Origin of the sequence: Robertmurraya beringensis (genome assembly GCF_042433785.1) — a bacterium.
Lineage (GTDB): Bacteria > Bacillota > Bacilli > Bacillales > Cytobacillaceae > Robertmurraya_A > Robertmurraya_A beringensis.
Genome location: NZ_JBHLUU010000025.1, coordinates 1 through 57,671, shown reverse-complemented (window position 1 = coordinate 57,671; position 57,671 = coordinate 1). Strand labels below are relative to the sequence as shown.

Genomic DNA, 57,671 nt, shown 5'->3' with positions numbered 1-57,671 from the left:
AACCCATTGCTGGTGCGTATTCGATTCCAGGTGCGGTGTTGGTTGCAGGTGCCCTTACGCAATTTTCATTAAATGAAGCAGCTGGAGCTTATTTCGTTGCTGGTGTCCTAGTTCTTATTCTCGGTGTGACAGGACTCATCGGAAAAATCATGAGGTGGATCCCTTTACCAATTGTCATGGGAATGATTGTTGGAGCCATGATCCGTTTTGGAACGGGTATGATTACCTCTATTGAAGCAGCACCATTAATTGCTGGTTCTGCTGTTGTTGTCTATTTACTTTCCTCAAGATATCTCAAAAAAGTGCCACCTATTGTCTCTGCATTTGTCGTTTCCATGATTGTAGCCCTACTTTTAAATCAATTCAAAATGGGAGATGTTGAAAGCGGATTCATAACCCCTCAACTCGTTATGCCAAGCTTTAGTCTCGATGCCATTGTTTCCATCGCTATTCCACTTGCTCTGTTAGTCATTGGGGCAGAAAATGCACAAGCCACGGGGGTATTAATGGCTCAAGGCTATAAACCACCAGTCAATGCCATGACGGTTTGGAGTGGAATTGGAGGAATTGTCACCTCATTCTTTGGAGGTCATAATGCAAATATAGCTGGTCCGATGACAGCCATTTGTTCATCTCAAGAAGCAGGTGAGAAGAAAGAAGGTCGCTATGCAGCGGTAATTGTAAATGGAACATTATTTGCTTCCTTTGGTTTATTTGCAGGTGTCGTTGTTCCATTTGTCTCTGCCATGCCGGGAGTATTAGTTGCTACCGTCGCAGGTCTTGCTATGATTGGTGTTCTCTTAAGTTCCCTCCAAGCCGCTTTCTCTGATAGTAAATTTCAAATAGGGGCTTTCTTCGCATTAATTATCGCCATGTCAGGTGTAAGCTTCTTTAGTGTAAGTTCACCGTTCTGGGCCATTATTGGTGGGGTGGTTGTGTCTTTAATCATTGAAAAGAGTCATTTTACGGTTAAAAGTGAAGAAACAAAGAGAGATGAAACTGCTGGGGTTGAAGTGGTTTAGTAGTATATTAATTAAATAATCATTGGAAAACTTATAGGGGATAGCCTTGACGGGTTATTTCCTTTTTTATGTTTATTATCAATAAGGATATTACTAAATAATTTACTAGTTGGGAATTAATCATTAATAAAAAAATCGTACTATACCTGTGTTTTTACAATAAAAAAACTATATTAATTTTTAGAAAATTTAGTTTTTACACTTGTAAGCCCTTCCATAAGATGTTATTATTCGAATATACCCAGTAAATATTTTAGTAATCCGTAAGTAAAAAATTTACGGGTGTCGAAAAGAACATGAAGAGGGTTATGAGATGGCTACTATCAAGGATATTGCGGACAAGTCGAATGTGTCGGCATCTACGGTTTCACGGGTCTTAAATAACGATGATACGATTTCCGTTCAGGATGAAACGAGGGAACGTATTTTCCATGTCGCTAAGGAACTTGGATACGAAACGATTTTAGAAAGACGGTTGAAACAAAAACAGCAGACTTCGAAACATGTCGGGATTATCGTTACCCAATCATTGGACGAGGAGATCAATGATCCATACTTTTTATCCATCCGCCAAGGCATTGAAATGGAACTTGCGAATCATGGGATCAGAACCGTTACGCTCCGTTTACATGAAACGGAGACCAATCAAATGATTGACGGCCTTGATGGACTCATTGTCGTGGGCAGGGTAAAAGAGATCGCGCTCAAGGCCATCAGTAAAGTGGAAAATGTGGTGTACATTAACCATTCGCCTAACGAGGATTTGTATGATGCGGTGGTGATTGATTTTGAAAAGGCCACAGAGAAAGCGATCAAGCATCTTTTAGCCACCGGCTACAAGAGAATCGGGTATATCGGAGGAAGGGAGAAGGAGCATAGCAAAAATCAAAAGTTCCTCTCTGAAGATAAACGTCTCACTACCTTTGAACGTTTGATGAAAGAACAAAAAATATTCGACCCGGAGACCGTTTTAATTGGTGAGTATACAATGGCACAGGGTTATGAATTAATGAAAAAAGCAATTAAAATGAGGAATTTTCCCGAGGCGTTTTTTATTGCCAGTGATCCGATGGCGATTGGGGCGTTAAGAGCATTACAAGAAGCCAATCTCAACGTTCCTGAGGATGTAGCCATTATTGGCTTTGACGATATTGAAGCTGCCTCATTCGCAAGTACACCTTTGACGACCATCAGAGTGCATACGTTGGAAATGGGGAAAACAGGAGTAAAACTTTTACTAGATCGCCTGAATGGTAGAGAGCTTCCATTAACCGTCACCCTGCCAACTGAATTGGTAATCCGTGAGAGCTGCAAGAAAAATAAATAACTTTTTAGGAGGTGGTTCTCGGATATTTCGACCATGTAGATCTTGTTCACCTATTTAACGCCCACCCTGCACAGCATGAAAGCTTACAGGGTGCAAAGTGACTGCCATCACACTGCATTGGGCGAAAACTAACTACTCCACCAATGAACGGGAGCTAATTCTATTATATAGTTGCTCCCAAACGTCAGCAAGAAAATGAACTCATTTGAATAGGTAATTTTACTTATTGTTTAAAAAATGACTAAGGGGGCGTTTATTTTGAAAAAGTTTTTAAAGACAGTGGCGGTTGCAGCCGCGTTGACAACGATTGTGGCTGGATGCAGTAAAGCATCCGGGGGGAATGAAGCAAACAGTGATCTGACGGTTGTAAACTTGTATTCGACGGTAACAAATGAAGCAGATAAAATCACGCTGCAAAATGTGGTAAAAAAGTTTGAAAAGGAAAATCCTGATATCGATATTAAAGAAAATTATCCTGCAGATGGGTACGAAGGAATGCTGCGGGTTAAAATGGCAGCCAATGATATGCCTGACTTATTTGATACCCACGGCTGGGCGATTCACCGTTACGGGGAATATGTTGAAGATTTAAAAGATATGGACTGGGTGAAGGATCTGGATCCAGCACTGGAGCAAATTTTAAAAGATGAATCTGGAAAAGTCTATGCGTACCCTCTAAACCAGGCAAAAGACGGACTTACATATAACGCAACCTTGCTAGAGGAATATGGAATTGAGCCGCCGACCACCTTTGATGAGTTCGTGACAGCACTTGAAACCATCAAGAAAAAAGGAAAGGGCGAAGTGACGCCACTTTGGTTTGCTGGTTCTGATAAATCCGCATTCGGACAGTATTTTGATCAGTTTTCCACACCACTATTAATTACTGGAGAACAAAACTATCAAAAAGAATTGCTAGATGGGACGTTCGATTGGTCAAATTATACGTTTCTAGCAGAAAAACTAAAGGAAATGCACGAGAAGAAGCTCCTGAATGAAGATATATTGACAGCCCAGAATCATCAGATGGTCGACTTAATGGCGCAGAACAAAATTGGATTTATCGTAGGCGGCGGAATGCTTGGTCCTTCTGTTGAAGAGGTAAACCCAGAGGTCAAGCTTGGGGTTATTCCCATGCCTGTGATCGAGGATGGCGACGAGCCGAGCTGGATTGGTGGCGAGCGTCATACATTAGCGGTTTGGAAAGATTCTAAAGTCAAAGATGAAGCGAAAAAGTTCTTAGAATTTATTTCGCAGCCGGAGATGGTGAAAGAGATTGCGGAGGGGACGTCTCTTCCAAGTGGTCTGACCAATACGGAATCGAAAAACTATTACTCTGAATACTACGAAAAGTACGCAGATGTTAAAGTTGAACCTTACTTCGACAGAGTTTACCTGCCAAGCGGTATGTGGGACCCAATGGGTGCTACTGGTCAAGAATTATTATCTGGAACAATGACACCGGAAGAAGTTTCGAAAAAGATGGAAGTGGAATATAAGAGATTGCTAGAGCAGAAGAAATAGTTTTGTGAGGGAGGAAGGTGTTATCGCCTCTCCTCCTAATCTAACATTCTAGGAGTTGGTGACGTTGATAGGAGTGGAGACAAGAAGCAAGTCGATGGCCGGCTCTTCTGTAGAAGTGAAAAGGAACCGTAAAAGGCGGAAGGAATCCTCGCTTTGGTGGATGTATCTTCCCGCTCTAGCAGCTGTCTGCTTTTTCATCCTTTATCCATTTTTAAACGGGATTAAAATTTCTTTTACAAACTGGAACGGGTTTTCACAAACGTACGACTATGTGGGCTTCAGTCAATATACGAGGATGCTGAAGGATCCGGATACGTGGCTGGTCGTAAAAAACACCTTGCTGTATGGTGTTGGCAGTACCGTTTTGCAAAACGTGATCGGTCTTGGGTACGCACTTTTATTAAACCAAAGAATCTACATGAAAAATTTTACGAGGACAATTGTGTACCTTCCGGTGATCATCAGCCCGCTGATTATGGGCTATATCTTCTACTTTTTCTTTGCCTTCCAAGGCGGGGCACTGAATGATCTGCTTGTATTTTTCGGACTGGATAAAATTAATGCCTTAGGCGATCCGAAAATTAATATTTGGTTGATCGTTTTCGTTAATACCTTCCAGTTTGTCGGGATTGCGATGATTATTTACTTGGCTGGATTGCAAAGTATTTCAAAGGATTATTACGAAGCGGCACAAATTGACGGAGCGTCTAGTTTTCAGCAATTTAAAAATATCACTCTGCCGATGTTAATGCCTTCCATCACCATCAACATGGTTATTAACATTATTGGGGGATTGAAATTGTTCGATGTCATCATTTCGCTGACAGGCGGCGGACCGGGCTATGCGTCGCAATCCATGTCTACGTTTATGTATGACCTTTATTTTAATAGACAAGATGCGGGATATGCCGCGACGCAAGGGGTATTTATGGCTATCATCATTTTGATTCTTAGTCTGGCAGCGCTTGTGTACTTCAAACGGAAGGAGATTGAGGCGTAATGGACTATATGGGTAAAAAGAAAAAGTGGTTACTCTCAGGAGTTGCGCTTTTGATCTCAGCCTTTCACCTAATTCCTTTTTATATTTTGATTACGACCGCATTAAAGGAAAGGGGAGATTTTAGTTCGAAATGGGTGTTTCCCAAGGTCCTGGCGTTTGAGAACTTTGCGGAGGCGTGGGAAACGGCGAGTCTTGGCAATGCACTTTCGAATACTTCGATTATTACCTTTGTAAGTGCTTTATTATTGATAGTTCTGGGCTCGATGGCCGCCTATCCCTTGGCCAGAAGGCAGACGAAACTAAATAAATTTGTTTTCATGATATTTATTGCGGTGATGGTGATTCCGCCTTTAACCGCTTTAGTTCCATTATATAAGCTTGTAGTCGACATCGGAATGATGAATACTCTCGAAATTGCCATCTTGAATAATGTGGCGTCATTCCTTCCATTAGCCATTTTCTTGTATTCAGGCTTTATTCGCTCGACGATACCTAAGGAATTGGAAGAAGCCGCAAAAATGGATGGTGCTAGCACACTGGGTATCTTTTTCCGGATTGTATTCCCTTTGTTGAAGCCGGTTACGGCATCCATTTTAATCATTTCATGTGTATTCATTTGGAACGATTACCAATTCGCCATCTTCTTCCTTCAAGCAGAGGAAGTGAAGACTAGTACCGTTGCGCTGGCAGGATTCTTTGGGGAAAATGCCAACCGAATGAATCTTGTCGCTGCCGCCGCCATCATGGCTGTCCTTCCGATGGTCGTATTGTTTCTGCTATTGCAGAAGCACTTTGTTAAAGGGTTGGCATCTGGATCGGTTAAAGGATAATTTACGAGAAAAAGCTTCATATATTTAAACAAACTCACTTAAAAAATTGGAGGTTCACTTATGTCTAAAATTACTTTTCTTGGAGCAGGTAGTACCGTATTTGCAAAAAATGTGTTAGGAGATTGCATGTTTGTTGACGCGTTGGATGGCTTCGAATTTGCCTTATTTGATATTGATGAACAACGTTTGCGTGATTCCGAACAAATGCTAAACAATTTAAAGGAAACACTCGGGAAAAACCTAACGATTAAAGCGTATACGGATCAGAAGGAATCTTTAAGAGGCGCGAAATATGTTATCAATGCGATCCAGGTTGGAGGCTATAAACCGAGTACCGTGATCGATTTTGAAATTCCGAAAAAATATGGCTTACGGCAGACCATTGCCGATACAGTTGGAATCGGCGGAATCTTCCGTAACCTACGAACGATTCCGGTGATGCTTGATTTTGCGAAGGATATGGAAGAAGTTTGTCCGGATGCCTTATTTATGAATTATACCAACCCGATGGCTGTCTTGACTGGGGTCATGAATCGTTTTACCAATATTAAAACGGTTGGTCTCTGTCACAGTGTGCAGGTTTGTACAAAAGATTTATTTGAGGCATTGGGCATGGACCGTACAGGTGTGAAGGAGAAAATTGCCGGGATTAATCATATGGCGTGGCTGCTTGAGGTTAGCAAGGATGGCGTGGACTTGTATCCTGAAATTAAGAGAAGAGCCCGTGAATTGCAAAAAACAAAGCATGGCGATATGATTCGATTTGAGCTTATGGATAAGTTTGGATATTATGTGACGGAGTCATCTGAACACAATGCGGAATATCACCCGTACTTTATCAAATCTCGTTACCCTGAGTTAATTGAGCGTTTCAATATACCGCTAGATGAATACCCACGTCGCTGTGAAAAGCAAATTAATGATTGGGTAGCCATGAGGGAGGATCTGGTTAATAATCATTCCTTGAATCATGTTCGTTCTCGTGAATATGGATCGCGCATTATTGAAGCCATGGAGACAGATGTTCCGTTTAAATTTGGTGGGAATGTCTTAAATACCGGTAGACTAATTAGCAATCTTCCAGAAAAAGCTTGTGTCGAAGTGCCTTGTATCGCGGACCGCAGCGGAATTACTCCAACCTATGTGGGGGACCTTCCAGAGCAGCTCGCAGCATTAAACCGTACGAATATCAACACACAACTCTTAACCATCGAAGCAGCAGTCACGTTGAAAAAGGAATATATTTACCAGGCTGCCATGCTTGACCCGCATACCGCTGCTGAGTTATCCATGGACGACATTATCTCTCTATGTGACGACTTAATTGAAGCACATGGTGAATGGCTGCCGAAATTTACAAGTGAGAATGGTGTAGCTGTTACGTTATAGTTCCTAGTTCCATCATAAAGGAGACCGGATTCTGGGTGAATCCGGTCTCTGTTTTTATTACTTTTGCAAATTAGCGGCAAATGAGTTTTAATAGCCGAAAAATTCCGCTTAATTAAAAAATACGATAAAAAATAGCTTTAATAGACGGAGAAATTCCGCCTATAGACTCGAAAAACGTGAAAATATGGCTTTTTCCTTTACATAACCGGAAAACCTCCCCTTATTAACCCCCGAAACGGGCTTCGTTCTGCATCTAACCGGAAAAACTCCGCTTATTATACTTTGGAAGCTACCATCCTTTTAATAACTTACTTATCTTAATAAATTCACATCTGAGTCTGATCAAGCACATGCGAGGTGAAATGATTATTATATAATAAGAAAATGTAAATTCCTAACACAAAATTAACATTTCTTCCTCCCCTAAACCTTCTGAAAACCACCTATTCTAGTAAATAACACTATCTGAAAAGCTAAAGAAAGCAAAAATAAAAATGTTTCCCTTTACAAGAAATTTTCAAAAAATTAGTCGTGCGTCTAATGTCTCTTAATATCGATCTATTACACTTACATCTATAGTTTCGGAGAGGAGGGTGGATTACATATCCAATCCGTGTATTCAGACGAGCAATAGTAGGCATCGTTCATAAAGAGACTTGCAAAAATTACATACGAATCATTAAATCAACCTTTCAATTCACAAAAACAACATTCTTAAGGAGGAAGGAAACATGAATAAAGTAAAAGGTGGATTACTATTAGGTCTTGTATCAATCGCACTTGCTGGTTGTGGGAGTGAGGAAAGTAATGCAACGAGTGAAAGTGCAGCTGCCATTGAAGGAGATCTATCTTTTTACACCTCACAACCAGATGAAGATGCACAAAAATTAGTAGATGCATTCACACAGAAATATCCTGATGTAACTGTTCAAACGTATCGTTCAGGAACAGAAGAGGTCGTTAGCAAAATTAAAGCGGAGCAAAAAGCGGGAGATATTCAAGCAGATGTCTTATTAGTAGCGGATTCGGTCACGTTTGAGGATTTGAAAGAAGACGATCTATTACTTGAATATAAGTCAGAGGAACTCAGTGAAATTCCTTCTAATCTAGTCGATCCAGATGGCATGTATGCGGGGACAAAGGTGATGGCGACAGCCTTAGTAGCAAACACAGCGAATGTATCGGAAATGCCGGACTCATGGGATGTTTTAACAGATGAGAGCTCTAAAGGGGAAACTATCATGCCAAGTCCTTTTTATTCAGGAGCAGCTGCTTATAATTTAGGTGTATTTACACGAAATGAAACTTTCGGCTGGGACTATTTTAAGAGTTTAAAAGAAAATGACATGACGGTGACAAAAGGGAATGGAGCGGTTCTTCAAGCGGTTGCAGGTGGTGAAAAATCATATGGGATGGTTGTGGACTTTATCGTTGCACGAGCAAAAGCTGAAGGGTCTCCAGTAGAACTGATTTATCCAAAAGAAGGAGTACCAGTGATCACAGAACCAATCGGGATTATGAAGGATGCGGAAAACGAAGCAGCAGCCAAAGCGTTTGTTGATTTCGTTTTATCAGAAGAAGGTCAAGAATTAGCCGCGGAAATTGGTTATACACCAATACGCAAAGGTGTGGAAGCGCCAGAAGGGTTACAAACGATTGACGAAATGAATGTGATGGATGCAGATATTAGTGAATTATATCAAGCAAGAGAAGATGATAAAAAGGAATTTGAAACCATTTTTGGACAATAGAAGTTCTTCATAGCTATAAGGCTACTCAAATTCTTCCGTTGAGTTAGCCTTATTTCATAAGGTCATAATCATCTAAGGAGAGAAATCCTGAATGTTGCAAAATGTTATGAGTCGAGTTCAAAACCAAAATAAATGGTTGTTATTCATAGGTGTAGGTTTCGTCGTGGTCTTTTTTGTTTTACCTATATTTAGACTGGTTTTTCTAAGCTTTTCTTCCGAGGGTAGCTTCACCATAGGAAATTATACGTCCGTCCTTCAAGATCGTTCTACATGGAAAACGATTGAAAACACGTTATATGTCGTTGGAGGTTCGTCGATTATTGCGATCGTCTTAGGGGTGATGACGGCTTGGGTAGTAGCGTACACCAATATTAGGCGAAAAAAGCTGATTCAAGTTTTTATTTTTTTACCTTTTATTATTCCGTCTTATATCACAACCTTAGCATGGACTCAGTTCATGAATAAAAATGGATTTTTCGCTCATCTATTAAGCTTGCTTCCGGGATCAGTAGAACCTTTGAATATGTATAGTTTACAAGGAATCATTATGGTTATGGGATTCTCGCATTATCCACTTGTCTATTTATTGACGGTGGGTGTTCTTAGAAAAATTCCTCGTGATCTGGAATATGCGGCAAGGGTGTCAGGAGCAAGCAAGTGGCAGTCTTTCCAAAAAATCACCCTTCCGCTAGCAATACCTGGAATAGCGAGTGGTGGGTTTCTTGCCTTTCTTGCCAGCTTGGATAATTTTGGTATTCCTGCGTTTCTTGGAATACCAGGTAATATCCGAGTGCTAAGCACATATATCTATGAGCAAATCGTAGGGTTTGGGCCAAATTCCTTTGAACGGGCAGCGACTTTATCGGTGATTTTAGGATTCATTGCCTTAACAGGTACGTTTGTTCAGTGGTTGCTACTCAAAAAGGCTAAACATACGGAAACAGCGGTAGAGGATAAAGAACCTCGATTCCTATTAACTAAAAGAACCCGTCTTACGATTGAACTGCTGTTATGGAGCTTTTTGCTAGTAACCACCATGGTTCCGCTTCTATCTATGCTTTCTGCCTCACTGATTAAAGCATATGGGTTGCAGTTTGCACTTGAAAATATAAGTTTAAAAAACTATCAATTTGTGTTGCTTGAGAATCAAAAGGCCATCACTTCTTTAAAAAACAGTGCTAACTTAGCGATCTTCACGGCGGTTGTTTGTTTGGTGATCGGTACGGGAATAGCTTACGTTAGGACAAAAAAGCCCTCTATGATCTCAAAAGGGGTAGAAATGATTATTGGCATTCCTTATGCCTTACCTGGTACGGTTTTAGCCTTAGCGATGATTTTTGCTTGGATGGAACCCATCCCGGGTTGGAATCCCGGAATCTACGGAACCATCACGATTTTATTCATCGCTTATGTGACCCGTTTTTTAATTTTACAGGTCAGGGGAAGCATTACCGCGTTTATGCAGGTTGACCCTTCGATGGAGGAAGCAGCGAGAGTGAGTGGTTCGAATGGATTTTATAAATGGCAGCAAATTTTAATACCATTGATTTTTCCTGGAGTCATCAGTGGTGCATTACTTGTCTTTTTAACCGCACTAACGGAACTAACGGTTTCCTCCCTTTTATGGTCTAGTGGATCGGAGACGATCGGGCTTGTGATCTTCAATTTTGAACAAGCAGGGTATTCCACTTACTCCACTGCTTTCTCAAGTATCATTGTTTTGTTTATTTTATTAGCCATTATGATGGTAGCGGTCTTGCAAAAGGTATGGGATAGGAGGATGTTGCATCATGACCACTCAAATTAAGAACGTAAATAAAAATTATGGTTCCTTTAACGCCTTGCGTCAAATCAACTTGGATATAAAAGAAGGGGAGTTTGTTGCAATTCTTGGGCCATCAGGCTGTGGGAAAACCACATTGCTTCGATTATTAGCTGGTTTTGATTCACCATCTTCAGGAGATGTGTGGATGAATCATAAATTAATCGCGAACTCAACCTTCTTCTTGCCACCCGAAAAGCGTAATATCGGAATGGTCTTTCAATCCTTTGCTTTGTGGCCGCATATGAATGTAAGGGATCATATTCGTTTTCCTCTAAAACACCATCAATTTTTAAGTGAAGAACTGAAACCCAGCATCGATCATCGAGTGGACGAAGTGTTAAAAATGGTAGATATGCATCATCTTGGAGAAAGAATGCCAAGTGAACTTTCAGGAGGTCAAAAACAAAGGGTGGCTTTAGCACGTGCGATCGCTCCTAAACCCGCCTTATTGTTAATGGACGAACCACTTAGTAGCTTAGATGCTGAATTGCGAATGGGGATGCGAAAGGAGATTCAGCAACTTCACCAAGTGACAAAGGCTTCAATTGTGTATGTGACACATGACCAAAGTGAAGCACTAGCCATGGCGGATAAAATCGTTGTCATGAATAAAGGAAAGATTGAACAAGTAGGAACTCCGAAGGAAATTTATAGCTCACCAACCACATCATTCGTTGCCTCCTTTGTGGGGAAAGCGAACTTAATAAAAGGAAAATGGGAAGGTACGGCCTTTTATCCATTTCATCAACCTTCTATTAAATGGGATGGAACGGCGGTCACCTCAGAATTAAGAGCGAAAAACCTCTTTCCAGCTCGACCCGAACAACTAGAACTCTCATTGAGTGACGATGGTGTAAAAGGAATAATCACGAATGTGCAATATCAAGGAAAAGAGATTCACTATACGATTATGGTTGAAGGGGAGCAGTGGGTAGTTCATCAAGATATTTTTGCTGAATTTTCCATCGGGGAAGAAGTATATGTTCATTTAAAGGAATGGACATATGGTAAGAGAATGGATGAGAGAAAAGAACTTCATTTTGCATGAATCAAAAAACAGGGCTGACTTAAGGAAGGTATAAGTCTGCCTTGTTTTATTTTTTTACCAGAATAGAAAATTAATATTTATAGGTGTACAATCAATCACATTATAGGTTAATGATATTTTGGTTAAAAATATAATTGACCAACATAAAAAAAGTTTAGTAATATAGGATTTACAAAGGAAAACGTTTTCTCCAATTCGAGGTGGTGATTGTATGTCCATTACTATTCAAGATATTGCTAAAGAGGCACAGGTTTCAATCTCAACTGTTTCAAGAGTCATTAATAAATCAAAAACAGTTAGTCCGGAATTACAGAAGAGAGTAGAAGAAGTAATTAAAAAAAATGATTTCAAGCCTAATTCCTTAGCAAGAGGTTTAATTACTAATCAAACAAACATTATCGGAATTATAGTACCGGATATCTCAAATCCCGTATTCGGTGCTTTAACGAAGGGAATTAACAGTGTTTGTGAACAAAAAAATTATACTTTAATGGTTTGTGAATCGGGGGGGAAACAGGAAAAGGAAATTGAACTATTAAAGATATTAGGAGATAAAAAAATAGATGGTGTTTTATTTGCAGGAGTCGATGTAAACCCTACTCTAATAGATGGAATGAAAAAGAATGAATTCCCAGTAGTTTTGGTCACTCAAGAAGCATCAGGTGGGGAAGAAATATTATATACAGTCGTTCATGACAATATTCGGGCAACATACGATGCGGTCTCTTTTTTAATTGAAAATAATCATAAAAAAATCGCATTTATAGGCGGACCCGAAAATGATTATTCGTCTGGGCAAAAACGGATGAAAGGATTTCAGTTAGCCTTAAAAGAAAACGAACTTGTAGTTCCGGATTCATATATTGAACATGGGGATTTCACCTTTGACTCCGGATATAATTGTATGAAGAGAATTTATGAAGAAAATTTAGTATTACCAACTGCAGTAATGGTCTGCAACGATGTAATGGCTATTGGGGCGATCAGATTTTTAAAAAGTGCTCAAGTTTCAGTTCCTGACGATATTTCCATTTTAGGGTTCGATGACTCAGAAATAGGAAAATACTTTACCCCTGAATTATCGACGGTTAGAATTTCTTACTTTGATGAGGGTGTTAAAGCAGCAAAGACGCTTTTTAAGCTTATGAGTAAAAAGAATACAACGATACCAAAGACACAATTTGTACCACATAAAATAATTAGAAGAAATAGTGTGCGTAGAATATAGATAAACTTTAAAGATCAGGAAATCCTTTTCCTGTTCTTTTTGTTTTTCTTTTTTATTTTTTACATAAATGACACTATTTTAGTATTTAGAGGGTAGAATTAAAGAAAACCTATTAAAATAATATAAATTTTTTAAAAATTTTGATTGATTTGAGACATCCTTATAATCTATAATTCTATTTAACGGAGGAAAACGTTTTCACATTAGGAAAACGTTTTCCTAAATTTAATTTAAGGTGGGGGATACTTAATGAAGCAAAAAGTTAAAAAATTATTGGCACCATTAGTTGCAGGTTCACTCATTTTTTCTTTAGCAGCATGCAGTGGTAAATCTTCAACTTCAAACTCGGAATCATCAAATGAACCTGTGACAATCACGTTCTCATTTGACCAAGGAATTGGAAAACCGGCTCAACAATTGATCGATGAGTACAATGCAAGTCAAGACAAAGTGAAAGTGGAAACGAATATTTTGCCACAGGATGCAAACGTGGTTCATGATGATTTCGTCAACAAGTTAGCTTCTGGTGATACAAGTGTAGATGTTATGGCTGTGGATGTGGTCTATGTATCAGAGTTTGCTGCCGCTGGCTGGTTAGAAGATTTAACTCCACATTTTGATGAATCTACACAAGATAAGTACCTGCCTGGAACCATTGATGCGGCAACGTACGATGGGAAACTGGTATCGTTCCCATGGTTCACTAATGCAAGCGCTCTATTTTACCGTAAAGACGTGCTCGAACAACTGGGAGTACAACCGCCTACTACATACCAAGGATGGATGGATCTTTCAGAAAAAGCAAAGGGTGTAAATGGGGTTGAATATGTGGCAGATTTCCAAGCCGCACAATCGGAAGCTTTGGTTTGTAACTGGGTAGAATTTGTAGCGAATAATGGAGGGGAAGTATTAGACTCTTCTGGCAAACCAGTTGTAAATTCTGAAAACAATATCGAAGCTACAAAAATTATGGCTGATTTAGTGAAAAATTATGCTCCAGAAGGAATTACCACCTATACAGAACCAGAAAGTGAACAAGTATTTTTAGATGGTAAAGCTTTATTTTTACGTGATTGGTCTGGATTCTGGAGCCAAGCAAACCGTGAGGGTTCAAAAGTAAAAGACCTAGTTGGAGTAGCTACTTTACCAATTGGTCCAAATGGGGATGAACCACATTCAACTTTAGGTGGCTTAAATCTTGTCATCAATAAAGCCATAGACGAAGACCAAAAAGAAGCAGCTGTTGACTTCATAAAATATTTGTCTGGTGAAAAAGCACAAAAAGAAATGAATTTAATCGCGGCACAACCACCAGTATTACAATCGGTTTATACAGATCCAGAAGTTCTAGAAGTCAATCCGTTTTACGAAGAGTTTTATGGAATTATTATGAATGGTAAAGCAAGACCGATGTCTCCTAAGTACGCAAAGGTTTCTGATGCTATTCAAAGAAATATCCACTCTGCTTTAACTGGAGAAGTGAGCGTGGAAAAGGCGCTAGATAAGACCCAAAGCGAACTTGAAGAGTTAAGCAAATAAGAAAAAATGAATATCACCTGCAGAATACCTGACTTTCTGCAGGTGATTTCATAAGAAAGGATAAATGTGGGAATGAAAAGTTCACTGCAAAAACAGGAAACGAGAGACGCCTGGATCATGATGTCCCCAGCGATTATCATGTTGTTGATTATTGCTGTTTATCCAATCGTAAGAACTTTTTGGATTAGTTTGCATGAAATGGTGTTGACAGACCCAGGTTCTGGATTTCCGTTTATTGGGATTGAGAATTATGTGAAATTGTTTCAAGATCCAAGAGCATTAGCTTCCATTGGTTTTACATTTAAATTCACGATAACGACCGTTGTATTGGAATTGATCATTGGTGTGGGTGCTGCACTCATCATGAATAAAACGTTTAAAGGACGAGGAATGGTCCGGGCAGCCATTTTGATTCCATGGGCGATTCCAACAACTGTATCTGCTCTTATGTGGAAATTTATCTATAATGACCAGTATGGCTTGTTTAATGATGTGTTATTTCGAATGGGGATTATTGATGAATATAAAGCTTGGTTAAGTACAGAGAGCGGTACCTTCATGGCGCTTGTGATCACAGATGTGTGGAAGACGGCTCCGTTTATGGCTTTATTAATACTAGCTGGACTTCAAATGATCCCGAATGAATTGTATGAATCTGCCAAAATTGATGGAGCAAATGCCTTTCAGTCGTTTGTGAAAATTACTTTGCCAATGGTAAAAAGTACGATATTAGTTGCTTTGTTATTCAGAACATTAGATGCATTTAGAGTCTTTGATTTGGTTTCCGTTATGACCGGTGGGGCCAATGGATCTGAAAGTGTATCTTTATATGCGTATAATAACCTGATGAAATTCCTAGATTTCGGATATGGTTCTGCGCTGTCTATTCTGATTTTTATCATCGTCTTTATCATTAGTCTGATTTACATGAAAGCTTTAGGCAAAAATCTAGCTTAGTTTCAGGAAAGGAAGGTATAAGATGGATGTTAAAACGAAGAAAATGCTAAAAAATTCCTTGTTTTATATCATGGTCCTCTTGTTTTTAGTCTTTATTATGCTGCCATTTATCTGGCAATTTTTAACGTCAATAAAACCGCTGTCGGAAATAGCATCTATACCTGCAAAATGGTTTCCGAGCAAAATAAACGTCCAATTTTATTTTAACGTGTTTGAAAAACATCCGTTTGCACGGTATTTATTAAATAGTTTTATCGTTGCTTCGATTACAACATTTTTAAGCATCTTGATTGGCGCTTCTGCCTCCTATGCTTTGGCAAGGCTCCGCTTTAAAGGGAAAAAAGTAGTGCTTATGGCGATTTTAAGCATTTCGATGTTCCCTACAATTTCAACCGTAAGCCCATTGTTTTTAATTTTAAAGAATCTGGGGTTATTGAATACATATGCCGGGTTAATCATTCCTTATATCACATTCGCTTTGCCGTTATCGATTTGGTTGTTAACTAATTTCTTCAGTCAATTACCGAAAAGCTTCGAGGAAGCAGCTATTCTTGACGGGTGTACTAGGATGCAAATTTTCTTTAAGATCATGCTGCCATTAATCAAGCCTGCCACATTCTCGGTAGCTTTGTTGGTGTTTATCAATTCATGGAATGAATATATTTATGGATTAACGTTTATGACAGATGACAATATGAGAACGGTACCGGTGGGAATTTCTCTATTCCCAAGTAACTATGAACTTCCATGGGGTGATATGGCTGCCGCTTCGATTGTCGTAACCGTACCGCTAATTATTTTAGTCTTATTATTCCAGAAGAGGATTATTGCAGGGTTAACATCAGGTGGAGTAAAAGAATAAAGGAGGAGTCAACATGGGGAAAATTCGATTTGGACTAATTGGTTCTGGGTGGCGTGCTGAATTTTACATACGAATTGCGAGGGCGATTCCTGATCAATATGAATTAACAGAAGTATTGATCAGGGATAAAGAAAAAGGGGAGAAATTCGCTGAAACCTTTGGGGTGAAAGTGGTGAATTCTTTAGATGACTTGATGCAAAGTAATCCAGATTATGTGGTATTGTCGATTAAGAGAGGTACAGTTACCGATTATTTGATAGATTTATTCAAAAAAGGGATTCCAGTTTTATGCGAAACGCCTCCTGGCGAAACCATTGAATCGTTGGAAGAACTGTGGGAACAAGCGAAAAAATACGATGCAAAAATACAAATAGCCGAACAATATTTTCTTCAGCCTTTATATGCTTCCTGGCTGAAAGTCATTCAAGACGGAAAACTTGGAGAAGTAAGTAACGTTAATCTATCATCGCTGCATGGATATCATGGAACGAGTATGATTCGGAAGTTTCTTAATATTGATTTTGATAACTGTGTGATGTACGGGAAAAGGTTTTCCTTTGATGTAACAGAGACATATGGGCGTGAAGGCATGCTTTTCGACGGGGAGACTTTTTCTTGTAGAAGAGACCGTTTGACTTTGGAATTCGAAAACGGAAAAGTCGCGTTTTTTGATTTTTCCGACCCTGCTCAGTACCACTCATTTATACGAACACGTCAATTGACTATACAAGGGGTTAGAGGAGAAATTGACGATTTGACCGTTCGATATCTTACACCTGATAACGTACCTGTTACACAAGAATTAAACCGAATCGATTTGGGAAGATACAGCAATCAGGAATGGTCGCATTTCGCACTGATGCTAGGCGAAGAATTTGTTTATAAAACTCCTTTCAAGAATGCTAGATTGAATGATGATGAAATTGCCGTGGCTACCTGCATGCTTTTGATGGGTGAATATTTGTCTACCGGCAAGCCCTTTTATTCGTTAGATGAAGCATTACAAGATACATATCTTTCTCTAATGATGGAAGAGGCTCTTAACCATCCGAATATAGAAATTAGAACGTCAATCAGAGCTTGGGCGGAGGCGTAACACCTCTTTATTAAGAGATTCGTCGATCTCATCAAGTTGATCAGATTCTGAAATGAATACGATACTTTTAATTGGGAATTTTCTGTACTGGATTCGGCCAATGATGAAATCAGATTTTATGGAAAAAACATGATGTGCGTTGCACGTTGTTTATCGATTTGAAAACAAATCAATCAGTCATTAATTATGTAGATGAAAACGGGGAAATTGCTCAATATTTGATATAAAAGGGAGAGAGTATGTATGAAATTACCAATCAATGAAAGTGGATTAGCGGCTAGTCAACTTATTTACGGATGCATGGGGCTTGGAGGGGGATGGAATCGAGATCCGATCCAATCTGAGCATATTACGCAAGCACACGAAGTAGTGGAACTTGCGCTGGAAAACGGAATTAATATGTTTGATCATGCTGATATTTATGCATTTGGAAAAGCGGAAACAGTCTTTGGTCAAGTATTGAAAGAAAAACCAACTTTACGTGAAAACATGATTCTTCAATCGAAACTTGGGATTCGCTTTCCTGATGAGGAAAAAGGCTTGCCTGCACGCTATGATTTTTCAAAGTCTTATATACTTGATAGTGTCGATGGTATTCTTTCTAGGTTAAATATAGATTATTTGGATGTTCTCTTGTTACACCGTCCAGATGTCCTTATGGATTCAAGAGAAGTAGCAGAGGCTTTTCACCAATTAAAATCTTCAGGAAAGGTCCGTTACTTTGGTGTTTCGAACATGAGTGCCGGGCAAATCCGTTTATTGCAAAATAACTGCAATGAGAAGCTCATTGTCAACCAATTAGAAATGAGTCTAGATAAAATCGGCTGGCTTGAAACAGGGGTGCATGTGAATCAAGTGGCTGCACGTGACAATGTGCTCCCTGAAGGAACGCTTGAATATTGTCAATTAGAAAATATCCAACTGCAAGCGTGGGGTTCACTGGCAAAAGGAATATATACAGGGCGCGACCTTGAAAATGCCGGCGAGAATGTTAAGAATACGGCTTTGTTGGTGCAAAGGTTCGCAGAGGAAAAACAAGTTTCGCAGGAAGCCATTGTGCTGGCGTGGTTGATGAAGCATCCGGCAGCGATACAACCGGTTATTGGAACAACAAACCTTGCACGGATTCAGGGGTGTGTCGAGGCATTAAAGGTGACGCTTAGTCGTGACGAATGGTACACCTTATATGTTAGTTCAAGAGGAGTAAGCTTGCCATAGAACAGTAAGCAATAATTAACCAAGATAGTTAATAAGTAAAATAGATTACTAACAAAGAAAGGGTCCTTATACAGGGCTCTTTTATTTTGTCTTGAAGGTGGTACGGTATCGGTTACGTTAGTGACAATTGAGAATTGCGGTAAAGTTCCACACGTGAGAAAAAGAGAGATTACAATCGGAGAAGGGGAATATGTATTCAGAGGGTGAAGTAGGTAATGTAATAGATAAGTAAATTACAAGATATTGAAAAAAATGTAGAAAGGTATTGGATAGTAAAAGATACAAAATAACTATGTGAAAGTCGAAAGAATATATGGACCATGTGATAGAGACTCAATGAGAGAAATATATAAATAATGATGGACCAGGACAATCATTACTATTAATTCTTCTATATGTTCCCAACTTAGATTGGGAACATAATAAAAAATATAGTGTGCTATGTATATACTGTAATATATACATGTATAATAAGGGAGAGGCTGGAATCGTGTTCGATTGGGATAGACACAATATATGGAAAGTAGAAAGACACAATCTTTCAACGGAGGAAGTAGAACAAGTGTTTTACGATCCCAACAGATGTAAACACAATGCATACGACGGAAGAAGAAAGATAATTGGAATGACCGAAGATGGACGATTGCTAACTATTGTTTATGAGAAAAGAGAGAAAAAAATTAGACCAATCACAGGTTGGGATTCAGAAGAACCAGAAAAACGTGCCTATAACAGAAGAAGGAGGAGTTAATCATGACTTTATCAAACAGAAAAGAACCAGAGTTGAATAAAAATGGAAAAATCATTATCCACCATGAATCTGAAATTCCAAAAGGAATGACCGAAGATGAAGCAGTTGAGTTTTGGGAAACCCATAGAATGAGCGAAGAACTGCTAGAAGACAGTTACATTCCTGAAGATGACGAAGATGACCTACCACCCCCTAGAAAGACCTCAACAAGTACAAAACCAATTAATATAAGATTCGAAGAGGATTTGTTAGAAAGATTACAACATTTAGCTGCAATCAAAAGCATTCCTTACCAAACCCTATTAAAGCAATTTGTAACGGAAAGAGTTTACGAAGAAGAAAAAAGAGAAAAGGTACTATAAACCACCAAGAAACGGTGGTTTTTTTGTTGTGGATAAGAAAGCCCTAAGCTAGCTCTAAAGTTAATGAAGCAATCCCTACTATTCTCCTATTTAGGCTTTACCTGACCATAAGATTTAACTTTTTACTGCACTCGGCAATCTTTTTGAAATTAAGTTAATGATTTGAGCAGTTTATACATGTAAGCCTTCAAGACAGTTTTACTGTTTGTTTATGGATTAGATTTTCAATTTTTAGGTAACTTATAAAAGTACACAAGCAAAGATAGACATTTTATTAAGGAAGTGCAGTGGATGAATCCAAATATCCGACTAAGCCAAGGTGAGAAGGTATTAGGGACTGAATATACCATATTAGATTTTTGGCAATGGGGATTTTACAACATCTTAACAAATAATTTAAGAGGGATATTTGCAGAATTTTTAGTTGCTTCGGCACTTGGGACTGTAAATCAATCCAGAATAGAATGGGAAGCTTATGACTTGATCTATAAAGATAAGAAAATAGAGGTGAAATCAGCTGCTTACATTCAGGCTTGGTATAGTGGTAAACCATCGAAGATCAGCTTTAGCATCGGGCATAAAAAGGAATTTGACTACGAAACAAATAAATATAGTCCAGATGCCAAAAGGAATGCAGACATCTATGTCTTTTGTCTAATGAAAGAAAAGGATCCTACTATTATTAATCCACAGGATACTAGCCAATGGGAATTTTACATTGTACCAACAACAAAACTAAATGATACCTTTCCCCAACAAAAGACATTAACTTTAAGGTCATTACAAAAAGTAGCAGAGCCTGTATTATACTTGGATATTATAAAGGTAATTGGTGGTTTTTGCTAATAGAGTCTCCACCAAGGAGTAAAACATGAAAAATAAGGACGGTTCCTTTTGCTTCTAACAAGAGCGAAGGAACCGTCCCTTTTAAAAATCATAATACATCTATCAATTCAGTTTCCGAATAGATAGAAATAAATACTACGGCTTTACTATCTCCAATGTTTTTAACGTAGTGGGGGACACTCGCATTCCAACTAAAGGAATCACCTTCTTCTACAATAAATGAATCCTCTCCTTGTTCAGCCAGTATTTTTCCTTCCAAAACTAAGTGACACTCTTCTCCCTCGTGTGAATGAGGTTCTCCAATGGAAGTTCCTGGGGGGAATTCAACGATCATCGTTCTCAGTCCGCCTTTGGATGCTAAGTGCTCAATTTTTAAATGATTAAAAGAAGAATTGGTTCTTTCCTCTTTCCGAACCACACGCATATGCTGCTTCTTTTCTAACAGTAAATAGGGTAGAGGGACATCTAAAAACGTTGCAATGGTACTTAATGTATTAATAGAAGGTGAAGTATTGTTGTTCTCTACATTGCTAATAAATCCTTTAGAAAGACCTGTTCCTTCACACATCTGAGAAATGGTGATTTTTTTTCTGTTTCTTATGGCTCGAATTTTGGCTCCAATATCCAGACGAATCATCTCCAATGTTTTCAATTATGAAACATAATTATATATTAGCAAATAAACTATTGACATACTATATCTTTGGTTGTTATCTTATAAACAACAAGTATTCATATTAAGAAACAATTTTTTTGTTCAGGTGTTTTCTAATAGAGAATTGTTTTCTATATGAGTAAATATTTTAAGGAGGGATGAGGTATATTGAATTCACCAATGATTTATGAACTTCGTAAACCATCTCAAATTGAGCCAAATAAAACCTATCCTGCTATTTTTGTGATGCATGGTATGGGAAGTAATGAACAAAATATGCTGCCGCTTGTTCAGGGACTAGAAGATACGTTTTACATTTTTAGCGTTCGTGGTCCTTTAGCTCAACCACCAGGTTTTGCATACTTTACCATTCAAGGCTTTGGTAAACCACATAGAGAAGCATTTGACCATGCAATCAGTGAGTTGACTACCTTCATTGATTATGCAACTGACAATTATCCAATCAACCCAGATAGCATATATTTACTTGGATTTAGTCAAGGAGCGATTTTGTCCATGACGCTTGGCTTAACATTGGGGAACCGAATCAAGGGGATTGTTGCCCTAAGCGGTTATATTCCTGGATTCGTTAAAGAAGAATACAACATGAAACCTGTTAATCAGCTTTCGTTGTTTATTTCTCACGGTAAATTTGACAACGTACTACCGTATGAATGGGGAGTAGACAGTCATGTGTTTTTCCAAGGGCTAGGGTCACAAGTTACTTTTCAATCCTATTCAGAAGGACATACAATTTCAGTAGAAAACCAACAAGACTTGATGAAATGGATTCTAGCTGATTTAAATAATTAACCAATTCTAATCAGAGTTTGGAGATTCAAAAAAGTAATCTCAAAACAAAATTAAACCACGGAGGAAAAAGAAAAATGGAAAACAAGTTTGAATTATGTTCTGTCATTTTACGAGTAGTATTAGGAATCATCTTTTTTATTCACGGATTCGTTAAATTCCAAGGTGGGATTGAAAATACGGTAGGATGGTTTAGCAGCATAGGGCTTCCAGGGTTTCTTGCTTACGGTGTGGCTTTAATAGAAGTTGTGGGAGGACTTGCCTTAGTACTTGGGTTATTTACAAGATGGGTTTCCGTTCTTTTTGCGGTACTTATGCTCGGAGCCATCTTAAAAGTGAAATTAGCGGCAGGTTTTTTAGGAAATGGTCAAATGGCTGGATATGAATTGGATTTAGCATTTTTAGTAATGGCCGTATCTCTTGCTCTAACAGGTTCTAATGCTTTTGCACTGGATCAACTTATTTTTAAAGGACAAAAGACGAAAAGTGCAACATCCCTAAATTAAATGATGTAAAAAATATCAGAGCATTACCTCAAATCAGGGGTAATGCTTTATTTTTTTGGCTAACAAAGTAAGGATGGTACTAGAGATATCTTTCGGTTACATTTCATGTATCGGATTCATTCCAACAATATCCGGGGTCATGGTTAAATGGTGAAGCAAATCGTTTATTTGATCTCTATGTGTATGCAACTCTTTTAACATATCATCAATAACCTTTGAGGGTACATGAATAAGAAGTCTAAATTTTACATTTTCGTGAACTTCCTATTTATAGATTTACTTTCCATTTCAAGGGTGGTACACTTGATTCTATTGAAAACAATATATGGTGTTCGTTTTATACAGGTACTACTATATGTAGTTTAATAGGGAAATTCGGTGTAATTCCGATGCTGTCCCCGCAACTGTGAAGCTGACGATGATTCAATGCCACTATGCAACTGCATGGGAAGGGAATCGGAGAATGAAGCAAAGCCAGGAGACCTGCCTATATAAAACAGATGAATCATTTCTTCGGGGATTGAGGAATGGAGACGTATCCATTTTTTTATTTCTGAACGTTTCCATTTTAGGCTATCTCTTTCAATGAGATAGCTTTTTTATTTGACGACAAAAAGAGGGGTTTTATGAAACTTTATGCTAAAACAATCTGACCTACTGGAGAATCTTCCTATTAAAAAGGTAATCAACCGCCATTCTTTTCTTACACATACTTTTTACGAAAGAACGTGATGATTTTGCAAATGATGAATACCTTACAAGAAGTAATCAAACGAGATAAATGTATTGTTCCGTTTTGCCCTGAAAAAATCATACAGGCTGTTGAAAAGGCTGAAAAAGCTACAGAACCAGGAATGACAACAAACCTAGCTCAAAAGGTATTGGATGCTTTACATACACAAATTCAACAAAGGCAAATTTCAGTAGATGAAATTCAAGACATTGTTGAAATGGAACTAGTGAAGAATGAAAGATTGGACGTAGCAACTGCCTATATTTTATACCATGAAGAAAGAACGAAAGCTAGAAATGGAAAATCATTTGAAACGATTGCATCAATTATTAGAGCGGAATCAAACGATATTACGAAGGAAAATGCCAATATGAGTGCGGAGACACCTTCGGGTATGATGATGAAGTTTGCAAGTGAAACAACAAAAGCTTATACGACAGCCGAATTGCTGAAACCGGAACATCATTTCTTGCATCGAACGGGAGCGATCCATATCCATGATCTGGATTATTATCCAACTCGAAGCTTAACTTGCTTACAACATCCGCTTGATCAACTGCTCAAGAATGGAATGGAGGTGAATCATGCTGCACTACGTCGTCCCAAGGGGATTCATGGGGCGGCAATAATGGCGTGTATTTCTCTCGAGACTGCTCAAAATGAAATGCACGGAGGACAAGCCATCCCAGCATTTGATTTCTATATGGCTCCATTTGTTAAAGTAACTTATGAAAAAGAATTAAAGAAGGCTTGTGAATTTACGGGAAGTGATTTTGACAAATTAAAGGCTGTACCTATTTCTGCTTATAAGGAAAATGATTTGGACGGTTTGACCGGAGCGGAAAGAGTCATTCAATATGCGTTAAATCGTACGATAAATACGGTGTATCAGGCGATGGAAGGGTTTATACATAACATGAACAGCATTCATTCGCGCGGCGGGAATCAAGTCGTTTTCTCTTCTATTAATTATGGGACAGATACCTCTCCAGAGGGACGATGTGTGATGGAGCAGCTACTCCTTTCAACAGAACGTGGTGTTGGTTATGGGCAAACAGCTATTTTTCCCATTCAAATTTTTAAAGTGAAAGACGGTGTCAATTTGAAAGAGGGCGATTCTAATTATGATTTATTCCGATTAGCCTGTCGCGTAACGGCAAAACGTTTCTTTCCAAACTTTATCAATTTAGATGCGTCTTTTAATCAGCATGAAAAATGGAGTGCCGGAGATCCAACACGTTATCTGTATGAAACAGCTACCATGGGTTGTCGTACTCGTGTATTTGAAAATATTCATGGAGAAAAAACTTCCGTTGGTCGGGGTAATGCTTCCTTTACTTCTATTAATCTAGTGCGAATCGCATTAGAGACATGGGAAGAAGTTAAAAAAGAAGGAATTTCTGAAGGTGAGAAATGGAGCCGTTTTTATGAGAAACTTGAGTACTTAATAGAAGAAGTGGGTGAACAATTAAAAACCCGCTTTGATTTTCAAAAACAAGCTTTAGTGAAACAGTTCCCAACGGTCATAAAATATTTATGGCGGGGTGGAAGTGAATTAAAACCAGAAGACACTATTGAAAAAGTAATCAATCAATCTACTTTAGCGATTGGATTTATTGGATTAGCGGAATGTTTACTCGTTTTAGAGGGGAAACATCACGGAGAATCAGCTGAAGCACAAACAAAAGGGTTGGAAATCGTCACTTTTATGCGAGATAAATGTACGGAACTTAAAGAACGATTTCAACTTAACTATAGCTTACTTGCTACACCCGCCGAGTCGTTGTGCAAAAAATTCCCAAAACATGATCGAGAACGTTTTGGTGAAGTAGAAGGAATCAATACTCGAGAATACTATACCAATTCAAACCATGTCCCAGTATGGCATCACTTGTCGGCGGTTAAGAAAATGACCATTGAAGCACCTTACCATGCCTTAACGTTAGGTGGACATATTGCGTATATTGAATTAGATGGAAAAGCATTAGAAAACTGGCAGGCGATCGAAAAAATGGTGCTCATGGCCCATCAATTAGATATCGGCTATTTCAGCTTAAATCATACGATCTGTCGATGCATAGATTGTGGACACGAAACAAGCGATGCCGATGCAACCATATGTGAATACTGTCATGGCGATCGGTTGGATGTTATCCAACGTATTACTGGATACCTGGTTGGTACAACAGGCAAGTGGAATGATGGTAAAAAAGCGGAATTACTAGATCGAGTGATTCATTCATAAAAGGCAGGGGGGACGAAATTGAAAATCGGAGGTTTCTATTCTGATTCTATCTCGAATGGTGTAGGGTGGAGAGCGGTTCTCTTTGTATCAGGGTGCCCGCATCATTGCCTTGGATGTCATAATCAAGAATCCTGGGATAAAGACTATGGTGAACCTTATGTGGAAGATGATATTTACAACCAAATGATGGAGAATCCTTTTTTAGATGGATTAACCTTATCCGGTGGAGAACCTTTTCTTTATTGCCAAGAGCTATTTTCATTAGTGAAACGTGTAAAAGCAAGGGGATTAAATATTTGGTCGTATACAGGCTTTACATTTGAAGAACTTTTACGTTGGTCTGAAAGGAATGCGGATGTACAGCAATTTCTACGGGAAGTAGACGTATTAGTGGACGGAAAGTTTTTAATCGAGAAAATGGTACCGCAGAAACGTTTTCGCGGAAGCGGTAATCAGCGGATTATTGATGTACAGGCTTCCTTGAAGAAACAAGAGATTGTATTATATATGGCTTAAGGGAAAGAGCCTGTTTTTATTACTAGTATGTTTCCATTCAGGTGCTTTCTTATTAAAAGACACAAGAATTGACGTATGCGCTTAACTGTTGGGGAATCAGGTAAAGAACCCGAGCGGAAAAATAGACGGAGAAATTCCACTTAATTAGTAACTTTTACTTAAAAAGGCTGAAATAGACGGAGAGATTCCGCCTAATGGTTCGAAAAAATAGAAAATGGGGGATTTTTCTTTGCATAGGCGGAAAACTTCGCCTTAATTAACCCGAAACGAGCTCGATTCTGCATCTAACGGAAAAATCTCCGCTTATTTGGCTTTTGCTGGTTACTCGAGAACTCATAAATCCAAGAGAACCTCATTTTTGTCCGAGGCGGTGAACGGTATCACAAATAAGTGAGGTTTTATAAAAGGCTGATTTTGTAAAGTTTGTTGGTTGAAAAAATCCCAAATGCCGTCTCTTCTTTCTATATAGGAAAAGAGCCTATTCTGAACAATCATTCTTCAAAATAGGCTCTTTCTTTTTATACCATATCTAAATTATGATCCTTTTATCACGAGCAATCTTTCTCTCGTTTGTTTGGCTGCTTCTACCATTACCTTCAGTGAAGCAATGGTCTCATCCATCCCTCTTGTTTTTAACCCGCAGTCAGGATTGATCCAGAACAGCTTTGGGTTAAGGACTTGAAGGGCACGATCAATGTTTCTTGTCAGTTCTTCAAGCTTTGGTACACGTGGACTATGAATATCATAGACACCGAGACCGATGCCTTTGTCATACGTATGTTCTTCGAAGGCGTGAATCAATTCACCATGACTTCTAGATGTTTCGATTGAAATAACATCCGCATCAAGCGCTGTAATGGCATCGATGATATTTTTGAAATCTGAATAACACATATGTGTGTGAATTTGTGTTTCATTTTGTACGGATGTTGTGGCAAGTTTAAAAGCATAAACCGCAGCATCTAAGTAACTTTCCTTTTTCTCCTGTTTTAGTGGTAGCCCCTCACGAATGGCTGGTTCATCCACTTGAATCATACGGATTCCATTTTCCTCAAGAACTTCCACTTCTTTTCGAAGCGCCAGGGCAATTTGATTAGCAACCTCATAGCGTGAAATATCATCTCGTACAAACGACCAGTTTAAAATGGTAATAGGACCTGTCAACATTCCTTTTACAGGCTTGGTTGTTAACGACTGGGCATATACCGTTTCTTTGACAGTCATCGGTTCTTGAAAGGATACATCCCCATAAATAAGAGGTGGCTTGACACAACGGGAACCATATGACTGGACCCAGCCGAATTTGGTAAATTGAAAACCGGCCAATTTTTCACCAAAATATTCAACCATATCTGTCCGTTCAAATTCGCCATGCACGAACACATCTAGACCCAGTTCTTCCTGAATGTCAATCCATTTTTTCATTTCCGCTTTTATATATTCTTGATAATCCGCATCAGTTAACTCGCCTTTACGCCATTTTAAACGCTGTTTCCTCACTTCTTGTGTTTGTGGGAAGCTTCCAATTGTGGTCGTTGGAAGAAGGGGCAATTGAAAAGTCTCATCTTGAATCTGTAGACGAACCTCAGATGTTGTCTCCCGTTCAGCTCTAAACGTACGCAAGTTTTGAATGTCTTCTTGAACTTGTGTGTTGTTACGAGAGGCTGAATGATTTAGTGCTTGAATCGCTTTTTTACTTGCTGAAATTTCTTTCTGTATGGTTTCTTTCCCACCTTGTAAGCCTTTGGTCAGTAGAACAATCTCCTGTAATTTTTCATCAGCAAACGATAGTGCCTCTTTTAACACTTCCTCGAGTGTTTCTTCGCTCTTAACAGTTACAGGTACATGTAACAAGCTGGATGAGGGTTGTAGGATCAGCCGCTCTTTGGTCACAACATCCACAATCTCTGAAAGAAGGGAGATCTTATCCTCAAGATTTGCACGCCATATGTTACGACCATCAATGATTCCGGCAGCTAACACTTTATCTTGTGGGAAGCCAAACTTTTTCAAAGCAGAAAGGTTTTGATTGTTATCATGTACAAAGTCAAGTCCAATTCCTTGAACAGGGAGGGAAGTGACCTCTTCATAATGGTCAATGCTCTCAAAATAAGTTTGTAAAATGACATTTATATGTGGAACTGCTTCATTCAACTGTTTATAGACATCTTGAAATATAGAAATTTCTTCTTCTGAAATCGTTGTAGCTAGAATCGGCTCATCGATTTGTACCCATTCGACACCTTCTGTTTGTAATTCACTTAAAATAGTAGCGTAAAGCGGGACAAATTGATCAACTACTGTTTTTAGGTCATTGTCTTTATAGCCCTTTGATAGTTTTACAAAGGTAATGGGTCCTAAAATCACTGGTTTTCCGAGAATATCAAGTTTTTGTTTCGCCTCTTTATAAAATTGAAGGGGACGGTTCTCCACTAGAGTAGGGACTGCCTCGTCTAGTTCTGGAACAATATAGTGATAGTTTGTGTTAAACCATTTAGTCATTTCAGATGCAACCGCACCTTTCGTACCACGTGCTATATCAAAATACGTTTCAAGTGATACTTTACCTCCCGTGTATTCAAATCGTTTTGGTACAAGACCGAACATGATAGCTGTATCGAGTACATGATCATACAAGCTGAAGTCTCCAACAGGGATGAAGTCAATTCCTTGTTCCTTTTGTTTCTGAAGAGAGGAAAGGCGGATTTCCTCCATCTGTTGTAAGAATGTCTCTTTTTCTAGTTTGCCTGTCCAAAACTGTTCGAGCGTTTTTTTCCATTCTCGGTTTTCACCAATTCTTGGATAACCTAGATTTGAGCTTTTTACCATCGTCATTTGACACTCCTTGTTTGATTGTATTTTCGTCTTCAACAAAAAATCTCCCTTTTCAATGAGAAAAGAGAGATTCATACGCATAGTTAACTAGAGTTGAGACAGTCTGGTTTTCTCAACACGTATTCCTCACTCCTCTCTATACATCCGTAGAGTACAAGTGCATACAACAGACAGGTCTCCTGACTCTGGTTCACAGCTACTTATCCCTTCCCATTTCATAAATATGAAACAGTGGTTCATTGATAAGTCGCTCCCCATTACAGTGGCGGGACCGTGCCGGATTTTCACCGGGCTTCCCTTTTAAGCTAAGTACATGACATACAAAGCATCTGTTGCATTTTGTATTAAGTTTTAATAGAAAAATATAAATATGGCTTATCTTATAAACAAAAGACCTCTCTATTAAAAAATAGAGAGGTCCTTATCCTCTCTTATTTATCAAAGCTATATGCTTTGCAGGAATTAGCACCTTTTTAACAAATCTGTTAAATGGTTGCCGGGCTTCATAGGGCCTGTCCCTCCACCTCTCTGAATAAGAGTATATTGTATATTGATATTTACATGTTTGAATTTGTTAATCATATTAGCATGTTAAATTCAGGTTGTCAAAAAGAATTTTGAAAATTCTTTGAAACAGATCCGTTTATCCAAGTAAATAGAACATCTCTCAAACTACTAAAGATGTTATCCTTCATGTCCATTTCTGCACCATAAAAAACTCTCCTTATCTTAAGATAACGTGTTTATTTTTGAGGTGTAAAACTGTAAAAGGAAGTACATACACAAAGTTAAAAAGGATTGGAGATGCAAATATGTCTATTTCCTTTATTATTAAAGCACCCGAAAGTGATACAAGTTCATAAGCACTAACTGAGTTTGATAAATAAGCGGAAAAATTTCTCTTAATCTTGAAATTGTACTGAAAATAGCTAAAATAGCCGGAGAGAATCCGACTATTGACTCGAAAATCCAGAAAATGGGTAACTTTGCTTTGCTTAATCGGTTAAACTCCGCTTATATACCCCGAACCAAGCTCTATTCGGGAGCTTAACCGAAAAATTTCCGCTTATACGATTGATTTGGGAAGGAACGGGCGGTGCTCATCCTGAAGGACCTTACCTTTACAATATTAACAGAACCTACTATTTAACGATTGCTGAAGGAGGAACAGAATACTTTTGTTGGCAAAAGACAACAGCACTTTGATTGTAACATCTCCACACTTTTTGAGTTTTCACCAACCGAGGAAGGGGAAGAGGCTGGACTGACCGTCTTCATGAATGAGCGATTTCATTATGAGATCGCGGTGGGAATCCGTAATGGGGTGAAAAAGGTCTTTGTCAGACGTAGGATTGGTTCCCTTTGGAAAGTAGAGTCGGAGAATGAGTATGAACAAGATTCTATTATTCTGTCGGTTCAGGCAGATGCCAAAAACTTTACATTCACTTATCAATCACGGGGTAGGGAGTCGATTACCATAGGTACTGGAGAATGCTGTCTTATATCAACGGAAGTAACAGGTGGATTTACAGGGGTTTTCTTAGGACTTTATGCCACAGGAAATGGATGTGCTTCTAAAAACCCTGCGTATTTTGATTGGTTTGAGTATCGGTTGTAATAGTTCATGGAGCACCATTTCTTAGGGTGCTCTTTTTGGACTTTGGTTTTTTTATTTGTGTAATGGTAAATATGATGTTAAGTGACCTTACATGAATAATGAATTTTGTTAATTGTTAGATTAATATTTTGTACAACAAGTATTTCTGTATGGTCGACAGTCGACAAGAGAGAAATGTATCTCAGGGGAGGTGTAAGAATGAACAATGAGTTATTCAATAATAACGCATTATCAAACTTGATTAAAGAAACAATTATGAGAGATATTCTTTTAGGAAAATTGCTTCCAGGTGAAAAATTGGTAGAAGCCCAATATGCTGAAGCATTTGGTACCAGCAGGGCACCAGTTCGTGAAGCGTTCTATTTGTTAACGGTTGAAGGAATTGTAAAAAGAATTCCTAGGAAAGGAACCGTAGTACGGGGGTTTTCTTCTGAGGAAACAAAGGATTTGATCGAGATTAGATGTTTCCTAGAAAATATGGCTCTTGAAAAATTAAGGAATAAAAATAATGAAAACTATCTCCAAACTATGGAGGATATTATCAATAAAACAAAGGAAATTAATAAACAAAGTTATGAGTATGCGGAACTAAATTACCAATTTCATCAGCAATTGATATTAGCAAGTGAAAGTGAAGTAATTAAATCGAATTACGATCGTTTAGGGAATATCTTGTTATCTATTCAAAATGTAGCATTTATGAAAGAGGAAGATGTTAGAAAATCGATTAGTGAACATGAACAATTAGTTGAATATTTATATGAGAAAAATATTGATGAAGCGAAAAAGTTACTTGATTCTCATAACCGAAGTGTATTTGACAGAGTCGAAAGAAATGTTCAGGTTTACAAAGAACATATTGAGAGCTAATCAATTAATTACAACAAAAAATTAGGAGAGTAGAATGGAGAATATTGTATTGCTGTCAATTGGTATGATTGCAGCTATGTTTGGTTCACTGGTTGGGCTTGGTGGTGGTTTTATTATTGTCCCTAGTTTAGCGCTTTTATATAGTTATCCCGTTGCGGACATTATTGGAACATCCATGGCTGTTTTAGTGTTTAGCTCCCTCACGAGTACGTTTGTATTTGCTAAGCAAAAAAGAATCGATTATAAAAGTGGTGGCTTATTTGCATTTGCTATGGTACCGGGTTCTATACTTGGAGCTTGGATAGCCGATTTTATTACAAGTAAGGCATTCTTTATATCTTTTGGATTATTCATGTTATTGATGGCCATCAGCTTAATTGTGAAGCCTAGTAAGGGAATATCCCTCATGCCGACAACGAATAGAACAATAGTAGACTCAACAGGTAAGGAATATTCATATTCTTTTAATCTAAAGGTGGGTACCTTTATTGCCATCCTGGTTGGATTCTTATCGAGTTTATTTGGTATTGGTGGGGGATCGGTCATGGTTCCAACGATGGTATTATTACTGACCTTTCCTGTGCATATCGCGACTGCAACCTCCTCATTTTTTATTTTGATTACAGCAGTGATCGGATCCATTTCTCATATGATGTTTGACCATATTTTATGGGAGAAAGTTCTATTTCTAGCACTTGGTTCAGTAGTAGGGGGACACTTTGGAGCAAAAATAGCAGCCAAAGTTCCAGAAAAAACAATACTAGGTGTTTTATCTACTTGCTTGATTGTTGTCGCCGTACGATTGATGTTTAATTAATTAGGGTAGCCATGAAATATAACCTAACAAGATATGGATTAGAAAAGATGGAATTAAAGAAAAATATGTAATTTAATCTTACAACTATGTAGATGGTAAAAAATTTATCTGCTAGTCTAATAACAACTTAATGGAAAGCTGAATGTTATTCAAAGTAAATTCGCTTGATCTCTAGACAGTGAGAAAGACTCATATAATTAAGTTGATTAGTCAAATAAACTGTCGACAATCGACATACTCAAACCAAGTTTGAGTTTAATAAAAGAAAGGGGCTGTTCATGTGACAAAGGAGATTTGTTTTGAAAGTGCACGAAGTCTAGCCAGTAAGATTCGTGAGCGAAAGCTCTCTGCTCGAGAAGTGGTTGAAGCTCATTTGGAACAAATTAAACAGATAAACCCCACAGTCAATGCCATTGTTTCCCTGGATGAAGAGCGAGCGTTGCATTCAGCTATAATTGCAGATGAAAGGCTTGCTTCGGGAAAAGATGTTGGTCCCCTACACGGTCTACCTATTGCCATTAAAGATACCCACAATGCAACAGGGTTTTTCACTACATATGGATCTCCTATTTTCCGTGAGAACATGGCTTCCTCAGATGATCTTATTGTTGAACGATTACGTGCAGCCGGAGCTATAGTGATTGGAAAGACAAATGTCCCCGAATTTGCTGCTGGCTCACATACTTTCAATAAAGTCTTTGGTGTCACGCGAAATCCCTACAATCCTAAAAAAACAGCGGGAGGCAGCAGTGGTGGCGCAGCCGTAGCCGTAGCATGCGGAATGATTCCGTTAGCAGATGGAAGCGATATGGGAGGATCCTTGAGATATCCGGCTTGTTTTAATAATGTTGTAGGCCTTCGAACCTCGCCTGGGAGGATTCCATATCCTAAGGCAGCGTTATACTCGCCGTTAGGAGTACAAGGCCCTATGGCAAGAGACGTAGATGATGCTGCTTTTATGCTGTCAGTTATTGCTGGACCGGATCATCGTTCACCTCTATCCATTGAGGAACCGGGAAGCGTATTTTCAACCAACTTTAATCGTGATTTGAAAGGATTACGAATTGCTTGGTCAGCCGATTTAGGTGGTATTCTCCCTGTTGAATCTGAAGTGAGAAGAAACCTTGAACAACAAGTTCGTATTTTTGAAGAAATGGGTTGTTATGTTGAAGAAGCATGTCCAGATTTAGGGAATGCTGAAGAAGTTTTCCAAGTCTTACGTGCTTATGAATTTGAGCTTACCTATTCAGATCTTTTTGATCGCTTCAAAGAAATGATGAAACCAAGTTTCATTTGGAATGTGGAAAAAGGACGAAACTTGAACGCCATGAAGATGGGGCGCGCCGAAAACTTTCGCTTCCAACTTTACAATCACATGCGTGCTTTCTTTGAAAAATACGATGCGTTATTATTACCGGTCAGCCAAGTTCCAGCCTTTGATGCAGACATTGAGTACCCAGATAGTATTGATGGCGTCCAAATGGAAAACTATATTGATTGGATGCGGTCTTGTTATTATATTTCTGCTACCGGGAATCCTTCTTTGTCCGTTCCGAGTGGTTTTACAAAAGAGGGACTTCCTCTTGGGATTCAAATTGTCGGCCCACCTAGAGGGGATTATGAAGTATTGAGAATTGGGGCTGCTTATGAACAAGCAACGGGATACGGGAAAATGCGTCCTACACTGGCTTTAAGACAGGATGTAGAACTATCTTAGGTATTATTGAATAGAAAAATGGTCTCTTTTATTTTCTGATAACTAATAATATTCAGTTTAAAGAATGTTATTGGTTTAAATAAATTTTTGATAAAGGGAAGGTGCATTCATATGTTAGATAAGCTTTTTGACAGATTACAAGAATTATATCCAGAAATGGTGGGTTTTCGCCGAGATCTTCATATGTATCCTGAGCTTTCTCATCATGAAGTCAACACACCTAAAAAGGTTGCAGAGTTCCTGACCAAATTAGGAATTGAAGTAAGAACTGAAGTTGGAGGAATTGGAGTTGTTGGGTTATTAAGGGGAGGAAAGCCAGGAAAAACCGTTGCGCTTCGTGCGGATTTTGATGCTCTCCCCATCCAAGAGGAGACGGATATTGAGTATAAATCACGTGTTCCTGGAGTCATGCACGCCTGTGGCCATGATATACATACGGCAGCATTACTAGGGGTCGCTACCGTGTTAAGTGAAAACAAAGACCTAATCCCAGGGAATATCGTTTTCCTCCATCAGTTTGCAGAGGAAGTCATTCCAGGGGGAGCGAAGGCAATGATTGAGGATGGCTGCCTTGATGGTGTAGATGTGGTGTACGGTGCTCACGTTTCATCCATTCAACCTCTGGGACTTATCGGGGTCAAAGAAGGAGATGCGATGGCTGCTGGAGATACGATTGAAATTGAAATTTTCGGTCGAGGGGGACATGCGGCAACTCCTCATTTAACGGTGGACCCAATAACTGTTGGGAGCCAGTTGATCGTAAATTTACAGCAAGTAGTAAGTAGAAAAGTAGACCCTGTGAAACCAGCTGTTGTCTCTATTGCTGCTTTCAACGCGGGTTCAGGATTTAACGTAATTCCAGATAAGGCGAAGATTACAGGAACGGTTCGAACATTCGATGAAGATGTCCGTGATATGATTGAGCAATTGATTGGCGATATTGTCGAATCAACTTGTAAAGGGTTGGGCGCAACCGCTGCGTTTCGATATGTAAGAGGCTATCCAGCTGTTAAAAATGATCCAGCTGAGACAAAACGGTTGGAAGGGTTGGCCAAACATCTATTTGGTGAAGAAAATGTTCATGCCTTACCACCACAAATGGGAATGGAGGATTTCGCGTATTATTTACAAGAAAAACCAGGCACCTTTGTTTACGTTGGCGGTGCTTCAGAATTAATTGAGAAATACCCGCATCATCACCCGAAATTTAATGTTGATGAGCGCTCGATGATTGATATCGGTAAGCTGTTTATCTCTGCTGTATTTGATTATTTAACAGAAAGGGAAAGTAGCCAAACAGAGCTAGTTCAAACCTCAGCAAAGTAAAGCTTAACAAATATTGAGAAAAGGCAATTACTCTATTTTAAAACTTCAAGGTAAAAGGATAGCTCCTATTACCTTGAAGTTAAAAAAGAAACTAGATGGCAAAAAAGTAGTCTACTATTAAGGAGGTCATAAAATGGAAGAGGTATTAACTTTAGCAAACAGTACCCCGGTATGGATTATAGCTAGTGTATTTGCTTTCATTGTCATTTTCCAAGCACTGATCTTTATGCGTATAACTTCAAAAACAGCACCAAGTATTGGAATGACCTCGCTTGAAACGAAAAGAGCGATAAGGACCGGATTTATAAGCAGTCTTGGTCCTTCATTTGGAATTGTTGTCGTTATTATTTCGCTTATTGCAGTCCTCGGTGGTCCGATGACTTTGGCGCGTATCGGAATCATTGGGTCAGCGGCAACTGAATTAACGGCTGCAGGGATTGGAGCGAACGCCTATGGTGTGGAGTTAAACTCATCTGAATTTGGCCTAGTTGCATTTACTAATGCTGTTTGGACGATGTGCCTAGGGGGAACGGGTTGGCTAATTTTTACAGCTTTATTTACAAAGTCCCTAGGGAAAGCACAGAAAAAGATTGAGAAGAAGAATGCGACCATGATAACAATTGTTTCTACTGCAGCCATGCTTGGAGCCTTTGGTTATCTTGCCAGTCAACAAATGGCAAATGGTTTTAGTGAAACATTAACAGTTATTATCTCGGCGGTCATGATGATGATGATCTTAACGTTAGCGAAGAAAATGAATATTCGCTGGCTTTCTGAATGGGCATTGGGTATTTCACTTGTGGTCGGTTTGACGATTGGTTATCTATCGACGCTTATTTAATAATAGGAGGGATGTAACAAATGGCGGTTACAAGGTCAGTAGAAGTTGAAGTGACAAGTAGTGTTGATTTTAGTTCTGACACAATGGGGATGGAAACTTTTCATAAACAGTCCGATTTTTGGGGACGGCTAACTTTATGGACACTTATTGCCGTGTCGTTTGTTCCCCCATTATATTTTTCCTTTATACTAGGGTATCATCCGGGGTGGTCAGCTATTCTTGGAGGTTTAGTCGGTTACGCTGCCTTTGTAGGAGTTATGTGGTTTTTAGAACCGATCACCTACTACCCAATTTTAGGGAAATCCGGTACGTATATTGCATTTCTTACAGGAAATATTGCCAATATGTGTCTTCCATGTGCAGCAGCTGCTCAAGAGTCTGTAGGTGCTGAGCCTGGAACGAAGAAGGCAGAACTCGCTGGTACTTTAGGGATCGCGACCGCTTCATTAACCAATATTATCGTGGTCATTGTATCTGTTTTAGGAGGAACATTCCTTCTTTCTATTATCCCGCAATCCGTTCAAGACGCTCTTCAGTTTATCCTTCCAGCTATCTTTGGGGGCGTTCTTGGTCAGTTCGCAATGAAAAAACCATTATACGGCCTTATAGCACTCTTGATTGGGATGGCCGTTTTGTTTTCCCCAATCATGGCTTTATTTAAGCTCGTATTATGCGTTGTCTTAACGGTAGGCGTTGTGCTTTTTATGGAAAAATTAAAAGGAACTAAAAATGCATAATAAAGTATTTTAAGAGGTCTGTCATTTTGGCAGATCTCTTATTATAGGTACCATTACAGATGTCTTATTCTCGACAGTCCGAGTGCTCCATTTTTCCATAAAATGTTTTCAATCATATGCCATTGATGATTTTCACATCGTATCATTAATACAATTTCAGATGATAAAGATTTTGCTCCTCTTTTATTTCTTTTAATTAATAACATTTTTATTAAAAAGCCTATAAGCAAGCCACTAACTGCACCGATAATGCCCCAAATAATGGGACCCCATTCTAAGATATAGCCATATATTGCTCCTAATAGCATCATACATGTGCCCAATATGGCGGCACCATCAAACAAACTGAGTCCATCTGCTTTATGAATCGAATCAAACAGTTGTCGATGTTCCCTTTTCTTATCAAGTGGAACTGCTAAGATCTGATCATTTGGAACTTCATAAAGTTCCAGTTCAGTTATAATTAATTCAATAGAGATTGAATTTTCAAAGGTAGCAATGACAAACAAAATATTCACACTCCTTTTATATGGGAGGTTTAAAATTCTTATTTTGGTATTTATTTCGTAAGTATAAGGACATTTCTTTTTCAAATAGTTTGTTGTGCTCAACTGCCGACACATAAGAATCATAAATGACAAAAAGGTAGATCGATGGGAAGTATAATGTCCATTGCATATCAAGAATGTCTTTAGCCTGATTAAAATTCCCCAACATGGAAAGGTGTATGGCATGCAGAATATGTCCAAAATAACAAATTCCTACTGTATAAAGAAAAATAAAAAATCCAGATATGACATTATGAAGGTACAAATGTCCGAGACCGGGGAATAGAGCTGACCATACTAAGGCAACCCATGGTTTTCGTTTATCTAAATAGTTCATGTCCCATGCCCCCATTTTTAAAGGCAAAATGGGTGCATCTTCTCGGTCCGCTAAGATATATTGTTTATTTAAATCTATGGTAGTACGATAACTATCCCATATACCGAACATATAAATAGATACATATAGCATTAACCAGCGTTCATCTAATACTTCTTTAGCTTTGTCAAAGTTACCTAATAACGAATATAGGATACCAAGGTTTACATTAGACATTTGATTGATGAATGTTTCCCATAAAATTAAAATAAAGGCAGCAGCATACCGGTGATGCATTAAATGTCCAAATCCAGGATATGAAAATGAAAAAAAAGCTACAACCCATGGATTTTTCAAATGAATTTGACCCGTTGTAAATTGAGATAAAAAAGCCCTTTGTCTTCGGTAGGGAGAGAGTTGATTCATAATTTATTTCGTACCTCGCTGGTTGTATTTGCATATTTGATAATTGTGTTTCCTCTATATTTTACTTTTTACTAAATACTCTATTTTTAAATTCTCCTACTAATAAATTCTTGATTCAATTAAAATTGATAACAAATGGTCAATTAACGAAATAGCAAAAGTTAAGTTTTAAGAGAGGTTATGAAACAATTAAATAACAATCGGTCAAACTGCTGAGTAAAGAAGGGTTATTCCGATAAAAATTGAATTAAATAGAATATTGATAAAGATCTTGATTGGGAGGATTATAAGTGGGCGATATCGATAAAAGAAATCGATTTGACGAAGCTCCATTTAGCTACAAAGTGACTAAAAATAATACAGTTCTTATCGATTATTATGGAAAACAAGTAAAATTATTAAAAGAGAAAGATGCTGAAAAAATTTTAGAAAAAATTAAAATGGCTGAAGATGAAAAAGCAGTAAAACTTATATTGGCAAAGATAACAGGTAATTTTAAAAGAGGAAATGAACGAGTGATGAACCATAAGAATTTGTGAACATGAACGTTAAAGTTACAGGAGCACCATTCCTCCTCGCGGTGCTCTTTTCAAAATTAGCTTCTAGGGTTCCTCAAGCCGAGTGTCTTTCCTTATAATGGCTTACAATATACTGCGTCATCCCATAAGCAATCATTGAAATGGTAAAATCTATAAAGAATAGATGAACAATGTTAAGTCCCTTAGTGATGGAGACGAGACCTGCTACCATCTCAAGGGGGGCAAAACCTAAAGAAAATAATGCGCTAAGTCCAGTCGTCCATAAAATGAAAGGTTTTTCTTGATTTGTGCAATATTGATAAAGCAGCATAAAGGATACAGGAATAAGAGATGCTGTTATTCCAAAAGCTTGTGGCAAGAATGGCATTAAGAAATAATAATGGTCTATATAACCTTGTCTTATAAGCGCTAGATCCGTATATGTCCATAACATATGCACGGTATAACCAAAGAAAAGTATTTCAAAGATTCTATTTCGGTCAAGCTTAATCAGAAGCACAACCAGTGGAAGAAGTAAGCACAGAAGTAAGACCCAGAACTGCCAGTTTCCCCAGTCAGAATGCTCATGCCAATACGAATACATTAGAGAGGTAACTCTCTTACTCGACTCATTTATTTCTTTCCAATATTGCATAACTGGCATGCCAACACCTCTTTTTAAGCTGAAAAGCTACCAATACCCGAATCACGGGCAGCCTTTCCAATCTCCTGCTTAATCGCATGTTATTAAATTAGCCAAGCACTTTCTTTTTATGCAAAAAAACAGTAAAGTAATGGATCATTTAATTGCAAAAAATAAATTGTAGACATTAAATTTCTATAAATTCAAACAAATCAAAAATGTAAGCGTTGACAAACATTAGTAAATTTAGTAGTTTTATATAGAAATCTATATCATTCAAAGTAATGTTACCTCTTTTGGGCATAACCTGAACAGATTTGAATCTATTTCTTGATTCATTCTGTTTGGGTTTTTTGTTTTTAAAAAGAATGGAAATGAGGTGTTAAATAATACATAGGACTGGTCCAATTGGGTAGTAACACACCTTTGGAGTGATCAAGATTTTAATATGTTTCATTTCTTAAAAAATTTCTTGAAGGAGTGAGGTAATAGTGAAAAGAGTCGTTAAATACTTATTGGCTTTAATGCTCGCAGTGGGTTTAGTAGGTAGTAATGTTTCAGCCGCATCTTTAAATTCTACTAATGAAAAGACACAAGTTTCATCCTCTCAATCTTATAAAAAAGGAATCACTCAAGAAACAACATACGGAAATGTAAAAGGATATGTGAATGTCGAGGAAAATGCCTTGGTTTGGAAGGGAATTCCGTACGCAAAAGCCCCAGTTGAAGATTTGAGATGGAAAGCTCCAGAAGACCCTGCTCCATTTGAAGGTACCTTTGATGCCACAAAGCCTGGCAACATTGCCATTCAGTCTTCTGCTCAAGGCATTATAGGAAGCGAGGATAGTCTAAATATAGACATTTATCGACCAAATACCAATAAAAAGAATCTCCCTGTGTTATTTTTCATTCATGGAGGTAATAATCAAACCGGAACAGCCCAAGAAATTACAGGTGAGGCCTTTGTCAATGACTTAGATGCTATATTTGTTTCAGTCAATTACCGACTTGGACCATTAGGATTTAATCCTCTTCCAGCCCTAAATACAGGTAACGACTTAGAGGACTCAGGAAACTATGCGCTACTAGATATTGCTAAATCCCTTGATTGGGTTAAGGAGAATATCAAAAGCTTTGGTGGAAATCCCAACAACGTGACCATTTCTGGATTTTCTGCTGGAGGCAGAGATGTCATGGCAGCGTTAGCTTCTCCTATCTTTGAAGGGAAATTTCAAAAGGCCATTGCCTTCAGTGGCGGAATGACAATGGCCGATCAAAATGATAGTGTGAAAGTGTTCGCGAAAGCCATTGCTCCATTAGTTGTACAAGATGGGAAAAAATCGACAGAAGAAGAAGCCTATCAATGGCTACAGACGGATGATGAGGAAGTAAGAAAGTATCTCTATTCTTTATCCGCTGAGAGATTAAGTAGATTAATGAGTAATGCAGCCATTCGAATGAGTGTTTTCCCTCATTTGTATAATGATGGGGTCGTTCTTCCAAAAGAAAAATTTGATACAAAGAATTATAATTCGGTTCCTTTAATCATGTTGACTGGTGCATCGGAATTCTCTTTCTTTGCTTATGGAGACCCGTATTTTGCAGGTAGTGTACTAGACAAAACCAAGTATGCTGAATACGTTTTTGCTAAGAAATTTGGAAGTAAGCTATACGGTTTGTTTAACACTCAGGAATCAGCTGAAAAAATGTATGACAACTATAAAGCGCCAATATATACTGTTGAAATGCCTTTTGGAGAAGAACTGACGAAAACAACGGATATGTCTCTTTTTGGTTCATTCCATGGAGTCTTTGTTCCTCTTCTAGATAGTAATAATAAAACGTACCTATCTATGATGAAGGAATCGTATAGTCTAGAAGGAGCAAAAGAACTAAGCAGTCAGTTCAAAGAATATTTAGCTAACTTCCTTCATAAAGGCACCCCTAATGGCAAAAAATTAACCGAATGGAACCCATGGACTAAAAAGAAGCCTGCTAGTTTAATATTAACTGCAAATGAGACAAATGCTATTGCAAAAATGTCTAGAGTTTCAACGAATAAAATAGATGTGATCGATGAGATAGAAAAAGATACTTCTATATCTTCAGAGGCAAAGAAAAAGATCATTAGTGAAGTGTTGAATGGACGTTGGTTCAGTGCGGAGCTAGATGAATACTATGGAAATAAGAGCTTGTGGGTTGAATAGTTTCTAATTTAATCAAGTGAAATGTAGCACAGGTCATTATAACGACCTGTGCTATGTTAGTTCGTAGGCTAAGTAATAATAGAACACAATGAACGTTTGAGTATTGTGAATTGGGCGTCGCTTATATACACCTAACTCATTTAAGTACGAACATGTAATTAAACATATTCGCCTTTTGCAAATTGTTTTTTGTATTGCATAGGTGTAAGACCGGTTATTTTCTTAAATGTTTTTGAGAAATGTTTTACTTCAAAAAATCCTACATTTATTCCAATATTAGAAACTAGTTCGTTACTTGATTCAATCATCTCTTTTGCTTTTTGAATACGAAATGTAATTAAGTATTTTCTAGGGTTAATCCCCATTTCTTTCGTAAAAATTTGACTAAAATAGGAGAGATTCAATTTAAGATGTTCTGCAATCATGTTTATCGAAATGTCTTCAGTGTAATGATCGTGTATAAAATCTATTGCTTGAAGAACTAGCGGATTTTTAATCATATATCGATTAGAAATTTCTCCTCGTAACAGATGAATAGACTCTATGAGGTTCGTATATTTTTGTTCAATGGATGAATAGACCAGCTCTTGTGGCGAATTGTTTTCGATGAGGCGATTTTTATATAAATTTCCGAATCTTTCAAGTAAGGCTGCGGATATCGTTGTTTGACAATAATAGTAGATATTATAGCTACAACTAGGTTTGATCATGTTCAAAAAAAGATCTTCTAGCAATAATTCTAATCTTGGATCGGTGATATTATGGTCAATCAGTTCTTTTATTTGTTGTAAATAATCGTCTATTTTTATGTGGTCAACTTTTTTCCTAGAAGTTTCAATTAGTTCAGGTGTCAGAAACTCTGCTTCTCTGCAAAAGAAGTTGTATATTTTTAAACGGTGGTACGATTCATAGGCGAGTCTGATATCTTCAATCGTTTTAATGAAAGAACTTCTATAACGAAACGCTGTTTTACAGTTTAAGACAGCATTTAACTTCTTCATTAATTCTCCCTGTTTTTGAATACGGGTGGCTTCACTATTAGAAGGTATGTCATTAATAATCAAACAAAGATGTGTCGGAGTAATATAAAAGACTTCGCCACCATTATAATTATCCAGGACGAACTGACATTCTTCACAAAGTTTTTCTCCTACATAGTAATAGATGTTTTTGTTTAAATCATGATCAACATACTCAATCTCCGCTAAATTCCACAAACATAAGAAGAAGCCACTATCATTTAGTTGTAAAGAAGCTTGTTTTTTATAATATAAAAATTCCTGTTTCGTAACCCCACGCAAAATATCATTCATATACTCTGTCTTTTCTAATTTTTTTAAACGAGAGCTCATGATGGAATTCGTTCTTGAGTTTTCTCCGATATAACTAAAGTAACAATTATAATCTTTCTCAAGAGCGGTAGAAAAAAAGTATTTTAGTTTATCAAGTAAATCAAAATCATCATATGTAGTTGTAAAATAGGTGATTTCATCATCTGAGATCGTTTCAAATGCAAAAAGAAGGGGAGATATATTTGCCTCTGCTAAATCAGCAAAAAAGTTTTGAGCATGATATATGGGTGTTCTAAGTTGGAACATGACTATATCTGCTTTCAATTCTATCATTTTATCGATAAGTCTTTCATAGGAAACAGAATTGTAAACGATTTCAAAATCATCGCTGTGAAATGGTGCAGATGCATATAATAATCCTTGTATCTTTTCTTCTGTATATATAACCATTTTTTTTGCCATCGTAATACACCTCCCAAATCGTTCTGAAACTCTTATTAATACCATTATAATGTTGTCTTTTAAATTCAGCAAATTCAGAAAAGTAGAAAAAACAACACTTATTTCTAAAAAAAACACGATTTTTATGAAAACGCATTCATTATAATTCAAAATAAGAAAGATGATTCAAACCAAAAAAGGGGGGTCACAATGGAGAACGTAACAGTTTATAAACAGGAGGAAGCATTAATAGATTCAAAGGGGTATATTAAAACAAGTCCAAAACCAGGTTTTTACAAGCTAGATAGAAAAGAAATCATGGGGTATTCATTAGTCGATTTTGCAATGAATCTAGTATTTCAGGCAGTACTTATGTTTATTACTTTTTACTACACAGATGTTTATGGCCTGACAGCTGTCGAAGTATCTTTGATGTTCCTATTATCTAGATTTTGGGATATGATCAACGATCCAATGATGGGGGCTATAACGGAGCGGTTGAAACCTAAAAAGGGGAAATATAGGCCTTATATATTATGGGGTGCTATCCCGTTTGCTTTAATGGCGATTTTAACCTATACCGTTCCAGACATGGGGCATGCAGGTAAGCTAGTGTGGGCCTATGTAACGTATAACTTACTTAATATGTTATTCACATTCATTATCCAGCCATACATTTCATTAACAACGGTTATGACAGCAGATCCACAAGAAAGAACAAAATTGAACTCAATCCGTATGATGTTCGCGCAAGGTGGCGGAGTGGTGGTTGCATTGTTCATTCCGATTTTATCCGCTTATTTTGGGAAAGAGGACCAGGCTACAGGATATCAAATAACCGTTATTCTCTTATCGATTATAACTGCAGCGATATTAATCTACAGTTATACAACCATTAAAGAACGGATTGAATCAACTTCACATCTAGATCCTGTTAAGGTTAAAGACATTTTCATTCAGTTAACGACCAATCGTCCAAGCATCATTTTGTTTCTTTTATTCCTGGGAGTCTATGGATTTAATACCGTTGCTTCAGCCTCAGGTATTTATTATATGACCTATAACGCCGATCGCACAGATCTCATTGGGTTATTTTCATTATTAAATGTATTGCCTTCTGTAATTGCTGTTCCATTTGTGCCCTTACTTGTTCGAAAAATAAAAAAGAAAAATACTGTCGCTTTAGGGTTGACGATTGCAGCACTTGGTTCATTAGCACTTTACTTTATTCCTGTATCAGCCATTACTCTGATGATGGTTGCAAAGGGAGTCGCGTCATTTGGCTATGGAATATTAATGGGGATTTTATGGTCAATTATTCCTGATGCTGTTGAATATGCAGAATATAACACAGGAAAACGCTATCCAGCGATTGTATACACGACAATTGGGCTTGGTTTAAAAGCATCAATGACCATTGGTGGAGTCATTCCAACTTGGGTATTAGCAAACGTAGGGTATGTGCCGAACGTTGCACAATCTGCAGATGCGCTAGGTGGAATTCTATTCCTAGTTTCGGGATTACCAGCGATCATTTGTTTTGTTACACTTGTGATCTTTATGGTGTTTTATAACTTAACAGAAGAGCGTGTCGAACAAATCATGGATGAGTTGGCTATTCGAAATGGAGCAAAGAATTAATAGATTTGGAGGTTGAGTGATTTGGAAAATAATTTAAACGATTTTTCACTGGATGCCTTTTCACTGAAGGGAAAAGTTGCTATTGTCACAGGGGCCAATCAAGGGCTTGGAATGGCATATGCTGTCGCTTTTGCAAAAGCAGGGGCTGATTTATATATCCCACATTTTACAGATCATGTGTCAGAAGTAAAAGAATTAATCGAAGCAACAGGTCAAAAAGTTGCATTTATCCAAGGAGATTTAACAGATAAGTCTTATGTCCAAAAAGTGGTAGAAGGATGCATCAATGAGTATGGGAAAATTGATATTCTCGTAAATAATGCGGGTGTTGGAATATTTGCAGATTTTATGGATTATCCCGACCATTTGTGGGAAAAAGTCATGGATGTCAACTTAAACGCAGTGTATTACTTGAGTCATCTTGTTGTGAAAGAAATGGCTAAACAACGTTCAGGAAAAATAATCAATATTGCTTCTGCACTTGCTTTTACGGCTGATAAAAAATGTCCACCTTATACAACAAGTAAGCATGCCATTGTCGGGTTGACCAAAGTATTTGCGAATGAAGCAGGTCAGTATAATATCCAAACAAATGCCATTGCACCAGGGTTTCTAGAAACAGAAATGACAAAAGGATTTCAGGAAGATCAAGCATTCTACACGAAGATTGAAGATCGTATACCAGTGGGACGTTGGGGAGTATCATCAGATTTAATGGGTACAGCAGTATTTCTTGCCAGCAGTGCTTCTAATTATATCAATGGCTGGACGATTAATGTAGATGGCGGATTTGCCACAACACTCTAGGAGGGAACATATTGAAAACAATTGCCGCAGTAAAGATCGGCCGATTAAATGATCCGAATGAGGAAACACGAGGAGCGGTAGAAGTCATTGATTTTCCTGAGCAACAGCTTGGGGCAGAAGATGTCAAAATTCAAGTGGCATACTGCTCCATTTGTGGGTCTGACCCACATCTTGTGGAAGGCGTGTTTGGATGGGAGCCTCCATTTGGACTTGGTCATGAAGTATCTGGAGTTGTTGTAGAACTTGGACCAAAAGCGACGAAAAAGGGACTGAAAGTAGGAGACAGGGTAGCAGGGAACTTTTTAAAGTTTTGTGGAACCTGTTACTACTGTTTAGACGGTCGAGAGCAATTTTGTGAAAACGTACATGATTACAACAGACCAGGTATGTCTGAATACATCGTTTGGCACGAGTCACAGGTGTGGAAAGTACCTGATACTGTCTCTCTTGAAGAAGCATGCTTACTTGAACCCATTTCAATTGCTGTACGAATTGTTGATAAAGCAAATATGAGAGTAGGACAGCGTGTGGCCATTTCAGGTGGCGGTCCAATCGGCTTATTAACGCTACAGGTACTAAAAAGATTTGGTGCAACATCACTTACATTGATTGAACCAATTGAAGATCGACGAAATCTAGCAAAATCATTCGGAGCGGAGCATGTCATCAATCCGCTTGAAGAGGATGTTAGAGAAGTAGCAAATACCATTACAGATGGACGGGGTTTTGATATCGTCATAGAAGCATCAGGTTCTCCGCGTGCAGCAAATGTAGCGACAGAGATTGCATCAAGAGGGGGCACCGTTTTATATATTGCAATGTTCCCAAAGGATTACGAAATGCCTCTAAACCTTTATAAAAAATGCTATGAACAAGAATTAACCATTTCGGGTACTTTTGTCGCACCTTATGCGTTCCCACGTGCGATCCAATTGATGCCTCATCTTGATTTAGAGCCTTTTACACAAAAAATCTTCCCGCTTGAACGCGGAGTAGAAGCTTTCGAAGCTCATATGAGTGGGAAATATCCAAAAGTACTAATTAAGTGTAATTAATAGAAAGTAAAAAGGAGAGAAAATGATGAATAGTACTGTAAATGAATGGACGATTCAAGAACTGGAAAACAAAGCAATTGATATTCGTAAAGATTTATGTACCTTTATTTATCGAATCGGCATCGCAGGTCATTTAGGTGGAGAATTGTCAATGATTGATATGGCGGTGGCCCTTTATTATAAATATATGAATTATGATCCGAAAAATCCAGAAATGCCTGAACGTGACCGACTTATTTTAAGTAAAGGACATTGTGCAGAAGCACTATTTACCATTTATCAAGATATGGGTATGTACACAATGGATTATATGGTTGATCATTTTGAAACACTAGAGACAGCGAAATTCAGTATGCATCCAAATCGAAAATATGTGGATGCAATCGAAGCATCTACTGGTTCACTAGGTCATGGGATGCCAATAGCGACAGGATTGGCCCTTGGTGCAAGGATGTCAAATGAAAACTGGCGGACATTCTGTATTATCGGTGATGGTGAACTTCAAGAGGGAACGAACTGGGAAGCATTTATGACCGCAGGACATTATCAACTTGGTAATCTAGTAGCGATTATTGATAAAAATGACCTGCAAATGTCCGGTCCTACGAATCTAACAAATTCCATTGATCCACTGGATGAGAAAATGAGAGCGTTTGGCTGGGAAGTGATTGAGGTGAATGGAAATGATATGGGTGAAGTTTGTGTGGCGCTAGAATCACTTCCTCCATCTGATCCACATATTCGAAGAAAACCCATTTGTATTATCTCAAATACAACAAAGGGTAAAGGCGTATCGTTTATGGAAAATGTCGTAGGTTGGCATGCAGGGGTTTTGAACAAAGAAGATTTGGAAAAGGCAATAGAATCTATCGAAAACACAAGAAAGGTGAGATAAATTATGGCTGTAGAAGTGAGCTTAAACTTTGACCAAATATTATCATCTGCACGTGAGGTATATGGAACGGAATTGAGAAAAATGGCTGACGAAGGAATGGACTTTGCGTTTGTTTGTTCAGACAACGTGGCTCCATCTTCTGAAGTCGGAAAATTAATGAAAGCGTACCCAGACCGTTGTATCAATGTTGGAATTGCTGAAGCCAATCAGGTTGGGTTGTCTGCAGGTCTTGCGTTATCAGGAAAAGTAGTTTTTACACAAGTATTTGGACCATTTTTACCCCTTCGTGCAGCAGACCAAATTCATGCAGATATTGCTTATAACGATGTCCCCGTTCGTTTAATCGGAACCCATGCGGGCGTAACGTCAGGTGGAGGACCGACTCATAATGCGATAGCAGATCTTTCGTTTTACCGTGCAGTTCCCAATTTAACTGTTGTTTGCCCGGCGGATGCCAATCAATGTGCGAAAGTGGTTAGACAGTCAATGAATTATCCAGGACCAATGATTATCCGTATCGCCCGAGGTGCTGAGCCAGATGTATATGCGGATAATGATTACGAATTTGAATTTGGTAAATCCATTACCATTAAAGAAGGTTCAGACTTAACATTAATCGGTACAGGAAGCGCAGTGTACTGGTCATTGAAAGCAGCACAAAAATTAGAACAGAACGGAATTTACGCTAGAGTGATAGATATGCATACCATTAAACCGTTTGATGAAGAAGCCGTTCTTAAGGCAGCAAATGAAACGGGATGTGTCATTACGGTTGAAGACCAAAGTATCAATGGAGGTCTCGGAGGGGCAGTAGCGGAAATCATTGCGGAATCAAATATTCCTACTAAGTTTAAGCGCATTGGGTTACCAGATGAATTCGCGGTATTAGGTGAGCCAAATGATGTTTACAAATACTATGGCATGGATCCAGAGGGTATTGCGAAAACAGTACGTGAGTTTTTAAATCGGTAATTAATAGTGAAAGGGGAATGACCAAATGACACAACTTGTTTGTCAACAATGTGAACAGGTAATCGATTTTATATCCTCAGAGAAGTCCAGCATAATATATGGTCACTGTACTAGTTGTAGTCATGAAAATAGAGATATTGAAGAAGAATTATCAGAAACGTAGATTGTGAGGAGCCGACAAGACATCCTATTTTTATCTTGTCGGCTTATTTTTGCACTTGGTCGGAAGGATTACAATGAAATGTATACGGAGGGAGAAAAGCTATGCAACAGTATGAATTGTTAACTAAAAGTTATATTAACGGAGAATGGGTGAGTGGCGACAGTGGACGTGTATATAAAGATTTGAACCCGTATGACAACTCGGTTATTGCTGAAGTGAATATTGCATCTAAAGAACAGATGGAACAAGCATTTGAAACCGCTGCTGCAGCGCAAAAAGAATGGGCAAAATCAAATGTGGAAGAGAGAAAAGCAGTTGTAGAAAAAGCAATTGCTTACTTAAAAGAAAATCGAGAAGAGATTGTTCAGCTCATCAGTCGTGAAACAGGGGGAACCCTTTTAAAAGCGAATGTTGAACTTCATCTTACAATTGAAGTAATGGAAGAAGCCCTTCATTATACTGATGAAGCATGTGCTGTACGTGAAGTCTCCACTGGTGTAGAAGGAAAAGTAAATCGTATTTATCGATTACCTTTGGGTGTCATTTTATCTATTTCACCATTTAATTTCCCAATGAACTTATCAATGAGAACAATCGTACCAGCAATTGTCCTTGGTAATGCGGTAGTTCATAAACCGGATATTCAAGTCGGTCTAGTCGGTGGTGTTGTACTAGCAAAAGCATTTGAACAAGCGGGACTTCCTGCTGGAGTTTTTAATATGCTATTAACAGATGTTGAGGAGATGGGTGACGATATGTTGACTCATCCCATTCCACAATTAATTAGCTTTACGGGTTCAACAGCAGTGGGGCGTCATATTGGTGGAATTGCTGGCCGAAATTTAAAACGGGTGGCACTTGAACTAGGTGGTAACAGTCCATTTGTTGTGTTATCTGATGCCAACGTGGACCAGGCCGTTAATGCAGCGATATTTGGGAAATACATTCATCAAGGACAAATTTGTATGATTATTAACCGGATTATTGTGCATAAAGACCAGTATGAATCTTTTGTTTCAAAATTTGTAGAGCGAACAAAAGAATTGACTACAGGTAATCCGCTGGATCCAAGTACAATCATTGGACCACTTATTAATGAACGTCAGCTCGAAAAAGCGCTAGGTTACATAGAGGAAGCGAAAAAAGAAGGAGTAACCGTAGCCCTTGAAGGAAGACGTGAAGGTAATGTACTAACACCTTCTATTTTTATAGACGTAAAGAATGATGGGGAACTAGCTCAGAAAGAATTATTTGGACCGATTGCACTCATTATTAAAGCTGAAAGCGATGAAGAAGCGATTGAAATGGCAAATGATACTCAAGCCGGTTTAAGCTCGGCTATATTTACAAGTGATCTTGTAAAAGGGGAACAGTATGCCCTTCAGATAGATGCAGGAATGACACATATTAACGATCAAACCGTCAATGATGCACCCAATATTCCATTCGGTGGTAACAAATCAAGTGGAATGGGTCGCTTTGGAAACCCATGGGTAGTCGATGAATTTACAACAATGAAATGGGTATCTGTCCAAACAAAAGAAAGGAAATACGCTTTTTAATAGTAGATAATTCAAAGTAATGTTACATCTTTTGGGCATAAACTGAACAGATTTGAACCCACTTCTTGGTTCATTCTGTTCAGTTTTTTTGTTTTATAAAAAGAATTGAAGTGAGGTGTAAGGACTCGGTGCCATTAGTCTTCACAACTCCCATGATTGCTTCATACGAATTCTACAAAATAGATTTATCTGTTAAAATTCAGCTAAAATAAGAATGATGAACTAACACAAACATTTCAATCCTTCTATGGGAGAAAGAATGATTTAATCCATGAATTAGAACCGTTTTTAGTTGGTCTATAAAGTGAAGATACCGTAAGTCAGAATGGGATAAATATCAGTGGTTAACAGGCTTTAATGAAATGGTAAAATAGAAGATGCTCCTCCAGCTATCATATCTTTAAGGAATATACGGGGTGCATTATATATATTGTTGTTAAAAACATGAAAAAGAAGATACCCTTAGAACATATCGGTAGTTGCTCAAGCCAAGCGGGAAAAATAAATGAATAAACGAATTGCCTTGCAGGTTGAGGCAAATAAGCTTAAAAGTGTAAAACGGGCATTAATGGAAAGGGAGTAATAGCTTCATGGACAATAAACTGAGTGGGGAATCCACAGATCTTACTAAGAGAAATCTTGAACGGTTAAAAGAATTATTTCCAGAGGTGTTAACAGATGGAGATAAAATCGACTTTGATCAGTTAAAGACCGTACTAGGAGAAGCCGTAGAGGACAAGAGTGAACGCTATCAGTTCACTTGGCATGGGAAGAAACAAACGATTTTGGGAGCACAAAAACCATCGAAAGGGACTTTAAGACCAGACCCTGAGAAAAGTAAAGGCTTTGATTCAACAGAGAATTTATACATAGAGGGAGATAACTTGGAGGTATTGAAGCTTTTACAAAAATCGTATAATGGGAAGATTAAGATGATTTATATTGATCCTCCGTATAATACGGGAAAAGACTTTGTTTATAAAGATAACTTCAGAGATGGTGTTCAAAATTATTTAGAGCAAACACGTCAAATAGATGCAGAGGGCAATCGCCTGACTACCAATACGGAAAGTAATGGTCGGTTTCATACAGACTGGTTAAATATGATGTATGCACGATTGAAACTTGCTCGTAACGTACTCACGGATGATGGAGTTATTTTTATTAGCATTGATGATAGTGAACAAGAAAAATTAAAAATGATTTGTAATGAAATTTTTGGTGAAGGGAATTTTATTGCTCAAATCATTTGGGAAAGATCGTTTGCACCGATCAATTTAAAGAAGCATTTCTCTGAATCTCATGATTTCATTTTATGTTATGCAAAAGACAGGAATCAATTAATCTGTAACGGGTTGCCTCAAACCGAAGAATTGCTTGCGAGGTATAAGAATCCAGATCATGATCCGAGAGGTCCATGGCAGAGCGATAACTTCTCGGTTGGTCCAGCGATTGAAGAAAAAAGATATGAAATTACCACACCAGGGGGAAGAAAAATCTATCCACCGGATGGTCGCTGTTGGCTTCTTACAAAAGAAAGATATCAGGAATTTCTCGCTGACAATCGAATTTGGTTTGGAGAAGATGGAAATAATGTTCCCCGTGTTAAAAGATTTTTGTCTGAAGTGAAATCGACTGTCACGCCAATGACGATTTGGAAACATGAAGAGGTGGGACACTCTCAAAGTGCAAGTCAAGCACTTAAGAAATTATTTAATGAAAAATCTTATTTTACATATCCGAAGCCAGTCGATTTGATTAAACGGTTACTAATGCTCTATACCAATTCAGATTCCATTGTATTAGATTTCTTTTCAGGTTCGGCAACAACCGCCCACGCGGTGATGCAGCTAAATGCGGAGGATGGTGGCAATCGTAAGTTTATTATGGTCCAGTTACCAGAACTTCTAGATGAGAAATCAGAAGCGTATAAAGATGGATATCGAACGATTTGTGATATAGGGGAAGAACGAATTCGTCGTGCTGGTGAGAAAATCAAACAAGAATCTGCTGGTATAGATCCAGAGAGTCTCGATATTGGATTTAAAGTACTAAGATTAAGTTCATCCAATATTAGAGAGTGGAATACAGATTTTGAAAATATTGAAGATGAGTTAGATTTATTTGAATCTCCGTTTATGGATGAGAGATCGGAGTTAGATATTGTATACGAAATTATGCTGAAACATGGCTTAGAGCTCACTTATCCAATCGAAGTATTTGAAGTGAACGGAAAGAATGTGTATGACATTGCCTTTGGCAACTTATTTATTTGTCTTTCCGACCACATTGATACAAGGGTTGCCCAATCCATTATTGATAAACGGAATGAATATGGAATTGAAACCAGTAGTGTCGTATTGAGCGATGCTGGCTTTGGTGGGAATGATTCAGAAAAATTAAATTGTATGGAATTGTTAAAGGATGCAGGTTATCCAGAAGATAATCTGTTGACGATATAGAGGTGAGTGGTATGAAGATCCAATTTGATGAGCTTAGTTACCAGAGTGATGCGATTAACTCCATTATCAATGCATTCGATGGTCAACAAGTACGGAAATCTGAATACACCATTATGGATCAAGATGCACAAGGAAAGTTATTTGGTGATAAGGGGATCGGAAATAAGATTGATTTATCCGTAAGCAAATTATTACAAAATGTACAGCAGATTCAAATTGAGCAAGGAATTCCCATTTCAGAGTCCATTCCGATGCCCACTCCACAGTTTAATATCGAAATGGAAACAGGAACAGGAAAAACCTTTGTCTATTTAAAATCCATTCTTGAACTCAACAGAAAGTATGGATTTACAAAGTTTATTATTGTCGTCCCTTCGGTTGCAATCAAAGAAGGGGTAATGAAATCAATTGGTATCACCAAAGATTATTTTAAATCACAAATGCAGGGTATTGTGTATCGGGCATTTATGTATGATAGTAAAAACCTCAATCATGTACAGGCCTTTGCAACAAATGAGGATATCGAAATCATGATTATTAATATTCAGTCATTTAACAGCAATGATAATATTTTTAATCGCAACGACATGGATGCTTTATACGGAATTTCACCGAAAGAATTAGTTAGTGAAACGAATCCTATCGTGATTATTGATGAACCTCAAAGTGTCGATAACACGGAAAATGCGCAACAAGCGATTGCAGCACTAAACCCTTCAATCGTCTTTCGTTTTTCAGCAACGCATAAAAATAAGAGCTATCCTTTGCTCTATAAACTTGGTCCGGTAGAAGCCTATCAGCAAAAGCTGGTAAAACAAATAGAAGTGGCTGGAATCAAAAAATCCATTGATGGAAACGAAGCATACATGATGTTGAAGGGAATCAAATCGACAAAAGCTTCGATTACAGCCACCATTGAGATGTTTGTCAAAAACAAAACGTCGATTGAGAAAAAAGAAATCAAGCTTAAAAAAGACGATGATCTCTACTTGAAGTCCAAACGGATTGCCGCTTACGAACAAGTCGGCTTTGTAAAAGATATCTCTGCTGAACCCGGAAATGAATATATCGAGTTCTCAGGAAATCCGTCCATCATCCGATTGAGTGAAGTGCTAGAGAATGATCTGTATTTGAAACGTGGACAAATTCGAAAAACCATTGAAGAGCACCTAAATAAGGAACTGAAGCTGAATCCACTCGGGATTAAGGTATTGAGTCTCTTCTTTTTAGATAATGTATCAAGTTATCGTCAGTATGATGAAAATAATAAAGTGGTCAATGGAGAATATGCAACCATCTTTGAAGAAGAGTATGAAGATGTGATTTCCTCGGAGAAATATAAAGTGTTGCGCGACCGTCATATTCCAGTTTCAGAAATTCATGATGGGTATTTTTCGGTTGATAAAGGCCGCTATAAAAATACAAATGGTTCAAGTCAAGCGGATGAGAGTACGTACCAAATCATTATGAAAGATAAAGAGGATTTGCTTACTTTTTATGACGAGTCAAAGGGAAATGTTAAAAAAGCTCATAAGCTACGCTTTATTTTCTCTCACTCCGCATTAAAAGAAGGTTGGGATAATCCTAACGTGTTTCAAATCTGTACACTGATTGAGACAAGAGATACCATTACGAAACGACAAAAGATCGGACGTGGTTTACGGATTGCGGTGAATCAAAACGGGGAACGTATGCCAGGGTTTGATGTTAACACGCTAACCATTATGGCTAATGAAAGTTACGACGAATTTGCCAAAGGGCTTCAGCAAGAATACGAGGAAGAAGGCGTTGATTTCGGGCTGTTTACAGCGGATATATTTAGCTCCTTAGTCGTTGAAGTGGACGAAGAAACAGGATTTAAAACGCCACTTGGCCATGAAAAATCAAAAGAACTGGTGGGGTATTTGAAAGACCAAAACTTCGTAGATGCCAAAAATAAAGGGACGGAAAGCTTGGCGAAAGCGATAAAAGACGGTTCTTTTGATATTCCGGAGAGCTTTAAAGAAATGGCAGTGGATATGAAAGAGAAGATTATTGCGGCCATTGGGCAAAAGTTCAATGTGGATAAGATTGAAATTAAAGACAATGCCAAAAAAGTTTCGGTTAAATTAAATAAGGAAGCTCTTGCTGGTCCATTTTTAGAGCTGTGGGAGCGAATCAAGTATAAAACCAGTTACTCGATTCAATTGAATTCGAAGGCTTTTATAGAACAAGCGGCAAGTAAATTAAGTGATGAACTAGAAATTCGAATGGTGAAGCTTGAATACGAGCGTCATCGATTAGAAACAACTGGGGCAGGGATTGAAACAATTGTTGAAGAGCAAACACCATTCGCGATGTCTGAAAACCAGTACAAAAAAGCTCCTGACATTTTGACTTTTCTACAGAATGAAACAAAGTTAACACGTAAGACATTGATTGCCATCCTAAAACAAAGTGATACGTTGCGTGATTTTAAACGAAACCCACAAACGTATATGATGGAAACCGCTCGTATCATTAATTCGGCCAAACGATTAGCGATGGTTGATGGAATTAAATATGAGAAATTGCCACATGGGGAAGTGTATGAACAATCCTTATTTGTACAAGAAGATATTGAGAGCTATACAGATTCGATCGTTCGTGTGCATGACAATCGCTCTCCTTATGACCATGTTGTGGTGGATTCAAATGTAGAAAGAGACTTTGCACAGGCTTATGAAACCGATAAAAACGTAAAATTTTACATCAAACTTCCACAAGAGTTTAAAATCAAAACTCCGTTAGGAAGATATAACCCTGACTGGGCACTATCTTTGGAGCAAGAAGGAACGGACAAGCTCTATTTTATTGTTGAAACGAAAGGCAGCACGTCAGCGGAAGGTGTACGTACGACAGAAATGGCGAAAATTCGGTGCGGTGAAAAACATTTTGCGGCAATAGATACAGGGATTACCTTTAAACGAGCGAACGAACAGCGCTCCATTTATTCTTGATTTAAAGAGGTGGGAGGTAAGACGATGGCAGAAATTAAGTATGAAATTCAAGAAACAATCGGTTCGATTTCGCAATCTCCTAAAGGATGGTCAAAGGAGTTAAACCTGATTAGTTGGAATGGAAAAGCACCTAAGTATGACCTCCGCGAATGGGCTCCTGAACATGAGAAAATGGGTAAAGGTGTCACGTTAACGGTAGAGGAATTGAAAGAATTAAGAAATCTATTAAATGGGTTGGAATTATAAAGGTAATAAGGCCGGCTATGTAAGCCGGCCTTATTACCTTTCAACCTCATGCTTGAACGAACGTTCCTTGCCTGTTATTTCGCAAGAATGGAGTTGGTTCACCTACACTGTATAGCTGCAAATGATGCATAGCTCTCGTGCACGAGGTATAGAAAATTCTGCGAAGGCTTTCATCTCCATAAACTTTCTCTGATGCGTCATATATAATGACCGCTTCGAATTCGATGCCTTTGGATAAATACGACGGAATAACAACCACGCCTTGTTCATATTCCATCGAGCCACTTCTTAAGAGCTTCAGATTGTCGATGTCGGACAATGCTTCGTAGGCGCTCTTGCTTTCCTCCGCGGATTTGCATATGATTGCAATACTATTAAAATGTTGACTTCTTAATGTGGCGACTTTGGAAACGATGGAGCGGTGCAGCTCTGTGTGATCAAGCACTTGTGTTAGTACGGGTAGTTCTCCGTCGCGTTCGAAAGGGATAATCTTATGACCATTAGGCACTAGATGTCGGGTAAATTCGATGATCGGTTTGGTGGATCGGTAGCTTTTTGCCATGTTGATGACTTCCGTTTCGCTCTGTCCGTATAAGTTGATAAGAGGGTGAAAATCATTCATATCGCTAGCATGGGCAAATATCGCCTGATTAAAGTCACCTAGCACGGTCATTTTTGCTGAAGGAAATAAACGCTTGAGAAACTCGAATTGAAACGGTGAATAATCCTGAGCCTCGTCAATCAGTATATGCTTGATCGAACCGTTCGAATGAAAGCCAAGAATCAGCTCTTGAATGAGTAAGAACGGAGTAGCATCCTCGTACGTTAATTTTCCTTCATCAAGCCTTTCGATCGTCGTCTGGCAAATCTCCGCCCACTCGGCGGGTTTTTCCCCGTCAATCCACTGATGGATTTCTTCAGGATCCGCAAAAAGCTGTTGGTATATCTTTTTAATATCTACAAAATGCAACGCCTGAACTCGTTTTCGCAACGGTTTCCATTTTTGGTGAATAATCAGTCGGGCCAATGCGTCAGGCTCGATTTCATAATCGGCCATTTCTTCCCTAGTGAATCCACGTTTTTTCGCTAAGAAGGTATGTGCCTTATGGTATTCCTCATTACTTAACAGCTCGATTTCCTCCTGAACCCATGACTTTGTTCGTTCATCTTTTTCGGCTTTATTGATTTGTTTCACCAGCCAATCCTTCAATCTTTCAATCCTGTTAGGGAAGCGGGTAGTGTCAAAAGATTTATGAAAACTACCTAAAGGGTTAGTTTCTCTCCTATTTACTGGATGGAGATGCGCCGCAATCGCTCTTGACAAACACGCCAATGGTTTGAGGATTGTTTAACAAGGGCGAAGGGACAAAAGAAGGCATACCAAATAAGCCCTTGGTTGTTTCCATTTTAAACCATTGGCAAGTTCGGTTTGTCAAGAGTTCGCTCCGCCGATTGCTGAATTAGCTTAAGGGCTCAGCTAAACAAAAAGTTAGGCTTGTCTTTGTTCTACTATCCATTGTTGTGCTAATCCAATGAGCTTTGTCCAACGTGCTGGCATTGTTGGAAGCCCATTGAGTTCTGGATTCACTACGGGCACTTTTCCTTCTAAGGCGGCATGCGGACGCAAAAAGTTAAAGTAGGCCGTAAATAAGGTGACGTATGAAATGGAACCATGTTCAGAGCCGAATCCATGAGTGG

47 protein-coding genes, 2 pseudogenes and 3 riboswitches (1 of these 52 running past the window's edge) are annotated in these 57,671 nt (G+C 38.3%); of the genes and pseudogenes, 41 read left to right on the top strand and 8 right to left on the bottom strand.

Annotated elements, in window-relative coordinates; translation table 11 throughout:
* The 18 genes from ACFFHF_RS08645 to ACFFHF_RS08560 form a co-directional block, all read left to right on the top strand.
* On the top strand, positions 1-1,022 hold the 3' portion of the coding sequence (locus ACFFHF_RS08645; RefSeq protein WP_340903681.1) for a benzoate/H(+) symporter BenE family transporter. It extends 232 nt beyond the left edge of the window; only the last 1,022 of its 1,254 coding nucleotides appear in the window; its start codon lies off the left edge, out of view; it ends in the stop codon at positions 1,020-1,022.
* Between the two features lie 313 nt (positions 1,023-1,335).
* Positions 1,336-2,349 carry a LacI family DNA-binding transcriptional regulator gene (locus ACFFHF_RS08640; RefSeq protein WP_377057888.1) on the top strand — a complete coding sequence of 338 codons (1,014 nt, stop codon included), beginning with the start codon at positions 1,336-1,338 and terminating at the stop codon, positions 2,347-2,349.
* A gap of 258 nt (positions 2,350-2,607) precedes the next feature.
* Positions 2,608-3,873: an ABC transporter substrate-binding protein gene (locus ACFFHF_RS08635; RefSeq protein WP_377057887.1), complete on the top strand. Its 1,266-nt coding sequence runs from the start codon at positions 2,608-2,610 to the stop codon at positions 3,871-3,873.
* A gap of 94 nt (positions 3,874-3,967) precedes the next feature.
* A complete protein-coding gene (locus ACFFHF_RS08630; RefSeq protein ID WP_119710581.1) occupies positions 3,968-4,873 on the top strand; it encodes a carbohydrate ABC transporter permease in 906 nt (301 codons plus the stop codon).
* Entirely contained in the window at positions 4,873-5,703 is an 831-nt protein-coding gene (locus ACFFHF_RS08625) for a carbohydrate ABC transporter permease (RefSeq protein WP_377057886.1), read from the top strand. Before ACFFHF_RS08630 ends, ACFFHF_RS08625 begins: the two co-directional genes overlap by 1 nt.
* A 60-nt stretch (positions 5,704-5,763) precedes the next feature.
* Positions 5,764-7,092, top strand: a complete 1,329-nt coding sequence (locus tag ACFFHF_RS08620) for an alpha-glucosidase/alpha-galactosidase (protein ID WP_377057885.1) — start codon at positions 5,764-5,766, stop codon at positions 7,090-7,092.
* A 731-nt stretch (positions 7,093-7,823) separates the two neighbouring features.
* Entirely contained in the window at positions 7,824-8,843 is a 1,020-nt protein-coding gene (locus tag ACFFHF_RS08615; RefSeq protein ID WP_160548848.1) for an ABC transporter substrate-binding protein, read from the top strand.
* Positions 8,844-8,934: 91 nt separating this feature from the next.
* Positions 8,935-10,650 carry an ABC transporter permease gene (locus tag ACFFHF_RS08610; protein ID WP_340903675.1) on the top strand — a complete coding sequence of 572 codons (1,716 nt, stop codon included), beginning with the start codon at positions 8,935-8,937 and terminating at the stop codon, positions 10,648-10,650.
* Positions 10,634-11,716, top strand: coding sequence for an ABC transporter ATP-binding protein (locus ACFFHF_RS08605; protein ID WP_377057883.1), 1,083 nt, complete (start codon positions 10,634-10,636; stop codon positions 11,714-11,716). Before ACFFHF_RS08610 ends, ACFFHF_RS08605 begins: the two co-directional genes overlap by 17 nt.
* Positions 11,717-11,927: 211 nt before the next feature.
* Complete coding sequence (locus ACFFHF_RS08600) at positions 11,928-12,944, top strand: substrate-binding domain-containing protein (protein WP_160548851.1); 1,017 nt, start codon at positions 11,928-11,930, stop codon at positions 12,942-12,944.
* A 249-nt stretch (positions 12,945-13,193) separates the two neighbouring features.
* Positions 13,194-14,483 (top strand): extracellular solute-binding protein, encoded by a 1,290-nt coding sequence (locus tag ACFFHF_RS08595; RefSeq protein WP_160548852.1) that lies wholly within the window; start codon positions 13,194-13,196, stop codon positions 14,481-14,483.
* A 72-nt stretch (positions 14,484-14,555) separates the two neighbouring features.
* Positions 14,556-15,440, top strand: a complete 885-nt coding sequence (locus ACFFHF_RS08590) for a carbohydrate ABC transporter permease (protein WP_340903673.1) — start codon at positions 14,556-14,558, stop codon at positions 15,438-15,440.
* A gap of 22 nt (positions 15,441-15,462) precedes the next feature.
* Positions 15,463-16,302, top strand: coding sequence for a carbohydrate ABC transporter permease (locus ACFFHF_RS08585; RefSeq protein WP_377057882.1), 840 nt, complete (start codon positions 15,463-15,465; stop codon positions 16,300-16,302).
* Between the two features lie 13 nt (positions 16,303-16,315).
* Positions 16,316-17,398 carry a Gfo/Idh/MocA family protein gene (locus ACFFHF_RS08580; RefSeq protein WP_340903672.1) on the top strand — a complete coding sequence of 361 codons (1,083 nt, stop codon included), beginning with the start codon at positions 16,316-16,318 and terminating at the stop codon, positions 17,396-17,398.
* A gap of 243 nt (positions 17,399-17,641) precedes the next feature.
* Complete coding sequence (locus tag ACFFHF_RS08575; RefSeq protein WP_160548855.1) at positions 17,642-18,616, top strand: aldo/keto reductase; 975 nt, start codon at positions 17,642-17,644, stop codon at positions 18,614-18,616.
* A 490-nt stretch (positions 18,617-19,106) separates the two neighbouring features.
* Positions 19,107-19,367: a BrnT family toxin gene (locus ACFFHF_RS08570; protein WP_160548856.1), complete on the top strand. Its 261-nt coding sequence runs from the start codon at positions 19,107-19,109 to the stop codon at positions 19,365-19,367.
* Positions 19,368-19,369: 2 nt separating this feature from the next.
* Positions 19,370-19,729, top strand: coding sequence for a CopG family antitoxin (locus ACFFHF_RS08565; protein WP_160548857.1), 360 nt, complete (start codon positions 19,370-19,372; stop codon positions 19,727-19,729).
* 291 nt (positions 19,730-20,020) lie between these two features.
* Positions 20,021-20,575, top strand: coding sequence for a hypothetical protein (locus tag ACFFHF_RS08560; protein ID WP_377057881.1), 555 nt, complete (start codon positions 20,021-20,023; stop codon positions 20,573-20,575).
* Positions 20,576-20,663: 88 nt separating this feature from the next.
* On the opposite strand, the gene ACFFHF_RS08555 is transcribed toward ACFFHF_RS08560, so the two are convergent.
* A complete protein-coding gene (locus ACFFHF_RS08555; protein ID WP_377057893.1) occupies positions 20,664-21,203 on the bottom strand; it encodes a helix-turn-helix domain-containing protein in 540 nt (179 codons plus the stop codon).
* Positions 21,204-21,398: 195 nt separating this feature from the next.
* Between ACFFHF_RS08555 and ACFFHF_RS08550 the strand changes: the two genes are divergently transcribed.
* The 4 genes from ACFFHF_RS08550 to nrdG all read left to right on the top strand — a co-directional run bounded on the left by ACFFHF_RS08550 (position 21,399) and on the right by nrdG (position 26,040).
* Positions 21,399-22,043 carry an alpha/beta hydrolase gene (locus ACFFHF_RS08550; RefSeq protein WP_340903670.1) on the top strand — a complete coding sequence of 215 codons (645 nt, stop codon included), beginning with the start codon at positions 21,399-21,401 and terminating at the stop codon, positions 22,041-22,043.
* 74 nt (positions 22,044-22,117) lie between these two features.
* Positions 22,118-22,546, top strand: coding sequence for a DoxX family protein (locus tag ACFFHF_RS08545; RefSeq protein WP_377057879.1), 429 nt, complete (start codon positions 22,118-22,120; stop codon positions 22,544-22,546).
* A gap of 326 nt (positions 22,547-22,872) precedes the next feature.
* Positions 22,873-23,051, top strand: a riboswitch (cobalamin riboswitch).
* A 238-nt stretch (positions 23,052-23,289) separates the two neighbouring features.
* Positions 23,290-25,524, top strand: a complete 2,235-nt coding sequence (locus tag ACFFHF_RS08540; RefSeq protein ID WP_377057878.1) for an anaerobic ribonucleoside triphosphate reductase — start codon at positions 23,290-23,292, stop codon at positions 25,522-25,524.
* An 18-nt stretch (positions 25,525-25,542) separates the two neighbouring features.
* The gene (gene nrdG, locus ACFFHF_RS08535; protein WP_160548866.1) at positions 25,543-26,040 is read left to right on the top strand and encodes an anaerobic ribonucleoside-triphosphate reductase activating protein; all 498 of its coding nucleotides are present in this window, start codon (positions 25,543-25,545) and stop codon (positions 26,038-26,040) included.
* Between the two features lie 534 nt (positions 26,041-26,574).
* On the opposite strand, the gene metE is transcribed toward nrdG, so the two are convergent.
* Complete coding sequence (gene metE / locus ACFFHF_RS08530; RefSeq protein ID WP_377057891.1) at positions 26,575-28,875, bottom strand: 5-methyltetrahydropteroyltriglutamate--homocysteine S-methyltransferase; 2,301 nt, start codon at positions 28,873-28,875, stop codon at positions 26,575-26,577.
* A gap of 152 nt (positions 28,876-29,027) precedes the next feature.
* Positions 29,028-29,223, bottom strand: a riboswitch (cobalamin riboswitch).
* 80 nt (positions 29,224-29,303) lie between these two features.
* Positions 29,304-29,414, bottom strand: a riboswitch (SAM riboswitch).
* A gap of 614 nt (positions 29,415-30,028) precedes the next feature.
* Between metE and ACFFHF_RS08525 the strand changes: the two genes are divergently transcribed.
* The 7 genes from ACFFHF_RS08525 to ACFFHF_RS08495 all read left to right on the top strand — a co-directional run bounded on the left by ACFFHF_RS08525 (position 30,029) and on the right by ACFFHF_RS08495 (position 36,801).
* Positions 30,029-30,493 (top strand): beta-xylosidase family glycoside hydrolase, encoded by a 465-nt coding sequence (locus tag ACFFHF_RS08525; RefSeq protein WP_160548867.1) that lies wholly within the window; start codon positions 30,029-30,031, stop codon positions 30,491-30,493.
* A gap of 198 nt (positions 30,494-30,691) precedes the next feature.
* Complete coding sequence (locus tag ACFFHF_RS08520; protein ID WP_160548868.1) at positions 30,692-31,363, top strand: FCD domain-containing protein; 672 nt, start codon at positions 30,692-30,694, stop codon at positions 31,361-31,363.
* Between the two features lie 34 nt (positions 31,364-31,397).
* Positions 31,398-32,180 (top strand): sulfite exporter TauE/SafE family protein, encoded by a 783-nt coding sequence (locus tag ACFFHF_RS08515; RefSeq protein WP_377057877.1) that lies wholly within the window; start codon positions 31,398-31,400, stop codon positions 32,178-32,180.
* Between the two features lie 280 nt (positions 32,181-32,460).
* Positions 32,461-33,897: an amidase gene (locus ACFFHF_RS08510; protein ID WP_340903664.1), complete on the top strand. Its 1,437-nt coding sequence runs from the start codon at positions 32,461-32,463 to the stop codon at positions 33,895-33,897.
* Between the two features lie 111 nt (positions 33,898-34,008).
* Positions 34,009-35,223, top strand: coding sequence for an amidohydrolase (locus ACFFHF_RS08505; protein ID WP_160548089.1), 1,215 nt, complete (start codon positions 34,009-34,011; stop codon positions 35,221-35,223).
* A gap of 133 nt (positions 35,224-35,356) precedes the next feature.
* Positions 35,357-36,064, top strand: coding sequence for a DUF5058 family protein (locus tag ACFFHF_RS08500; protein WP_340903662.1), 708 nt, complete (start codon positions 35,357-35,359; stop codon positions 36,062-36,064).
* A gap of 20 nt (positions 36,065-36,084) precedes the next feature.
* Entirely contained in the window at positions 36,085-36,801 is a 717-nt protein-coding gene (locus ACFFHF_RS08495; RefSeq protein WP_340903661.1) for a small-conductance mechanosensitive channel, read from the top strand.
* Positions 36,802-36,854: 53 nt separating this feature from the next.
* Here the strand turns inward: ACFFHF_RS08495 and ACFFHF_RS08490 are convergent, their stop codons facing one another.
* The gene (locus tag ACFFHF_RS08490) at positions 36,855-37,310 is read right to left on the bottom strand and encodes a hypothetical protein (RefSeq protein ID WP_340903660.1); all 456 of its coding nucleotides are present in this window, start codon (positions 37,308-37,310) and stop codon (positions 36,855-36,857) included.
* A 16-nt stretch (positions 37,311-37,326) separates the two neighbouring features.
* Positions 37,327-38,022 carry a hypothetical protein gene (locus ACFFHF_RS08485; protein WP_340903659.1) on the bottom strand — a complete coding sequence of 232 codons (696 nt, stop codon included), beginning with the start codon at positions 38,020-38,022 and terminating at the stop codon, positions 37,327-37,329.
* A gap of 359 nt (positions 38,023-38,381) precedes the next feature.
* On the opposite strand from ACFFHF_RS08485, the gene ACFFHF_RS08480 reads away from it, so the two are divergent.
* Entirely contained in the window at positions 38,382-38,630 is a 249-nt protein-coding gene (locus ACFFHF_RS08480) for a hypothetical protein (RefSeq protein ID WP_377057876.1), read from the top strand.
* A 73-nt stretch (positions 38,631-38,703) separates the two neighbouring features.
* Here ACFFHF_RS08480 and ACFFHF_RS08475 read toward each other — a convergent pair whose 3' ends face one another.
* Positions 38,704-39,273 (bottom strand): hypothetical protein, encoded by a 570-nt coding sequence (locus ACFFHF_RS08475; RefSeq protein ID WP_160548084.1) that lies wholly within the window; start codon positions 39,271-39,273, stop codon positions 38,704-38,706.
* Positions 39,274-39,743: 470 nt separating this feature from the next.
* Here ACFFHF_RS08475 and ACFFHF_RS08470 point away from each other — a divergent pair, with 470 nt between their 5' ends.
* Positions 39,744-41,459, top strand: coding sequence for a carboxylesterase family protein (locus ACFFHF_RS08470; protein WP_377057875.1), 1,716 nt, complete (start codon positions 39,744-39,746; stop codon positions 41,457-41,459).
* 158 nt (positions 41,460-41,617) lie between these two features.
* Here the strand turns inward: ACFFHF_RS08470 and ACFFHF_RS08465 are convergent, their stop codons facing one another.
* Positions 41,618-43,213, bottom strand: a complete 1,596-nt coding sequence (locus tag ACFFHF_RS08465; RefSeq protein WP_160548083.1) for an AraC family transcriptional regulator — start codon at positions 43,211-43,213, stop codon at positions 41,618-41,620.
* A 189-nt stretch (positions 43,214-43,402) separates the two neighbouring features.
* Between ACFFHF_RS08465 and ACFFHF_RS08460 the strand changes: the two genes are divergently transcribed.
* From ACFFHF_RS08460 to ACFFHF_RS08415, 10 genes are all read left to right on the top strand, one after another.
* Positions 43,403-44,833, top strand: a complete 1,431-nt coding sequence (locus ACFFHF_RS08460; protein WP_377057874.1) for an MFS transporter — start codon at positions 43,403-43,405, stop codon at positions 44,831-44,833.
* Positions 44,834-44,854: 21 nt separating this feature from the next.
* A complete protein-coding gene (locus tag ACFFHF_RS08455; RefSeq protein WP_340903652.1) occupies positions 44,855-45,640 on the top strand; it encodes an SDR family oxidoreductase in 786 nt (261 codons plus the stop codon).
* Between the two features lie 11 nt (positions 45,641-45,651).
* Positions 45,652-46,695 (top strand): zinc-dependent alcohol dehydrogenase, encoded by a 1,044-nt coding sequence (locus ACFFHF_RS08450; protein ID WP_340903651.1) that lies wholly within the window; start codon positions 45,652-45,654, stop codon positions 46,693-46,695.
* Positions 46,696-46,717: 22 nt separating this feature from the next.
* On the top strand, positions 46,718-47,590 hold the full coding sequence (locus ACFFHF_RS08445) for a transketolase (RefSeq protein ID WP_377057873.1): 873 nt from the start codon (positions 46,718-46,720) through the stop codon (positions 47,588-47,590).
* A gap of 3 nt (positions 47,591-47,593) precedes the next feature.
* A complete protein-coding gene (locus tag ACFFHF_RS08440) occupies positions 47,594-48,562 on the top strand; it encodes a transketolase C-terminal domain-containing protein (protein WP_160548078.1) in 969 nt (322 codons plus the stop codon).
* A gap of 25 nt (positions 48,563-48,587) precedes the next feature.
* The gene (locus ACFFHF_RS08435; RefSeq protein WP_377057872.1) at positions 48,588-48,725 is read left to right on the top strand and encodes a GapA-binding peptide SR1P; all 138 of its coding nucleotides are present in this window, start codon (positions 48,588-48,590) and stop codon (positions 48,723-48,725) included.
* A gap of 101 nt (positions 48,726-48,826) precedes the next feature.
* Positions 48,827-50,287: an aldehyde dehydrogenase family protein gene (locus ACFFHF_RS08430; RefSeq protein ID WP_160548076.1), complete on the top strand. Its 1,461-nt coding sequence runs from the start codon at positions 48,827-48,829 to the stop codon at positions 50,285-50,287.
* Positions 50,288-50,877: 590 nt separating this feature from the next.
* Positions 50,878-52,749 (top strand): site-specific DNA-methyltransferase, encoded by a 1,872-nt coding sequence (locus ACFFHF_RS08425; protein WP_377057871.1) that lies wholly within the window; start codon positions 50,878-50,880, stop codon positions 52,747-52,749.
* Positions 52,750-52,760: 11 nt separating this feature from the next.
* Entirely contained in the window at positions 52,761-55,727 is a 2,967-nt protein-coding gene (locus tag ACFFHF_RS08420; protein ID WP_377057870.1) for a restriction endonuclease, read from the top strand.
* Positions 55,728-55,751: 24 nt separating this feature from the next.
* On the top strand, positions 55,752-55,973 hold the full coding sequence (locus ACFFHF_RS08415) for a YdbC family protein (RefSeq protein ID WP_377057869.1): 222 nt from the start codon (positions 55,752-55,754) through the stop codon (positions 55,971-55,973).
* A gap of 46 nt (positions 55,974-56,019) precedes the next feature.
* Here the strand turns inward: ACFFHF_RS08415 and helD are convergent.
* Both helD and ACFFHF_RS08405 read right to left on the bottom strand, forming a co-directional pair.
* Positions 56,020-57,222, bottom strand: a pseudogene (helD, locus tag ACFFHF_RS08410) (RNA polymerase recycling motor HelD); the annotation flags it as partial.
* 240 nt (positions 57,223-57,462) lie between these two features.
* Positions 57,463-57,671, bottom strand: a pseudogene (locus tag ACFFHF_RS08405) (DDE-type integrase/transposase/recombinase); the annotation flags it as partial.

Coding starts and splice junctions, on each gene's coding strand:
- ACFFHF_RS08545 (WP_377057879.1), top strand. CDS start 22,118: ATGGAAAACAAGTTTGAATTATGTTCTGTCATTTTACGAGTAGTATTA.
- ACFFHF_RS08540 (WP_377057878.1), top strand. CDS start 23,290: ATGATGAATACCTTACAAGAAGTAATCAAACGAGATAAATGTATTGTT.
- ACFFHF_RS08615 (WP_160548848.1), top strand. CDS start 7,824: ATGAATAAAGTAAAAGGTGGATTACTATTAGGTCTTGTATCAATCGCA.
- ACFFHF_RS08520 (WP_160548868.1), top strand. CDS start 30,692: ATGAACAATGAGTTATTCAATAATAACGCATTATCAAACTTGATTAAA.
- ACFFHF_RS08565 (WP_160548857.1), top strand. CDS start 19,370: ATGACTTTATCAAACAGAAAAGAACCAGAGTTGAATAAAAATGGAAAA.
- ACFFHF_RS08580 (WP_340903672.1), top strand. CDS start 16,316: ATGGGGAAAATTCGATTTGGACTAATTGGTTCTGGGTGGCGTGCTGAA.
- ACFFHF_RS08630 (WP_119710581.1), top strand. CDS start 3,968: ATGGCCGGCTCTTCTGTAGAAGTGAAAAGGAACCGTAAAAGGCGGAAG.
- ACFFHF_RS08435 (WP_377057872.1), top strand. CDS start 48,588: ATGACACAACTTGTTTGTCAACAATGTGAACAGGTAATCGATTTTATA.
- ACFFHF_RS08575 (WP_160548855.1), top strand. CDS start 17,642: ATGAAATTACCAATCAATGAAAGTGGATTAGCGGCTAGTCAACTTATT.
- ACFFHF_RS08590 (WP_340903673.1), top strand. CDS start 14,556: ATGAAAAGTTCACTGCAAAAACAGGAAACGAGAGACGCCTGGATCATG.
- ACFFHF_RS08500 (WP_340903662.1), top strand. CDS start 35,357: ATGGAAGAGGTATTAACTTTAGCAAACAGTACCCCGGTATGGATTATA.
- ACFFHF_RS08595 (WP_160548852.1), top strand. CDS start 13,194: ATGAAGCAAAAAGTTAAAAAATTATTGGCACCATTAGTTGCAGGTTCA.
- ACFFHF_RS08460 (WP_377057874.1), top strand. CDS start 43,403: ATGGAGAACGTAACAGTTTATAAACAGGAGGAAGCATTAATAGATTCA.
- ACFFHF_RS08430 (WP_160548076.1), top strand. CDS start 48,827: ATGCAACAGTATGAATTGTTAACTAAAAGTTATATTAACGGAGAATGG.
- ACFFHF_RS08415 (WP_377057869.1), top strand. CDS start 55,752: ATGGCAGAAATTAAGTATGAAATTCAAGAAACAATCGGTTCGATTTCG.
- ACFFHF_RS08425 (WP_377057871.1), top strand. CDS start 50,878: ATGGACAATAAACTGAGTGGGGAATCCACAGATCTTACTAAGAGAAAT.
- ACFFHF_RS08440 (WP_160548078.1), top strand. CDS start 47,594: ATGGCTGTAGAAGTGAGCTTAAACTTTGACCAAATATTATCATCTGCA.
- ACFFHF_RS08605 (WP_377057883.1), top strand. CDS start 10,634: ATGACCACTCAAATTAAGAACGTAAATAAAAATTATGGTTCCTTTAAC.
- ACFFHF_RS08465 (WP_160548083.1), bottom strand. CDS start 43,213: ATGGCAAAAAAAATGGTTATATATACAGAAGAAAAGATACAAGGATTA.
- ACFFHF_RS08420 (WP_377057870.1), top strand. CDS start 52,761: ATGAAGATCCAATTTGATGAGCTTAGTTACCAGAGTGATGCGATTAAC.
- ACFFHF_RS08610 (WP_340903675.1), top strand. CDS start 8,935: ATGTTGCAAAATGTTATGAGTCGAGTTCAAAACCAAAATAAATGGTTG.
- ACFFHF_RS08495 (WP_340903661.1), top strand. CDS start 36,085: ATGGCGGTTACAAGGTCAGTAGAAGTTGAAGTGACAAGTAGTGTTGAT.
- ACFFHF_RS08475 (WP_160548084.1), bottom strand. CDS start 39,273: ATGCCAGTTATGCAATATTGGAAAGAAATAAATGAGTCGAGTAAGAGA.
- ACFFHF_RS08600 (WP_160548851.1), top strand. CDS start 11,928: ATGTCCATTACTATTCAAGATATTGCTAAAGAGGCACAGGTTTCAATC.
- ACFFHF_RS08505 (WP_160548089.1), top strand. CDS start 34,009: ATGTTAGATAAGCTTTTTGACAGATTACAAGAATTATATCCAGAAATG.
- ACFFHF_RS08515 (WP_377057877.1), top strand. CDS start 31,398: ATGGAGAATATTGTATTGCTGTCAATTGGTATGATTGCAGCTATGTTT.
- ACFFHF_RS08640 (WP_377057888.1), top strand. CDS start 1,336: ATGGCTACTATCAAGGATATTGCGGACAAGTCGAATGTGTCGGCATCT.
- ACFFHF_RS08560 (WP_377057881.1), top strand. CDS start 20,021: ATGAATCCAAATATCCGACTAAGCCAAGGTGAGAAGGTATTAGGGACT.
- ACFFHF_RS08445 (WP_377057873.1), top strand. CDS start 46,718: ATGATGAATAGTACTGTAAATGAATGGACGATTCAAGAACTGGAAAAC.
- ACFFHF_RS08625 (WP_377057886.1), top strand. CDS start 4,873: ATGGACTATATGGGTAAAAAGAAAAAGTGGTTACTCTCAGGAGTTGCG.
- ACFFHF_RS08585 (WP_377057882.1), top strand. CDS start 15,463: ATGGATGTTAAAACGAAGAAAATGCTAAAAAATTCCTTGTTTTATATC.
- metE (WP_377057891.1), bottom strand. CDS start 28,875: ATGACGATGGTAAAAAGCTCAAATCTAGGTTATCCAAGAATTGGTGAA.
- ACFFHF_RS08620 (WP_377057885.1), top strand. CDS start 5,764: ATGTCTAAAATTACTTTTCTTGGAGCAGGTAGTACCGTATTTGCAAAA.